This is a genomic window from Arthrobacter globiformis (assembly GCF_046536215.2).
In the GTDB taxonomy this organism is placed as follows: Bacteria; Actinomycetota; Actinomycetes; order Actinomycetales; family Micrococcaceae; genus Arthrobacter; species Arthrobacter globiformis_E.
The window spans coordinates 228,042-285,712 of the sequence record NZ_CM143421.1 but is presented as its reverse complement, the minus strand read 5'-3'; the positions used below and the strand labels follow the sequence as shown (position 1 = coordinate 285,712).

The window sequence follows — 57,671 nt, the reverse complement described above, 5'->3', positions numbered from 1 at the left end:
TCCATCGCCAGGTACAGGTTGGCCAGCGTCTGGGCCTCGATGCCCTGCGCGGCGTCGACCAGGAGCACTGCGCCTTCGCAGGCGGCGAGCGAGCGGGACACCTCGTAGGTGAAGTCCACGTGGCCCGGGGTGTCGATCATGTTCAGGGCGTAGCTCGTGCCGTCGAGTTCCCAAGGCATGCGGACTGCCTGGGACTTGATGGTGATACCGCGCTCCCGCTCGATATCCATGCGGTCCAGATACTGCGCCTTCATGTCGCGCTGCTGCACGACGCCGGTGAACTGCAGCATCCGGTCGGCCAGGGTGGACTTACCGTGGTCAATGTGCGCGATGATGCAGAAATTCCGAATAATGGCCGGATCTGTCGCGGCGGGCACCGGGGCGGTGCGGGCCATGGGAGACACGCAGGGTCCTTACTGTTGGCATTTCAGCGGCGTTGTTCAGGCTGAACTCTGGCCATCCTGCTGCCTGCCGCAATATCTGAACCTCTAGTCTCCCACGTCCCGGGCGCTGGCAGTACATTTTGCGGCGCCCGCACACCCGGATGTCCGGCAGCTCCGGAGCCCGCGCCGGTATGGTGGCCCGCATGGCTTTGAACTTCCCCTCCATCACCGGCGCCGTCCGCGCCTCGCTCCGGTTCCTCGGCGTACTGAAGCAGCCGGCGGTCCGCGCTCCGGCGCGCACGCGTACTTCGACCTCGCGCACTCCTTCGCCAGCCCGGGGCAGGGCCGGAAACGCAGGCCGGCTCCCGGCCGGCGTCACAGGTACTTACCCGGGCGACTTCACCGGCACCGCAACACTGCGCTACTCCCCCTCTCCCGACGGGCGCCCGGACCCCGGCGAGATCGTATGGACCTGGGTTCCCTACGAAGAGGACTATTCGCGCGGCAAGGACAGGCCGGTCCTCCTGGTCGCCAGCCACGGGCGGTATCTGCTGGGCCTGATGCTGACCAGCAAGGACCATGAGGGCCACCCGCGTGCCAGCCTCGATTACGTGGACATCGGCACCGGGCCGTGGGACAGGCAAGGCCGCCCCAGCGAGGCCAAACTGGACCGCGTCCTGCAGATCCACCCGGCCGATATCCGGCGCGAGGGGTCGGTGCTGGACCGGAAGAAGTTTAGGCTGGTGGCGGACGAGTTGCGCCGGCTGCACGGCTGGCAATAGCAGCGGCGCGCCGTCCCCGCCCTGAATGGCCACACATGGCTCCGACCTGCTAAGATTCATAGCTGTGTGTCCGTGCAGGTCGACGGTCACTGATGGCTGGCCGCCATAGGTATCCCCACGCCGCTCAGTCAAGGCCAGCTTGAAAGCCCTCTAGACCATTTCCGCATTACAAAGAGAGTTCACACGTGGCAAATATCAAGTCCCAGAAGAAGCGCATCCTGACCAACGAGAAGGCTCGCCTGCGCAACAACGCAGTCAAGTCCGAGCTGAAGACGGCCATCCGCGCCGTCAACACCGCCGTTGAGTCCTCCGACAAGGACGCTGCTACTACTGCGCTCGTTTCTGCCAGCCGTAAGCTGGACAAGGCTGTCAGCAAGGGTGTTCTGCACAAGAACAACGCTGCAAACCGCAAGTCGGCGATCTCCAAGAAGGTCAACGCACTCTAAGGTTTTCCAGTTCATCTGAACTGATGCTTGTGGCCGGCACCATTGGTGCCGGCCACTTCTCTTTTAACTTGCGACGGCGGGACTGCCGGCGGCGGCCGCGGCCCCTACTGAGTCCCGCGACTGCCGAACCGTCCCGCGTCCGGTGCCGGACGCCGTTCCCGACGCCGGGCTACCGCCCGCGGGCAGCGGCCGCGATCACCGTCACAGCGTGTTCCACCGCGTAGACCGGATCACGCGATAGGCCTTTGACCTGGGCGTCGGCTTCGGCCGTGACCTGGATGGACCGTGCCAACCCCTCCGGTGTCCACCTCCGGACGTCCCGCTGTGCCTGCTCCACCAGCCACGGCTGCATTCCCAACTGCTTGGCGATCTGCGCTGCCGAGCCCTTGGCACCGGCGACCTTGGCGACTGTCCGCAGCTTCGCCGCCAGTGCCGCCACCAGCGGCACCGGGTCGGCGCCGGTGGCCAGCGCATGCCGAAGGGTGGACAGAGCCACAGGCCCGTTGCCTGCCATCGCGGCGTCGGCCACCTTGAAGGCCGTCGCCTCGACCCTGCCGCCGTAGTAGCGGTCGACCATGTCAGCATCAACGGCGGTGGAGGCGTCGGCTATGAGCTGGCTGCACGCCGCCGCCAGTTCGGACAGGTTGGCGCCAACCGCGTTGACCAGGGACTGGACTGCCTCCGGCGTGATCCGCCTGGCGGCCGCCTTGAACTCCGCCGTGACGAAGGCGGTCTTTTCCGCGTCCTTCTTCAGCGGCTGGCAGTCGACAGTCGGCCATCCCCCGGCCTTTACGGCGTCGAGGAGCTTCTTGCCGCGGGTTCCGCCGCCGTGCCGGAGCACCAGGACAGCGTCCTGCTCCACGTGCTTGAGATAGGTCAGTGCGTCGGACAGGAAGGCATCATTCATCGCTTCGAGGCCGTCCACCTCGATCAGCTTGCTCTCACCGAACAGCGACGGGCTGACATTCATGGCCAGTGCCCCGGCCTCGTACGAGCCGGCAGTGAGCCTGGTGATTTCGACGTCTGGCGCGGCCGCGCGCACCTGGCTCCGGACACGGTCCATCGCGCGGATGCCAAGGTACTCCTCGGGACCCGTAATCAGGACGACCGCCGCAGGGGCCACGTCCCGCCACGATGCCGCATTGGCTGCGGCCGTCTTCGGTCGTTGCTGGGCAGCGGCCACTGGTGATTCCTCCCGGAGTTCAGATTGCAGACTCTAAGTCTCCCATGATCGGTGGGGCCGGCGCGGCGGAGCGTGATCTCCGGCAGCCGGTCAAGGACACGGACAATGCCAGCGTGCGCGGCGAGAACCAGTTTGATGGTTCTCGTGGGATGGGCGGCCATCCACATGGCCAGCAATGTCACAACGGAGAACAGCAGCATGGTCAGCAATCCGAATACGCCTTCCGGCCAGGGCGGCGCGGCACCAGGAAGACCGGCGGTGAACCGGGCGATGGCTGCCACACCGCCGGCAAAGAAGCCCGCCACGCCGATCGGAACCGCCGACAGCCATGGCGCGAGGGGCAGGAGGGCCACGGCAGCCGTGCCCAGGATGGTGACGGGTGCTACGAGCGGGGCAACAAGCACATTTGCCAGCAGCGAGTATGTCGAAAACTGGGGCTGCAGCATCACAATGACGGGTCCGCACAGCACCTGGGCCGACAGGGGCACGGCTACAGCTGCGGCTGCCCAACGAGGCACGCTTGATGGAAACCAGCCCATGACGCAGCGGCCCAGCACAATGATCCCCAGGGTGGCGAGGACGGAGAGCAGGAACCCGAAGCTGACGCCCAGTTCCGGCTCCACGAGCAGCAGGGCAATCACGGCCAGGCAAAGGAAACTGAGTCCCCGGCCGGCCCGGCCGCCTGCCAGGGATGCCACCGCAATCGCACCCATCAGCGATGCCCTGAGCACGCTCGCATCGGGACCCACCATGAGGACGAACAGACCGAGGCCAGTGAGGGCGACGGCTGCGGCCGGAATCCTGGCTAGGCGGAGTGAACGTGCCGCCAACAGCAGAGCGCCAAGTATCAGGCTGCAGTTGGCGCCGGACACCGCCGTCAGGTGCGTGAGGCCCACGGTTTTCATGGCTGTCTCGAGCCCTTCGTCGAGGCCGCCGGTATCGCCTGTGACCATGCCCGGGAGCAGGCCCTTCGGGTCGGGGGCCAGCCATGCCGAGGCCGAGGCGAACCTCTTGCCCAGCGCGGCCGGCGCCTGCTGCCAGTCCTGCGCTGCTGCGAGCCGGGCGGGCGGTGATGACGCAGTCAACATCGCTGCCTCCACGCGGCCCGGGTCCGGAGGCCGGAGTTTTCCGGTGACCCGGAGCAACTGGCCGGTGCCGGCATGCTGCCATTCCTGCCCGCCAATGATGACCACCGGCAGTTGGGCGCGCGTCACCTGACCGCCAGAGGTCAATGATCGGGCCACCGCCCCCACTGCCCAGCGTTCGGCACGGCCGGAGGGGCCGGGCGTCTTGAGTGCTCGCGGAGACCCGGTGATCTCGGCTTCGGCCACAACTGACGCCCGCCCGGCGATCAGTCCTGCCACCTGCTCGTCGTGGCGCTGGGCCGACGGCACTGCAGAATGGGCAGTCGACGCCGCTGCAAGCATGAGAGCCGCCGTGAGGGTGGTCAGGAAACTACGCCGCCAGTGTCTTCCGGCCTTCTTCCTCCGCAGAAGCATTGCAAGCAACACTCCGGCACACGCGCCGAGACTGCCCCACATAAGCAGAAGGCCGCCTGGTGTCAGCCAAGGCCCGGCGACAGTGGCGGCCCACACGAGCAGTGCGGCCGGTGCAAGGCGAAGATCGGTTCGGCGCCGGTTAGGTTCGGATCCAGCCGCGTCCTGCTCGTCCGGCAGCAGACGACGCCGGACGTCCGCGCGGATTTTCTCCCCGAGAGCGCTCACGGGACCAGCCCGGGACGGAGACCGAGACGGCAGTGATTCCGTCGGGGCAGAATCACCGGAGCCGGACTCACCCGGCGTGGAGTCGGCCCTAGGGAACTCCACTGCCGCCTGGACATACCGGTGCCATCGGCTGGGCGCGCGTCCGGTCCTGCCCTCCATGTCAGACGGTCACCAGCGGTAGCAAGGCTTCCAGCATTTTGGGCCCGACTCCGTCCACCGCATCCAGTTCCTCGGGCGACTTGAAGGGTCCCTGCTGAGTGCGCCAGTCGACGATGCGCTGTGCCAGCACCGGGCCAACCCTCGGAAGCTCGCCGAGTTCCTCCACGGTAGCGGTGTTGAGGTTGATCTTGCCGCTGGCACCATTTCCTGCAGGCCCGCCGGTTCCATTGGCCGGGGTGCCGCCCGCTCCCGAAGCGCCGGCCGCGCCAGTTTTGTCCGGTGGCGCGGCACCGGTCGTGTCGGCCGGTTCCGGCGCGCCGCGGCGCGGTACGTAGATTTTCTGGCCGTCTTCCAGCGGGGTAGCGAGGTTAAGGCGGTCGAGGTCGGCCTCCGGGCGGGCGCCCCCGGCGGCGGCGATGGCCTCATGTACCCGGCTTCCGCGCGGGAGCCGGACCACTCCCGTTTTCTTCACCGCCCCGGCGACGTGCACCACGACGTTCCCGGCCGCCCCGTCACTCTTCGTCCCGTCAGAGCCATCACCGTCACCGTCTTGCCCGTCAGTGTCTTTGCCCTCAGTGCCTTTCCCGACTCCACCTGGCTCGCTGCTTTCCGTGCCGCTGCCGTCAGATGTGCTGGTGGCCGGTTTCCCCGCCGCATCGTGGGTCACTGAGCTGAGCGGAAGGACTTCAGGTCCGTTGGCGGCCACCTGCCACCAGAGCAGGGCCCCGGCAATCAGAGACAGAACGCCCACCAATGCCGCGGCACGAATGCCCAGGCGCCAGCGGAACCGCGGTTCAGCCACTTCCCCGGACACCGCGGACTCGGCGGAACCGGCCTGGCGGCTATAGGTAAAGCCGCCTCCAGTTCCCGCCTCCAGCAGCCCGGTGGCACCGCCGCCGGGCTGCTGGTTGGGCTCTTCATCACAGGTAGGACCGGTATTGCCCGTAAGACCCGGGGTGGTGGGAGGTCCGAGTGAGGCGGCCAGTCGTCTGGCTGTCCGCCCATCTGTTGTCCTGCCCTGCATGTGCCGACGTCCACCACCGGAGTGCCCCGGGCCTGGACGCCCTTCGCCAGCGCGCGGCTGAGCGCTGGCTGAGTCTCCAGCGGTCCGGCGTGACATATCCACCACGCTAGGAAACGGTCTGCCTTCCCGACAGTCCCCTCATGCCCTATGTGGATTGCGACATGTGGACAGCGCCGCTAGCGCTGATAGGTGATGTACGCCTCGTACTGCACTCGCCATTTCTCCGGCTCTTTGGGATCCGGGATGGTGGTGGTCAGGAACTGGACGCTGGTGACCTGGCCCTTCAGGTATTTCAGCCATTTTGTGACTTCGTCGGCCACATCCCGGTCCAGCTGGGCGACGTGGTGGACTTGCATGGACATGAGAGCCTCCTTGCTCGGTGGGGAGACTGTACTACCGGCTGTCGGGCACTGCTAGGGCACGAGAAGTGGGCGGCGGTTGGGGCGGCCCAGCAAGGGCAGGCCCTGCGGGGACACGGCAAGTGGCAGGGGGTTGCGGCGGCGCGATAGGGGCAGGCGTTTTCCTAGGCCGCTGTGGATGACCAGTAGGGCCATGGATCGACCGGCAGCGGTGGTTCAGGGACGCCGAAAGCCATCGGGCTCCCGACCCCGTCAAGGTCCTCGGGGGCTTCCAAGGACGCGTGGCCCGGATCCCAGGCGAGTCCGAACTGGCCATCGAGCTCGTCGAAGCCATCGGAACCGTCTGGCCACTCCGGAGGGTCGGGCCAACCGCGCGGCTCCGGATGGTCCTGGATTGGTGGCGGTTCCTGCCATCCAGGCGGAAGTCCCCAATCTTGGACTAGCGGTAGTTCTGGCAAGGTGGGTGGTTCCCAGTCCTGATGCTCGGCCGGATAGGACCGGCCCATGGGTGAGATCCAGCCCGGCGGGGCGTGGCGGGTGGCGCCGACCGGCTGCCACGCCGTGGAGTGTTTGAGTCTGTGGTGTTTGGGGCAGGGTTGGCCGAGGTTGGCGACGCCGGTGCCGCCGCCGTCGGCCCAGGCGAGGATGTGGTCGGCGTCGTTGTCGAGGGAGTGGTTGTTGCAGTTGGGGAATGTGCATTTGGCGTCGCGGAGCCGCAGCCATTGGCGCAGTGGTTTGGTCAGCCGGTAGCTGGTGCGTCCGATCTCCAGCGGCGCCCCGTCGCGCGGGTCGGTGAGGACCCGGAGGAATGAGGTTGCGCCGTCGGCGACGAGCCGGCGGGCCATGGACGGCGGGATCGGCCCGTAACCATCCAGCGTGGCCGGTTCTTCGGACAGGCCGAGCAGCGAGAACACCGGCACCGTGACCAGGACCTGCGCCTTCGGGGACGGAACATCAACCCCGCCATCGACCCTCTGGGCCGGTTCAAGCGACCAGCTGGCGAACGCGTCGGCCCGGAGCTGGGTCAAAGTTCGGCTTTCGGTCGGGCCCTGCGCGGCCCGGGCTGCGGCCGTGGTGCGGTTCCAGATCCCGGCCGCCTGGTCCGCGGGCAGATAGGCCGACAGCCGGGCCATGCCGTCCCGGTCCGGGGCATACTCCAGCCGCCGGTCCTCCACGCTCTTGTGGTGGCGTTTTTCAATGCTGACCGGATGATGCCGTTCCCGCCAATACCGTGCCTTCGCCCGGAACCTCGCCGGCGTCAGTTCCCCGGCCGGGCAACCCCCCGCGTACCCGGGTTTGTCCGGGTCCAGGAAATGCGCCTCAAACACCGCCGCGGCTTCCGGCGCCAGCCCGTCCGTTTCGTCGCACATGATCCGCCCGTGCTGCCACAAGATAGCTCCTGACCCGAGCGCGCCCAGCGCCAACGGCAGATCCTTGGTAAGTTTTGGCGGATTCGACCAGCAACCGCTCCGCCGCCCCTTCACTGACGGTCAGGACGCCAGCCACCTCAGCGGTCACCGACATCCGCCGCACAGTGCGGTCCTGCGCGGACGCCCCCGGCGGAATCATGGCCTCCTCCTCCGCCACGAAACCGGCAGCGAGCTGAACCTTCACCGCGGCCAGCCGCGCCTCCATCACAGCCACACCGGCCAGACCCCTCCAGGCACGCATCCGCCTGATCCCCCAACGGATCCGCCTCATCTGGATCCGTCTCATCGGACAGCGGGGCCGGACCCGGAACAACCGCCCGACGCAGCTCAACAGCCAGCGAAAGAGCAGAGGCACCGATGGCCTCCAACGTCTCCGCAACCACTGCGTTATCCATACCCACACCATGACAGGGGCCACTGACAATTTGAGGGTGGAAAGCGCACCACAGACGGGCAGGATCGAAAAGTTTTTTTGATCCGCTCCAGAACGAGAACCAGGTAGCAGCACAGGGCGTTCCCAGCGCTGAGAACGCCCTCAGCTGCTACCTAGTTGCAGAACCTTCAGGCCCACCGGCCTTGGAGGGGGCCGCGAGGCAACCCGCCACGGACGAGCTGCTCTCCCCCACGATCACCGCGAGGACGCCAAGTCCGGCGTGGGCGGCCAAGACGGCAGGCAGCGAGCTGATCTGTGCAGGCGGAAGGGCCGGGAGCTTCGCCGCCAGCCGGGCCGCGAGCATCTCGGCCTCGGGCCGGTTGCCGAAATGGTGGATGGCCAACCGGGCCTCCCCCAGCGGCCGGCCCGCGGCCTCCGCCACCACGATCTCCTCAAGCCGGGCAATGGCCTTCGCCGCAGAGCGGACCTTTTCCAGCGGTACGATCTTGCCGCCGTCGACCGCCAGAATCGGCTTGATGGCCAGCATGGCCCCGACGAGCGAAGCCGCAGCCCCGATGCGCCCGCCGCGCCGCAACTGTTCCAGGCTGGGCACATAAAAAAACACCTTGGACCGTGCCGCGCGCTCCTCTGCGAGCCGGCGCACCTCACTGGCATCGCGGCCGTCCGCCGCTGCCACCACGGCGCTCTGGACGGCGAGTCCCTGCGCCATGCCCACGGTGCGGGTGTCGAGCACCTCCACGGGGATCTTTACCCGGCCGGCGGCGAGGCGGGCGGCGTCTGCGGTGCCGGACAGTCCACCGGAAATATGGATGGACACGACGGATTCAAAGCCCTGCCGTTCGGCGGCCAGGTACGCCTGCTCAAACTGGCCAGGTGACGGCCGGGATGTCTTGACGGGCGTTGCGGCGGCCAGCGCCACCGCGATGGTCCCGGCGATGTCGTCCTCGCCCTCGCCATAGATCTCCTCCCCCACCATGACGGGCATGGGGATGACTGCCAGGCGGCCGTTGATGGAGAAGGCCCGTACCCAGTCGGCGGGCAGGGCCGCGGCCGAGTCCGTGACCACGGCGGTACGGACGACGACGGCGGGCTCGCCCGTGGGCGGGACCTGGCCAGGCCTGGTGGCCTGGCGGAGGCGGACCAGGTGCTCCTTCAACCACAGCCAGGCTGCCGGCTCTCGGTCAATCACGGCGCAACCCCCTGCAGTTATTTCTGACCGCCGGCGGTGCCGGCGGCCAGAACCCGGCCACTCAGTCGTCCATTAACCCTGCTAGGCCGGGACGATGTTCACCAGTTTAGGTGCCCGCACAATGACCGTCCGGATGCCGCGGCCGTCGAGGGCGCGCTGGACATTCTCGGAGGCCAGCGCCAGTTCACGCAGCTCGTCCTCAGAGATGGACGGTGAGACCTCGAGCCGGTCCCTGACCTTGCCCTGGACCTGGACCACCGCGGTGATGGTCTCCTGCACCAGAAGGGCATTGTCGTGGGACGGCCAGCCGGCGTTGGCGACGGATGCCGGGTGTCCCAGGACGTTCCACAGGTCTTCCGCCGTGTAGGGCGCGAAGAGGCTCAGGATGACGGCCACGGCCTCGGCCGCTTCACGCACGGCCGGATCGGCGCCGCCGGCACCGGAGTCGATGGTCTTCCGCGTGGCGTTGACCAGCTCCATCAGCTTGGCCACCACGACGTTGAACTTGTTGTTGTCCAGAAGTTCCGCGGCGTCCGCGATGGTCCGGTGCGTGACCGAGCGCAGCGCGCGGTCGCCGGTGCTGAAGTCAACGCCCGGGGCGCTGGACACGTCCTGGCCGAGGCGCCAGGCGCGGGCCAGGAACTTCGCAGAGCCCGACGGCGAAACGTCCGCCCAGTCGACGTCGTCCTCCGGCGGGGAGGCGAAGATCATGGTGAGACGGACGGCGTCCACGCCGAACTTGTCCAGCTGCTCGCCCAGGTCAACACCGTTGCCCAGCGACTTGCTCATGGCCTTGCCGCCGTTGAGCACCTGGCCCTGGTTGAGCAGGGCGCTGAAGGGCTCGTCCGCCGCCAGCAGGCCCATGTCATGAATGACCTTGGTGAAGAAGCGGGCGTAGAGCAGGTGCAGGATGGCGTGCTCGACGCCGCCAACATACTGCCCGACCGGCATCCAGTCGTTGATCTTCTCGGGATCAAAGGGACCGTCGGTGTAGTGGGGGGAGACGAAGCGCAGGAAGTACCAGGATGAGTCCACAAACGTGTCCATGGTGTCCGTGTCCCGCTGGGCTGCGCGTCCGCAGTTCGGGCACTCGACGTTGACCCATTCTGCTGCCGCGGCCAGAGGCGACGTGCCCCTTGGTGACAGCGCCTCGCCGCGCAGGTCCTCGGGGAGGGTAACCGGCAGTTGCTCGTCAGGCACGGGCACTTCCCCGCACTCGGCGCAGTGGATGATGGGGATCGGGGTACCCCAGAAGCGCTGGCGGCTCAGCAGCCAGTCACGCAGCCGGAAGTTGACGAACTTCTCGCCGGTGCCCTGCTCTTCGAGAATCCTGATGGCCTCCGGGATGGCGTCCCCCTTGGGCAGACCGTCCAGGGCGCCGGAGTTGATGAGCCTGCCCTCACCCGCGGTTGCCTTGCCCGAAACTGCAGGGTCCTCCTCGCCAGTGTCCAGCACCGCGCGCACAGGCAGGCCGAACTCCTTGGCGAAGTCGAGGTCGCGCTGGTCGTGGGCGGGGACGGCCATGATGGCGCCCGTGCCGTAGTCGGCCAGGACGTAGTCAGCCGCCCAGACAGGCAGCCTTTCACCGTTCAGCGGGTTGATGGCGTAGCGGCCGGTGAACACGCCGGTCTTTTCGCGTTCCGTGGACTGGCGCTCAATGTCCGAAAGGGCCTTCACCTTTTCCCGGTAGGCCATCAGCGCGTCGTGGTGTTCCGGGGTGACCAGGTCCAGGGCCAGGTGCGCATCCGCGGCGACGACGAAGAACGTGGCGCCGTACAGGGTGTCCGGACGGGTGGTGAAGACAGTGACTTCACGCTCGGCGCGTCCGTCAGACGCCTCGATCACGAACCGGACGTGGGCGCCTTCCGAGCGGCCGATCCAGTTTCGCTGCATCGCCAGAACCCGCTCGGGCCAGTGCCCCTGCAGCTCGGACATGTCGTCCAGCAGCCGGTCCGCATAGTCGGTGATCTTGAAATACCACTGGTTCAGCGACTTCTTGGTCACTGCCGTGCCGCAGCGCTCACAGGCACCGTTGACAACCTGCTCGTTGGCCAGCACGGTGAGGTCCTTGGGGCACCAGTTGACAGGTGAGTCCTTGCGGTACGCGAGCCCGCGCTCATAGAAGCGCTTGAACAGCCACTGCGTCCAGCGGTAGTACTCCGGGTCGGAGGTGTGCAGCCGGCGGGACCAGTCAGCGGAGATGGCGTAGCGCTTGAAGGAAGCAGCCTGGGTGTCGATGTTGGCGTACGTCCACTCGCTCGGGTGGGCGTTGCGCTTGATGGCCGCGTTTTCCGCGGGGAGTCCGAACGAGTCCCAGCCGATCGGGTGCAGCACGTCGTAGCCCTGCTGGCGCAGGTAGCGGGCCACCACGTCGCCCATGGCGAACGCCTCGGCGTGGCCCATGTGCAGGTCGCCGGACGGGTACGGGAACATGTCCAGGACGTAGCGGCGCTCCCGGGATCCGTCGTCGGCGGGGGTGAAGACCTTCAGGTCTTCCCACACCTGCGGCCACCGGGCCTCCATCGCCGCGAAGCTGTACGCACCCTCTTCGGGCGTCTCCGCTCCACCTGCTGCTGTTCCGGTTTCGGTCTCCGGCTGAACGCTCACTGCTGCCCTCTTCTGTTCTGTCATGACCTCTGTCCTGTCATAACGGTCTGATCCCCGCCGCCTGCCGGGAAGGTCTCCCCTGACACACAAAAGCCCCTCGACATGGAGGGGCGGCCGCTCGATAATCCGTATTTGTTCGGGATACCAAGCGGCTAGCTAAGCAGAAGGATCGCACGCATACCCCTACTTTAGCGCACCCCCATCCCCCTCCCGGCACCCGAAGCCCAGTCGCCACGAGCGGCAGAGTTCCCCGCAGGCATACGCAGCGGAAGAGAGGAGGCCGCACCCCGCCATGGTGTGGTGGGCCGCGCGGGGGCCCCCGGCTGCGAGGGCCCCGACACGAGCTTGCGAGTGTCAGGGAGCAGCCGGGGACGGGCGGGCGGGTGCGGCCTCCTCTCTGAAGCGGCACGCGTAGGCAGCTAGCGGATGGCTACCGAACGTCCTCGTCGACCCAGTCCATGGACTTGGTGACGGCCTTCTTCCAGAGGCGCAGCTGCCGTTCCCGCTCCTCCGTGTCCAGGTTCGGCTCCCAGCGCTTGTCCTCGGACCAGTTGGCGGACAGCTCGCCGAGGTCCTTCCAGAAGCCGACGGCGAGGCCCGCCGCATATGCGGCGCCCAGCGCCGTGGTTTCCACCACCTTCGGGCGGATGACCGGCACGCCGAGGATGTCCGCCTGGAACTGCATGAGGGCATCGTTGGCGACCATGCCGCCGTCGACCTTCAGTTCCGAGAGCGGAACGCCCGAGTCAGCGTTGACCGCATCCAGCACCTCGCGGGTCTGGAAGGCCGTGGCCTCGAGTGCGGCCCGGGCGATGTGGCTCTTGTTTACGAACCTGGTCAGGCCCACGATGGCGCCGCGGGCATCCGAGCGCCAGTACGGCGCGAAGAGCCCGGAGAACGCGGGCACGATGTACACGCCGCCGTTGTCCTTGACCGAAGCGGCGAGGGATTCCACCTCGGGGGCGCTGCTGATCATGTTGAGGTTGTCCCGCAGCCACTGGATGAGCGAACCGGTGACGGCGATCGACCCTTCCAGCGCGTAGTGCGGTGCCGCGTCGCCGAGCTTGTAGCCGACGGTGGTCAGCAGCCCGTTCTTGGAGTGGACGATCTCCTCGCCGGTGTTGAAGATCAGGAAGCAGCCGGTGCCGTAGGTGTTCTTGGCTTCGCCGGTCTCGAACGCGGCCTGGCCGAAGGTGGCCGCCTGCTGGTCGCCGAGGATGCCGGCCACCGGGACCTCCCGCAGCAGCTGCGAGGTGTGGACCGTGCCGTAGACCTCGGAGGAGGACTTGATCGCTGGCATCATGGACGCCGGAACACCGAAGACACCCAGGATCTCCTCGTCCCACTGCAGCGTGTCGAGGTCCATGAACATGGTCCTTGAGGCGTTGGTGACGTCCGTGACGTGCACGCCCCCGTCCACCCCGCCGGTAAGGTTCCACAGCACCCAGCAGTCGGTGTTGCCGAAGACCAGATCCCCGGCCTCCGCCTTCTCCCGCGCGCCGTCGACATTGTCCAGGATCCACTTGATCTTGGTTCCGGAGAAGTAAGTGGCCAGCGGCAGCCCCACCTTCTGCTTGAACCGCTCGGCTCCCCCGTCCCTCGCCAGCTCGTCGACGATCGGCTGGGTCCGGGTGTCCTGCCACACGATCGCGTTGTAGATCGGTTTGCCGGTGGTCTTGTCCCAGACCACCGCCGTCTCGCGCTGGTTGGTGATGCCGACGGCGGCAATATCGTGCCGGGTCAGGTTCGCCTTGGACAGGGCGGAGCCGATCACCTCGCGGGTGTTGTCCCAGATTTCCGTTGGATCGTGCTCCACCCAGCCGGCCTGCGGGAAGATCTGCTCGTGTTCCATCTGGCCCGAGGAAACGATGTTGCCGCTCTGGTCGAAGACGATGGCGCGGGTGCTGGTGGTGCCCTGGTCGACGGCGATTACGTATTGGCTCATGATGACGTCCTTGTCGTTGTGCTTGCGTTTGAACAGATGTGGCTATGGATATGGTTTTCGGAGCTGGGCGCCGCCTAAAAGGGCGCCGTTCGGATCAGGCGCCCTTCGGATCAGGCGCAGAGGCTCAGGTGGCTGCTTTGAACACGATCGGCAGCAGCCCCACAAGGCCGGCGAGGATGCCGCCAATGAGCGGGCCAACCACCGGAATCCAGGAGTAGCTCCAGTCGCTGGACCCCTTGCCCTTGATGGGAAGCACGGCGTGCGCGATGCGGGGACCGAGGTCACGGGCGGGGTTGATGGCGTAGCCGGTTGGTCCGCCCAGGGACACACCGATGCCGACGACGAGCAGGGCCACAGCCAGCGGGCCAAGACCTGACGGCGTTCCGCCGAAGGTGAGGATTACGAAGACCAGCACAAAGGTGCCGATGATTTCCGTGATCAGGTTCCACGGGGTGGAGCGGATGGCCGGGCCGGTGGAGAAAACGCCGAGTTTGTTGGCGGGCTCCGGTTCGGCGTCGAAGTGCTGCTTGTGTGCCAGCCAGGTGACCACGGCGCCCAGGAATGCGCCGAAGAGCTCGCCGCCGTAGTAGGTCAGTGTGGACGCGAAGTCGACCGGAACGCCGGGGGCATATTCGGCCTTGCCGTTGACCAGCAGGCCTGTAGTGACGGCCGGGTTGAGGTGGGCGCCGGAGCGGGCGGCGACGTACACGCCGGCGAAGACGGCGATGCCCCACCCCCACGTGACCATCAGGAATCCTCCGTTGTTGCCCTTCGTGCCTTTGAGCGCCACGTTGGCCACCACGCCACAACCCAGCAGGGTCAGCATGGCGGTTCCGAAGACTTCGGAAAGAAAAACCAATCCAAGAGACATCTTTGACTCCTCTATTTTCTGTTGTCAGTCCTTCGCGTGTTTGAAGGACGGTTTCCCGCTAAGCGACGAGGCTGTGGACCTCGACGCCGTGGTATCGCTTCAGCACCTCCTGGGCGTGGTTGATTTCGGCGGCAACCCCTGCCGCGTCCCAGCCGAGCGGCTCGGCCAAGGCCTCGGCGACTTCGTTCAGCAGTTCCCCGGTGACAAGGCCGCGGAAGGCGAGCGAAGTGCGGCGGATCAGCACGTCCACCAGGTGCCCGACCTGTTCGTGGGCCGCCATGAACTGCAGTTCCCTGACGCTGAGCTCCCGGGTGGAGCGGAGCAGCCGGTCGGGACCGGCATCGAGATAACTGATCACTTCCTCAGCGCGCGTGCCGTACCTGGTGAGCAGGCCGGCTGTCCGGTCCGCGTCGCGGGTGGCGGTCATGTGCGCCTTGATCCACCTCTGGATTCCGGCTTCGCTGTCCGGGAATCCGGCGCCGCCGCCGATGGCGAGCTTCGCCGTCGAAGTTTTCCGTTCCAGTCCCAGTTCGGCGAGGACGTCGCCGGCCAGGTGTTCGGCCAGGGCGCGGAAGGTGGTCCACTTGCCGCCCACGAGGCTGAGCACGACGGCGCCGCCCTCCCGGGCGTTTGATTCGTGTGTGCCTGTTTCCGGGGCGGTTGCTTCCGGGGCACGCCGTTCGATGCGGTAGTCCCGCGACACGAACCCCGGCTGGGTGGCGTCGTGCCGCGGCAGCGGACGCACGCCCGAGAACGTGTAGACGATCTGTCCGCGGTTGACGGCGATGTCCGGGAAGACGTGGCCGATGAGGTCGAAGAAGTAGTCGATCTCCTCTTCGGTGCAGACGGCGTCCTGGGACATGTCGGCGTCGACGTCGGTGGTTCCCACCAGCACGCGGTCACCCATCGGGTAGATCAGCACGATCCGGCCGTCGGTGTGTTCGAAGAAGATCTCGCGCCCCCTGCAGGCAGCCAGCAGGCCGGGGTGGTCCAGCACGATGTGCGAGCCCTTGGTCCCGCCCATGAAGGTGGTGGGTGCACCCATGGCCTGGTTGGTGAGGTCGACCCATGCGCCGGTGGTGTTCACGATGACGTCCGCGGTGAAGTCGAACTCCTCGCCGGTCAGCTGATCGCGGAGAACCGCGGTGCTGGAACCGTCTCCGTTGGACCTGACAGACGCCAGCGCGAGGTAGTTGCTGGCTCTGGCTGTATTGTGTGCGGCGCCCGCCTTCTCGCCGTCCTGCAGGACATCCAGGGTGAGCCGCTCCGGGTTGTGCACGGACGCATCGAAGTAGGTCGCGGTGTATTTGACGCCGGGATGCAGCATCGGAAGTTCGGCCAGCGCCTTGCGCCGGGTGCGGAACTGGTGGCGCGGGACGCTGCCGCCGTCGCGGGAGAAGGAGTCATACAGGCTCAGGCCCAGCTTGATCAGGAACGCCCCGCGCTCCTTCGGCGTGCCCTGCTGCTTGTGCGTCAGGAACCGCAGGGGCGCGGCCAGGACACCGGAGAAGGTGCTGAAGATCGGAATGGTGGTCTGCAGCGGTTTCACGTAATGGGGCGCGATCCGCAGGAGCCGGTTGCGCTCAACCACGGATTCCCGGACCAGCCGGAATTCGCCGTTTTCCAGGTAGCGGATGCCGCCGTGGATCATATGCGACGAGGCGCCGCTGGCTCCCTGGCAGTAGTCGCCGCGTTCCACCAGCGCCACATCAACGCCCTGGAGCGCGAGATCGCGGAATGTTCCGACGCCGTTGATGCCGCCGCCGATGACCAGGACCCGGGCGTTGGGCCGCTGGCGCAGCCGCGAGACGGAGTGGCGCTCCGCACCGGGGGCGGCTGCACTGTTGGTATGGCCGAATGAATCCTTGAGTCCCAAATCTGCTCCTTTGGGTTTGGTTCGAAAGGCTTGTTGCAGGCCGCGCACCGGATGGTGCGGGGCCGTTCACCACTATTGTTTGAATTATTGGAAAATAACGTCAAGCACTATGCACAAACGTGCAGAACGGACCATGCATGCCCCGTCCCCGACATTCCGACGCGCTGCGCGCCGCACAGCTGTACTACATGCAGGACCTGACCATGGACGCCATCGCCCGGGAATTGCGGACCTCCCGTTCGACGGTTTCCCGGCTGCTTTCAACGGCCCGGGAGACCGGCCTGGTGCAGATCCAGATCCGCAGCCCGCTGGACACCGGACCTGAACTGGAGCGGCTGATCCGGGCGCAGTACAAGGTGGATGTGCACGTGGTGCCCGTCCTGGACACCCTGAATGAGGCGGAAACGCTGGACCGCGTGGCCATGCAGGCTGCAAGGACCATCGGCCCGCTCGTCGACTCCAACGCCATCATCGGCGTGGCCTGGGGTGCCACCCTCAGCGCGGTGAGCCGGCACCTGACGCGCAAGATCACCCACGACAGCGTTGTGGTGCAGCTGAACGGCGCGGGCAACATGCAGACCACCGGCATCACCTACGCCAGCGACATCATGCGGCGCTTCGGCAGCGCCTACGGGGCCCGGGTTGAACAGTTTCCCGTGCCGGCCTTCTTCGACCACGCGGCGACGAAGACCGCGATGTGGAATGAGCGGAGCGTGCAGCGCATCCTGGACCTGCAGTCCCGCATGAGCATCGCGATCTTCGGCGTGGGCTCGGTGGACGCCGACTACCCCAGCCATGTCTACGCCGGCGGCTACCTCGACGAGGATGACCTGGTCAGGCTGGCGGAGTCCGACGTCGTGGGGGACGTGGCCACGGTTTTCTTCCGCCGCGACGGCTCGTCCGACGGGATCACGCTGAACGAACGCTCCACCGGGCCGTCGCTCGACCAGCTCCGCCAGGTGCGCCGGCGGATCTGCGTGGTGTCGGGGGCGTCCAAGATCAACGGGCTCCGCGGGGCGCTGGTGGCCGGGCTGGCGACCGACCTGATCCTCGATGAGGCCTCGGCCCGGCGGCTGGTCAGCTTCGAGGGCGGGGGCTGAACGGCCGGGAACGGTAGTGCTCGGCCAGCCTCGCCAGTCCGTCATCCAGGGACACAGCGGGAGTCCAGTCGAGGAGTTCGCGGGTCCCGCGTTGATCGAACCAGTGGGCGGTGGAGAGCTGCTCGGCAAGGAACCGGGTCATCGGCGGCTCCTCTGTGCGCCCTGCCCAGGTCCAGAACTTCTCCACCACAGCTCCAGCCGCCCGTGCCACCCCGCCCGGCACGGTCCACGACGGCGCGGCGACGCCCCCCGCAGCGCAAATGCCCGCCAGCAGCTCGCCCACCGGCCGCGGCTCGCCGTTGGTGACGACGAGCGCCCGGCCGTGGATGTACTCCATCCGGTGCAGCGCGGCAACGATCGCCGAGGCGGCGTTGTCCACGTAGGTTGTGTCGATCAGTGCCGCACCGGCGTCGAGCAGCGGCAGGCGGCCATGGCCGGCGCGTGCGAGGACCCGTTCCACCAGCTGGGTATCGCCGGGGCCCCAGACGACGTGCGGGCGCACCGCTGCGACCCGGAACCCCGGAGCGTCCGCCGCCAGTGCCAGCAATTCGGCCTTGGCCTTGGTGCGGGAGTAGTCGCCGTGCGCACGCTCGGGGTCGGCCGGTTCCGCGCCGAGCCCGGCGATGGCGGCGCCGGAGTTGGCCACGGACGGGGACGAGACATACACCACGTCCCGCACCCCGGCCGCCCGGGCGGCATTCAGCAGGCGGCGGGTCCCTTCGACATTGACCTCGTCGAACTCCGCTGCCGGGCCGGTGAAGGAGACCTTTGCGGCCAGGTGGATGACACCTTCTGCGCCGCCCACCGCCCTGCGGAGCGCTGCACCGTCCGTGACGGAGCCGCAGAAATCCTCAGCGCCGTCGACTCCTGACGGCCGGCGCTGGTACGTGGCCACGGCATGGCCCTGGCGGACCAGCAGCCGGGCCACTTCCCGGCCGAGCAGCCCGCTTGCGCCGGTGACCAGGACCCTCATGGCTTTCCCGGCCGGCCGCCGGCCAGCACCCGGGACGCCCAGCGGGACAGACGGGTCCTGTCGATCTTGGCGTTGTGCCTGATGTCGGTGGGCTGTGCCGGGACTTCGAGTACGGCGGAGACATTGATGCCCGCCTCAAGGGCCGCCCCGCGGACACGCCCGGCAAGGTGCGGCGCAGCCGGGCCGGCTTTGCGGGCGGAGGGTACGGTTTCGACGACGGCGACGACGGCTTGCGTTCCCGACGGTCCGACCCCGACGACGGCGGCCAGTCCGACATCGTCCAGGCGTTCGATCGCCTGCTCGGCGCCCACCGGCGTCACCACCGCGCCGGGCGCCGTCACGATGTGGGCGAGGCGTCCCTCCACCCAGAGCCGGCCGGCGGCGTCGAGGTGCCCGACGTCGCCGGTGCGGTGCCAGCCGGGAGTGCGGACGCTCTCGCGCTGGGTGAGCCAGAGCCGGTCGTAGGCTTCTTTGACGTGCGGGGCGCTGACGAGGATCTCGCCGGTCACCCCCGTCTCCGTGACCGGTTCGTTCCCGGGTGCGCTGCCGTCCTCGGCAAGCGGGATGACAGCCGCGCGGGCACCGTGCACCGGCCAGCCGACGCACACGCCGTTGCCGGCCCCCGGCACTGTGCCGGCGGCGGCGTCGGCCTCGGCGGCGCGGATCTGTTCCAGGCTGATGTCGGTCACGGGCAGGGCCTCGGTCATCCCGTAGGGCGTGTGCAGCGAAGCCTTCGGCAGCAGCCGCTGCACCTGGGCGAGGAGGGCTTCGGCGACGGGCGCCCCGGCGGAGAGCAGCACCTCCACGCGTCCCAAGGCCTGCTGACCGGCCTGGCCCAGTCCGCTTTGGGTCGCGACGACGTTGCGCAGGGCCGCGGGTGCGGCGAAAACAGCCGTTGCGTCGATGGCCGCCGTGGCGTCCGCCAGCGCCCGGGCCGTCAGGGTTCGTGGCGCGGTGACATCCATGGCCGGCGTCACCGAGACCGCTCCGAGCGCAGGCCCCAGCAGGGCGAACGGCGCGAAGGCCGCCACAAGGCGGGCACCGGCACGGATCCCGAAAGTCTCCGCCACCGTGTCCCGCATAGCGCCCAGCTGCCGGTGCGTATAAAGCACGCCCTTGGCGGGACCGGTGGAGCCGGAGGTGAACAGCACGGCGGCGTCGGCGTCCGGATCAGGCGCAGGCCACGGCGCCTCCGGGCTCAGGCCGGAACCGCGCCGGGCGAGGGCCGCGAGGGAGGTCTCGACGCCGAGGAAGCGGCGGCGGGCTGCCGGGAGATCCCGCACGCTGATCCGCCGGCCCGGCCAGCCGAGCACCGCGGCAGCAGCCAGCGCCTTGTCGATGCCGATGAGGAAATCGGGAGTGGCTCCCTTGACCGCGCGGCTCAGGCCCCGGGTTCCCAGGCCGGCGTCGGCCACGACCACCACCGCACCCAGCCGCAGGCAGGCGTAGAGGGCCACGGTCAGGTCCGCTCCGGGAGGAACCATCAGGCTCACCCGGCTGCCGCTCCCCACTCCGGCTTCGCGCAGCCCCGCCGCAAGGGCCTCGATGCTCCGTTCCAGCTCCCGCCAGCTGAGCCGGCGGGCGGCATTGCCGTCCGCGTCCATTTCGGCGACGGCGGTGTCCCCGCCGGCGGCTCCTGCCGCCAGTTCGGTGATTGGCCCCCAAAGGGGCGGGACGCCGTCGGCCCCGGCCTTTGTGTCCTCCTGCCGGCAAGGTCCGCTGTCCCCGCCGAGCCCGGCGAGCCACTCGAAGACGGGGGTGGCGATGTCCCGGTCCTCCGCCACGAGGTGGCCGGCCCCCTCGAAGCGGTGCACTTTCGCGTGCGGCAGCCGGGTGATGAGGTCCTTCAGGTACCGGTCGGAAAAAATCGGGTCCCGTGGGCCCCAGAGCATCAGGGCCGGAACCTTCAGCCCGTGCAGCCCGTCAGCGACGCCGTTGAGCGCCGGGAAGCTGGGATGCGACGCATCCGCCGGGATGTCCGCAACGAAGTTCCCCACGCCGGTGCGGCGCCTGGCGCCCCGGTAGGGCGCCATGTAGGCCTTCCGGATGTCGGCGGGCAGCGGCGGGTTCGCCAGCGAGTGGGTCACGCGAAGAAAGGCGTCCGACGTCGTGGTTCCCCACCCGTGCACGGCGGGGTGCAGGGCAAGCCGCAGTGCCGGCGGGATCCCCGAACCGGAGGGCTGGTGGACGGCGGTGTTGGTCAGCACCACCCCGGCGAGCTGCTGCGGATGGGCCGCGGCCCAGCCCAGGCTGATCACGCCGCCCCAGTCGTGGCCGACGGTGACGACCGGCCCGTCCAGGGCCAGCGCGTCCGTAAGGTCACCCAGGTCGTTGATCCGGTCCGCCAGGCGCCGGAAGGTGCCGGTGCGTTCGGAAAACCCCATGTCCAGCTGGTCCACCGCCACCACGCGCCAAGGATGCGCGGGGTCCGATCCGGCGGCCAGCAGGCTCCGCCACAGGTAGGACCAGGTCGGGTTCCCGTGGACGCACAGCAGGGTGCCGGCGGGAGTCAGTCCACGGCGGGCGAGCTGGGCAGCGTTGTCGAGCAGGTGCCAGCGGCGAACGGTTCCGGGCTCATCGGCGGCCGAAGTGGAGGGAACAGCGATTTCGCGCGACCATTCGGGGTCGACGCCTGGCCAGCCGGCGGCTACCAAACGATTTCCATCATGGCGGTGTTCAGGCCTGAACCCACGCCCATGCACAGCACCCGGTTGCCGGTTTCGAGGGTCTGAGCCTCCGCGGCGAGGGTCATCGGGAGGGAGGCCGGGCCCACATTGCCCCAGTGCGGGAATGTGATGGGAACCTTGTCCGGGTCCAGGTCGATCGCGTCAATGATGGCCTTGGTGTAGGCATTGCTCACCTGGTGCGTGACGTACCGGTCCATCGAGCCCCAGTCCCATTCCCGCTGGGCCTCGTGCCAGGCGTCGACCACGAGCTGCAGGCCGCCGTCGAGAAGGCCCTTCGTGTCCGTTGCCATGCCGTCGATGCCGCCCACGCACAACTCATGGTGCTCGGTGCCGGCCCGCATCACGCCGCCCACGATCCGGTGCGCGCCGGGGTTCTGATCCGCCGGGCCCAGGACGGCTGCGGCAGCCCCGGATCCAAGCGTGAGCGTGGCGAACTCCCGGTTGAAGTCTTCGCGCGTCGTCTCGGGCCGCTGCAGCCTGGCCAGGGTGGCCTCCTGTGTTGCCTCGGCGTCCTCACCGTTGACGATCATCGCGTACCTGATCTGGCCGGAGTCGATCATGCTCGCCGCCAGGGTCAGGCCGTTGACGAACCCAAGGCAGGCGTTGGCCAGATCAAAGTTCATGGCCGACGACGGCAGGCCGAGTCCGTGGTGAATCTTCACCGCGACGGACGGTTCCAGGTTGCGCCGCGTGACCGACGTGTTGATCAGCAGGCCGATGTCGGACGCTTCGACTCCGGCCTCGGCCAGGGCCTTCGCGCCGGCCTCAACCGCGGCATCATCGAACGATGTCCCGGCGGCCCACCAGCGACGGTGCGTAATGCCGGCAACGCGCTCGAGCAGCCGCGGCGGAAACTTCAGCCGCTGCAGGGTCGAAGCCAACCTGCGATCGAAATCCGTGGAACTCACGATCCGCGGAGCCTCGACGCTGCTCACCGACAGCAGCGCGGTGTTGCTGTGCCGGAAGGTTGCATTTCCTGCCAAGTCAAGCCCCTGTTCGTTTCCGTCTTGCATTCATGCGGTGACTGTACCCATAAACCCATAAGCGCAAGCCCAAGGGCTTAACTATGCCGGTGCTTGCCCGGATCATCCTATTTTGTGCCCGCGGCGCCCTGGGCACTTGTTCGCAATCACCCCGGCCGCCCGGACGTCTTTGCCCGCGCCGCCCCGCGAAAACCGGTGGGAAACTCTCGGAAAACCATCGCGGCCGTGCAAGGATGACCGCATGAAAATCACCAGACAGATCGTTGTGTTCGACGCGGCCGACCTTCCTGCCGAGAGCGCCTTCTGGGCCGGCCTGCTGGGCGGCTCCGTGGATGCCGAGGATGACTGGCACACCGTCAGCGTCGATGGGGACCCGCGCCTGGGCTTTCAGCTCGCGCCGAACCACGTGCCGCCGGAATGGCCCGACGGGAACCCGCAGCAGATCCACCTCGACCTCTATGTCGAGGACGTCGCTTCCGCCCACCGCGAGGCCATCTCCCTCGGTGCCCGCCTGCTGAAGCCCGCGGAGGACATCACCTCCGCCGAGGGATTCCAGGTCTACGCAGATCCCGCCGGCCACCCCTTCTGCCTCTGCTGGGGCTGAACCGCCTCCCGGGCCTCGCCGAGCGGCCGGGGCTGAAACTCAACCTGCCGGTCACACGCGCCGCGGCGCGGTATCGGTAGAGTCGTATCCATGACTACCTCACCCCGGCTCAGCCTGAACAACGGCGTGCTGATCGACCAGTTGGGTTTCGGGCTTTACAAGGTTCCCCCGAAAGACACCGCCAACCTGGTGGCGACCGCCCTGGAAGCCGGGTACCGCCATTTCGACACGGCCGCCATGTACGGGAACGAATCCGGAGTGGCACGCGGACTGGTGGAGGTATTCGCCACCGAAGCCAGCGCCGGCGGTTCGGGCGAGGCCGCGCCGGGCACCTCGCGCGAGGACCTCTTCATCACCACCAAAGTGTGGAACGACGATCACGGCTACGACGCGACGCTGCGGGCTTTCGATACGTCCATGATCAACCTCGGCCTGGAATACGTGGACATGTACCTGATCCACTGGCCGTGCGCGAAGCGCGGGCTGTTCCAGGAGACTTACCGCGCCCTGGAGACGCTGTACCGGGAGGGCAAGGTGCGGGCCATCGGCGTGTCCAACTTCCAGCCCCAGCATCTGGACCAGCTGCTGGAAACAGCCGAGGTGGTCCCGGCCGTCAACCAGATCGAACTGCATCCGTGGCTGCAGCAGGCCGAGCTCCGGGAGAAGCACCGCGGACTGGGAATCCTCACCGAGGCGTGGAGCCCCCTGGGCCGCGGCCAGGTGCTGGAGGATCCCGTCATCGGCGCGCTGGCGGCAGAGCACAAGGTAAGCCCCGCGCAGGTGGTCCTGCGCTGGCAGATCCAGCTGGGCAACATCACCATCCCCAAAGCGAGCTCTGCGGCCCGGATGCGGGAGAACCTCGACGTCTTCGGTTTCGAGCTCTCAGCCCTGGACATGGCGGACCTCGAAGCCCTGGAGCGCGGACACCGCACCGGCTCCCACCCCGACAACGTCAACTAGGACTCCCCCAGCAGATGAGAACAGCCGACTCCGAGCCCGCCACCGCACCAGCCTTCGTCAGCAGCGGACTCGCCGCCCGCACCCGTGCATCCACCGTGCAACTGGCGGGCAGCAACGTTGCCTACTGGGTGTACGAACCGGAAAAGACCACCCCTGACACGCGGACCGTCCTGGTCATCCACGGTTTCCGCGGCGACCACCACGGCCTGCTCCGGGTGGCAGACCAGCTGCCGGAGATGCGGCTGATCATGCCGGACCTTCCCGGGTTTGGCAGCTCCGGGGCCTTTACCGACGGCGCCCACAGTGTGGAACGCTACGGCCGGTTCATCAGCGACTTCATGGCAGCCCTCGAACTGGGCCCGGACACGGTGCTGCTGGGCCACTCGTTCGGCTCCATCGTGGCCGCCCACTTCGTCGCGTCCCACCCGTCCGCGGTGCGGCCGCTGATCCTCGTCAACCCCATCGCGGCGCCGGCGCTGGAAGGCCCCAAGGGCCTCATGACCCGGCTGGCCGTGCTGTACTACCGCCTTTCGGCGCGGCTCCCCCGCGCCCTGGGCCTGGCCCTGCTCCGCAGCCCGCTCATCGTGCGCGTCATGAGCATGGCCATGGCGAAAACGAAGGACAAGGACCTGCTCCGGTTCATCCACGGGCAGCACCACGCGTACTTCAGCGCGTTCGCCAACCGGGACAGCCTGCTGGAGTCCTTCACCGCGTCCGTCAGCAGCAATGTGGCCGAGGTTGCGCCGCAGCTCGCCCTGCCCGTGCTACTCATCGCCGGCGAAAAGGACGAAATCGCCCTGCTGCGCGACCAGCACCGGCTTGCCGCGCTGCTCCCCGACGCAAGGCTCGATGTCATTCCGGGCGTCGGCCACCTGATCCACTACGAAACGCCCGGGCCTGCCGCAGGATTCATCCGCCGCTTCCTTAAGGACCACCCCGCGTGAAGATAGTCATCGATGCCCGTTTCACCCGGACGGACCACCACGACGGCATCAGCCGGTACGGCTCCAGCCTCATCGCCGCCGTCTCCAAGGTCGCCGATGTGTCCATGCTCATCAGCGACCTCCGGCAACTGGCTCTGCTTCCCGACGTTCCCTATACACTCATCAGCAGCCCGCTGTCCCCCGCTGAGCTCTTCGTGGCACGGAAAGTCAACCAGCTCGGGGCGGACGTGGTGGTGTGTCCCATGCAGACGATGGGCACATGGGGACGCAGGTACGGCCTGGTCCTCACCCTGCATGACCTCATCTACTATGAGCACCCGGCGCCCCCGGGCTTCCTGCCTGCCCCGGTCCGGATCCTGTGGCGCCTCTACCACAAGGCGTTCTGGCCCCAGCGGGTGCTGCTGAACCGTGCCGACGTCGTCGCCACCATCAGCAGGACCACCGAGGCCCTGATGGCAAAGTACCGCCTGACCAGCCGCCCGGTGCGCATCGTCAGCAACGCCCCGCAGCCGGCCCAAGCGCCCCGCGATCCTGCAGCGGCCCCGGAGAAGACGCTGCTCTACATGGGTTCGTTCATGCCCTACAAGAACGTTGAAACCATGCTGGCCGGGATGGCCGATCTGCCTGACTACACGCTCCACCTGCTCAGCCGCATCACCCCGCACCGCCGCGCCGAGCTTGAGGCGCAGATCCCGTCCGGGGCGAACGTCGTATTCCACAACGGCGTGACCGACGACGAATACACGGCGCTGCTGAACCGCACCACCGCACTGGTCACGCTGTCCAAGGCCGAGGGCTACGGCCTGCCCCTGGTGGAGGCCATGGCACTGGGCACCCCGGTGATCGCCAGCGACATCCCGATCTTCCGCGAGGTGGGAGCGGAGGCCGCCACCTACGTTGCCACCGAGTCGGCGCCGGAGTTCAGCGCCGCAGTCCGGAGCCTCGGTGACGGGCAGCACTGGCAGGAGGTCTCCCGGCGCTCCGTGGCGCGGGCCGAGCAGTTCAGCTGGGACGAATCCGCCCGCCAGCTGGTGGACGTTGCTGCAGAAGTCATGGCAATCCGCCGCAAGTAGCGTCGCCGGTTTCGAAGGATCAGAGCACGCCAGCACCCTATAGCACGTCGACGCCGTCCAGCCGTAGCTGGACCGGGTCCTCGGTGCGTTTGGCCGCGGCTGCCGCCTTCGCCGCCCGGAGAACCCTGGTCACGGTGGCGGCCTGCGCGTACGGGATGAACAGCAGCGTGCGCACGTCCACGCTTTCCGTGCCCGCCGCCTGAACACCCGCGGCCTGGATGCCTGCGGTCTGCAGCAGCGGCGCCGGTCCCGCGACGCGCAGCTCCACGCCCTCGGCGGCAAGGAGCTTCGTGGCTGAGGCGGTGAAATGGCCGACGGCGGTGCTGCCGCCGGTAACGGCGGCCACCCTCACCGCCGGCGGCAGCTGCAGCTCGGCGCGCAGCCCCAGTTCCCGCTGGGCATAGCCCGCAGGGTCCCAGCGCAGCAGCGCGCCGACGGCTGCGGTATCGTCCGCGGTGATGACGACGATCCCGCCTTCGGTGGCAGGCCTGACCAGCGAGGCGGCGTTGAACCAGCGGCGCACGGCGTCCTCGCCCGCGCGCAGGTTCTCGCGGCGCAGCAGGGAATCGCCGTCGAGCAGCAGCGCCGCGGCGTACCCGCCCGGAGCCACCGGTTCGGCGCCCACCGTGGCCACCACCAGCGCGCAGGCATCCGGAACCGTGGCCTTGACGTTCTGGCCGGAGGAGGTGACCACGGCTTTGCCCGGAAATGCCCGCCCCAGTTCCTCGGCTGTGCGGAGAACGCCGGCTGCACCGCGGCGGAGGCGGGTGCCGCGGCAGTGCACGCAGCGCCAGGCCGGTGCCGGCGTCGAGCACCAGCGGCACTGCGGAACGGCGGCGCTGCCGGCAATGGCGAGCGGCCCCTGGCAGGACGGGCAGCGCGCGGGTTCCCGGCACGTTTCGCACGCCAGCGACGGCGCGTACCCGGCACGGGCAACCTGCACCAGGACCGGACCGCGTTCCAGCCCCTCCTTGGCCGTGCGCCATGCTGCGCCAGGCAACCTTGCCAGCCGGGCCAGCGGGTCGCGTTCCTGCTCAAAGCTGTCCGCGGTGTTGATGACCCGGGGAACCGTGCGCCGGAGCACCGTTCGGTCGGCGTCCACGGGCATTGCCCAGCCGGCATCCACCAGCCGCTGCACCTCGGTGCTGCGCGCGTGCCCTGCCAGCAGGCATGCCGCCCCCTCCTGCTCGGCACGCAGCAGGAGCACCTCGCGGGTGTGGGCGTACGGGGAACGCTGTTCGACGTGGAGGTCGTCGCCGTCGTCCCAGCACACCACGAGTCCCAGGTTCCGTACCGGCGCGTAGGCTGCCGAACGGGTGCCCACGGCCACGCCCGCGGAGCCGTTGAGGACCCGGAGGTAGCTGCGGTACCGGGGTGTCTGGCCGTCGTCGGCCGTCAGCCTCGCCACGTCGTCGGCGGGCAGGATGTCCTCGAGGGCGGCCTGGACCCGGTCCAGGTCGCGGTAGTCGGGAACGACGACGACGGCGCCGCGTCCGGACTGCCTGACCGCTCCCACCGCCTCCGCAACAAGCCGCGGCCAGCCGGCCGGTCCGAACCCCTGCAGGGCGCTGAGGGCCGCCCTGGGTGAGCCTCCGGACGTGAGATGGCGGAGGTACGCGGCACCGTTCCGGTACCGGGTCCAGTCGGAGCCGGACAGGTCATGGGGCGCAGCGGGAGGCGTGGCCGGCTCCGCGTCGGCGAGCTCCTTCTCCACCTTGACCACCCGCGGCGGGATGGCCACCCGGAGCACGTCGCTGACGGTGCCCGCATAGCGTGCGGCCACGCGCCCGGCGAGCTCCTGCAGCGCAGGAGTCAGCACAGCAACGGGCGAGACGACCTTGTGCAGCGGGACGAGGGGCTGGCCGGCGTCGGACTCCGCCACCCGTTCCAGGAGGTAGCCGCCGAGTTCCTGGCCGCTGAACTTTACCCGGACACGCACCCCCGGCTGGGCGTCGTCATCCAGTTCGGCGGGCACGCTGTAGTCGAACGGCCTGTCCAGGTGCGGCAGCGGGGACTCGATGAGGACGCGCGCCACCGGAAGGACGGCAGCCAGGGCGGGACCGCCCGGGGGCCTGGCCGTGGCAGGGAACCCCTGCAGCAGTGACAGCTGCAGGGGCTCTGGTGCTGGATGCGAAGACATGCCGTTTGAAGACATGCGCCTTACCTCCGTCCTGGGTTGTCCATCAGCCAATCACACGGGTCTGACATTCCCGACGCTGACGGACGCGGACGGGACGGCTCAGGCGTTGAAGTACGCCTTCAGGTCGTCCACGCGGTCCAGGCGCTCCCAGGTGAAGTCCGGATCGTCGCGGCCGAAGTGGCCGTGGGCGGCCGTCTTGGCGTAGATGGGGCGCTTGAGGTCCAGGGCGTCGATGATGGCGCGGGGGCGCAGGTCGAAGATCTCCGCAATCGCTGCGCTGATCTTTGCCGGGTCCACGGTCTCGGTCCCGAACGTCTCCACGTAAGTTCCCACGGGGCGGGCCTGGCCGATGGCGTAGGCGATCTGGATCTCGGCGCGCTTGGCAAGACCTGCGGCCACCACGTTCTTGGCAACCCAGCGCATGGCGTATGCCGCGGAGCGGTCCACCTTGGACGGGTCCTTGCCGGAGAAGGCGCCGCCGCCGTGTCGGGCCATGCCGCCGTAAGTGTCCACGATGATCTTGCGGCCGGTGAGTCCGGCGTCGCCCACCGGGCCGCCGATCACGAACGCGCCGGCCGGGTTCAGGATATTGGTGGTGCGCGAAATGTCCAGGTCCGCGAGGGCGAGGACGGGGTCGATGACATGCGTCGCGAGGTCGGCGCGCAGCTGGTCGAGGCTGAAGCCGTCGGCGTGCTGGCTGGAGATCACGATGGTTTCCACAGAAACCGGCCGGTCGCCGTCGTACCCAATGGTGGCCTGGGTCTTGCCGTCCGGGCGGAGGTAGGCGAGTTCGCCGTTCTTGCGGACTTCGGTGAGCCGCTCCGACAGCCGGTGCGCAATCCAGATCGGCGTGGGCATGTAGGAGGGGGTCTCGTCGCTGGCGTAGCCGAACATGAGGCCCTGGTCGCCGGCGCCCTGGAGGTCGTAGTCGTCCTCCTGGCGGCCTTCGCGGGCTTCGAGGGAGTTGAAGACGCCGCCGGCGATGTCGTTGGACTGCTGGCCGATGGAAACGGAAACGCCGCAGCGCGCGCCGTCGAAGCCGTTGGCGGAGGAGTCGTAGCCGATGCCGAGGATGGTCTCGCGGACGATCTGCGGGATTTCGACGTACGCGTCCGTGGTGACTTCGCCGGCCACGTGGACCAGGCCGGTGGTGGCCATGGTCTCCACGGCGACGCGGGACTCGGGGTCCTTGTCCAGCAGGGCGTCCAGGATCGCATCACTGATCTGGTCACAGATCTTGTCGGGGTGCCCTTCAGTCACCGACTCCGAGGTGAAGAGCCGAAGCGCGGCGGGTGCGGACCCGTGGGATTCTGGAATGTGCAGCGGTAAAGTCACTCAACTACCTTACTGGTTGGCAAACGGCGGGACGGCAGCGTGTGTCCCCATGCTAAGGAGACGTTGCTTACGCCCGTCAGGTTCGCGGAAACACCCGGCTCAGTTCGGAACCGATCCGGTCAATGACAATGGCGGCGACGTCCTGCTTCGAGCCTGAGGCTGACTGGGGCTCGGAGCCTGCCCGCGAGAGGATGACCACGGAGTTGTGGTCCTGGCCGAAGACCTTGTCCGCGCCCACGTGGTTCACCACCAGCAGGTCACAGCCCTTGCGCTTGAGCTTTGCCTCGGCATAGGAGAGCACATCGCCCTGCTCATCGCCCGTCTCGGCGGCAAACCCCACCACGATCTGGCTGCTGCCGGCGGCGTCGCGCACCGCGACAAGCTCCTGCAGGATGTCCGGGTTGCGGACCAGCGTGATCACGGGGTCGGCGGCGTCGTCCCGCTTCTTGATCTTGCTCCCGGACACTTCCGCCGGGCGGAAATCGGCCACTGCCGCCGCCATAATCACGACGTCGGACCCGGCTGCCGCTGCCAGCATGACTTCGCGGAGCTGCAGGGCCGTTTCGACGGCGATGAGCTCGACGCCCGCCGGGGCGGGCACTTCCATGTGGGCGGCCACGAGCCGGACGGTGGCTCCGGCGTCCCGGGCGGCGGCGGCCAGCGCCACGCCCTGCTTGCCGGAGGAGCGGTTGCCCAGGAACCGTACGGGATCCAGGGGCTCGCGGGTGCCGCCGGCGCTGATGGTCACCGTGCGGCCGGCCAGCGGCAACCCGCCGCCGGACCGGGGAGCAGCGTCCGACCGGGGAGCAGCGCCCGGCAGGAGGGCGGCGTCCGACTGGAGTCCGTGGGCCAGTGCGAGGGCGGCGTCGAAGATGGCCTCGGGCTCGGGCAGCCGGCCAGGGCCGGAATCGCTGCCGGTCAGCCGCCCGCTGGCGGGTTCCAGAACGGTCACGCCGCGGCTGCGCAGGGTTTCCACGTTGGCCTGGGTGGCCGCGTGCTGCCACATCTCGGTGTGCATGGCCGGGGCGAACAGCACGGGGCCGCTCGCCATCAGAAGCGTGTTGGTGAGCAGGTCGTTGGCCTGGCCGGTGGCCGCACGGGCCAGGAGGTCGGCCGTGGCGGGCGCCACCACGATCAGGTCTGCCTCGTGGCCCAGCCGGACGTGCTTCACCTGGTCGACGTCGTCGAAGACGCTGTTGGTCACCGGGTTTCCGGACAGGGCCTCCCAGGTGGCCACGCCGACAAAGCGGGTGGCGGCTTCCGTGGGGATGACGGTGACGTCATGGCCGGCTTCAGTAAAAAGCCGGAGGAGCGATGCCACCTTGTAGGCGGCGATCCCTCCCCCGACTCCGAGGACTATGCGCACGTGAACTCCGTCAGCAGGCAGTCTGTTTACTCTGCGGAGGTTACTCTGCAGCTTCGATCGGCGTGGAAACCAGCTTGCCCTCGTTGATCTCGCGCAAGGCGATGGACAGCGACTTCTCGTTCAGCTTGGTGTCAACCAGCGGGCCGACGTACTCGAACAGGCCCTCGTGGAGCTGTGCGTAGTAGGCGTTGATCTGGCGTGCACGCTTGGCACCGAAGATCACCAGGCCGTACTTGGAATCGGCCGCCTCGAGCAGCGAATCGATCGGCGGGTTGATGATGCCTTCAAGGTTCGTGGACACGAATTCTCCAAATTTCTAGCGGGCCGACGGCGTCTGCGACTGGCGCGGATGCGGCGTGAGCCCCATGAGTGAAACAAGCTCGTCCGCTGCCCGGCGGACGTCGTCATTGATGACGGTGTGGTCGAACTCCGGTTCAGCAGCAAGTTCTACTTTACCGGTTTCCAGCCGGCGCTGCTGTTCCTCGGCTGATTCCGTGCCCCGGCCCACCAGCCGGCGGACCAGTTCTTCCCAGCTGGGCGGTGCCAGGAAGACGAACTGGGCATCCGGAACGGCCTTCTTTACCTGCCGGGCCCCCTGCAGGTCGATCTCCAGCAGCACGGAGCGGCCTTCGGCGATGGCCTGGTTGACGGTGCTCTTCAGGGTCCCGTAGGTGTTCTGCCCGTGCACGACAGCCCACTCGAGGAATTCGCCGGCCTCCACCAGGGACTCGAACTCTTCCTTGGACTTGAAGTAGTAGTGCACGCCGTCGATCTCGCCCGGCCGCGGGGCCCGCGTGGTGGCCGAAACGGACAGCCAGACCTCGGGGTAGGTGTCGCGGATATAGGTGGACACGGTGCCTTTGCCAACAGCCGTAGGACCAGCGAGGACTGTCAGTCCGGGTTTGTTGCTCACGTATTCCTTTGGACGGTCTACAGATGACTCTGTTCGGATGAAGCTATTTCTCGTTCATAAAATCTACCAGCGCCCGGCGCTGGTGGATGCCCAGCCCCCGGACCCTGCGGGACGCGGCGATGCCGAGGCTGTCCATGATGGCCGCGGCCCGTACCTTCCCGATCCCCGGCAGGGCCTCGAGGAGTTCCGAAACGCGCATGCGCGCTATGGCCTCCTCGGTGCCGCCGGAGTCCAGGATCTGGGCCACCGTCAGTTCTCCGGATTTGAGCCGTTCCTTGGCCGAGGCCCTGGCAGCCCTTGCCGCCGCGGCCTTCCTGAGTGCGTCGGAACGTTCCTGCGGTGACAAGGGTCGCAAGCTCACGGTCATATCCCCTGGGGTCAGCCAACGGATCCGCGGCCGGCGGCGTTGGAGCAGCCGCGGATTTGTCCTGAACCTACTCCCTGCCGGCCGGAGAAATCAATGGACTATTCGGACCGGAGCCCCGCGAGGGTGCGTTCGGCCGCCTCGGTCAGCTCCCGGATGCCGGGGCCGGCCTTGAGGATGTCGCGGCTGGACGTTCCCAGGACCTGGGGGTACGCCGCGCCGAAGGTCCTCCGCAGGTCTGCCGGAGTTGCCCCCTGCGCTCCCAGGCCAGGGGCGAGGATCGGCCCGCGGACGGCCCCGAGGTCAAGCTGCAGGTCCGCCAGCGCGGTGCCCACGGTGGCTCCCACCACGAGGCCCACCGAGCCGAGGGCCCCGGCGTAGCGTTCGTTCTCCCCCGCGGCGGCCTGGACAATCCGGCGTGCCACGGAGTCGCTGCCGCCAACGTGCTGCACCGAGGCGCCCTCCGGGTTGGAGGTCAGCGCCAGGACGAACACACCCCGGCCGTTCTGGGCCGCGAGGTCCAGGGCCGGCCGGAGCGACTCGAAACCCAGGTACGGGCTGAGCGTCACCGAGTCAGCGGCCAGTGGAGAGCCGTCACTGAGCCAGGCGTCGGCGTAGGCGGACATGGTGGACCCGATGTCGCCGCGCTTGGCGTCCGCGATGGTCAGCACGCGTTCGTCCCGGGCAGTAGCGAGAACCTCTTCGAGGACCGCCAGGCCGGCAGACCCGTGCCGTTCGTACAGCGCCACCTGCGGCTTGACCGCGGCAGCGAGCGAAGACACGGCCTCCAGGGCGGTGAGCGAAAAGCGCCTCAGGCCGGCGGCGTCGTCGTTCAGGCCCCAACTGGCCAGCAGTGCAGGGTGGGGGTCAATCCCGACGCAAAGCGGACCACGGTCAGTCATGGCCCGGCCCAGCCGGAAGCCGAACGACTCCCGGCCGGTGCCTGCGGCAGCGTTCCCTGCCTCAGGCATTCTGCTCTGCCGGGCTCTGGGCGGCTGCCTTCTGCAGGGCGGCCTCCTGCGACGCAAGGAGCGCTGCTGCGTGCTCCTGCAGGCTGGTCACGGACCAGGCGTAGGTGCGCAGGGCCTCGATGGCCTGGACCGCAGCGTTGAACTCGGCCACGGTGGTGATGCAGGGGATGCCGATGGACGTGGCGGCTGCACGGAGTTCGTAGCCGTCGCTGCGGGCCTCGCCGCCGGACGGGGTGTTGAACACCATGTCGATCTCGCCCGCGACCACGAGGTCGGCGATGGTGCCTTCCCCTTCGGCACTGCTGCCCTCGGCCACCTTGCGCACCGGGGTGGCCTGGATGCCGTTGCGGCGCAGGACGTCGGCCGTGCCCCCGGTGGAGACGATCTCGAAGCCGAGGTCGGAGAGGCGCTTGACGCCCATGATCACCGAACGCTTGTCGCGGTTGGCGACGGACACGAAGACCTTGCCTTCGGTGGGGAGGGCGTTGTTGGCGCCGGACTGGCTCTTGGCGAAGGCGGTATCGAAGTGCTTGTCGATGCCCATGACCTCGCCGGTGGAGCGCATTTCCGGGCCGAGCAGCGAGTCCACGACCTTGCCCTCCGGGGTGCGGAACCGGCTGAACGGCAGGACCGCTTCCTTGACGGAGACCGGGGCGTCCAGCGGCAGCGTGGAGCCGTCTCCGGTTTCCGGCAGCATCTTGTAGGCGCTGCGGAGCTGGCCGATGGTCACTCCGGTGCCGATCAGGGCAGCGGCCTTGGCCATCTGCACGCCGGTGGCCTTGGACACGAAAGGCACGGTCCGGGAGGCGCGGGGGTTGGCTTCCAGAACGTACAGGACGTCTGAGGCCAGCGCGAACTGGATGTTGATGAGGCCGCGGACGCCCACGCCCTCGGCGATGGCGCGGGTGGCGGTGCGGACGCGCTCCAGCACGTTGTTGCCCAGGGTGATCGGCGGCAGGACGCACGCGGAGTCGCCGGAGTGGACGCCGGCTTCCTCGATATGCTCCATGATGCCGCCAAGGTACATGTCCGTGCCGTCGAAGAGGGCGTCGACGTCGATCTCGACGGCGTCCTCGAGGAACCGGTCGATCAGCACCGGGTGCTCGGCGGTGATCTCGGTGGCGTTGGCGATATAGCGGGACAGGTTCGGCTCGTCGTAGACGATCTCCATGCCGCGGCCGCCCAGGACGTAGGACGGGCGGACCAGGACCGGGTAGCCGATCTCGTCCGCGATCTTCTTGGCGTCCTCGAAGGAGACGGCGGTGCCGTTCTTCGGGGACACCAGGCCGGCTTCGTCCAGCACGCGGGCGAAGGCGCCGCGGTGCTCGGCGAGGTCGATCGCCTCGGGCGACGTGCCCAGGATCGGCACCCCGGCGTCGGCCAGCTGCTGGGCCAGCTTCAGCGGGGTCTGGCCGCCGAGCTGGACGAAGACGCCCATCACGCCGCCGGTGCGTTCCTCGGCCGCGATGACCTCCAGGACGTCCTCGAGGGTCAGCGGCTCGAAGTACAACCGGGTGGAGATGTCGTAGTCGGTGGAGACGGTTTCCGGGTTGCAGTTGACCATGACGGTCTCGTAGCCGGCCTTGCGCAGCGCCATGGAGGCGTGGACGCAGGAGTAGTCGAACTCGATGCCCTGGCCGATGCGGTTGGGCCCGGAGCCGAGGATGAGGATGGACGGCTTCGAGTGCAGCGCAACCTCGTCCTCCTCGTCATAGGCCGAGTAGTGGTACGGCGTGTAGGCGGCGAACTCGGCGGCGCAGGTGTCCACTGTCTTGTAGACCGGGCGGATGCCCAGTGCCTGGCGGACGCCGCGGACGACGGCCTCGGAGTTGTGGGTCAGCGAGCCGATCTGTTCGTCGGAGAAGCCGTGGCGCTTGGCGTTGCGGAGCACATCCTCGGTGAGGGCGCCGGAGCGGCGGATCTCCTGGGAGATCTCGTTGAGCAGCTGGAGCTGGTCCAGGAACCAGGGGTCGATCTTGGTGGCCTCGTGGAGTTCCTCCACGCTCGCGCCGCCGAGCAGGGCGCGCTGCACCTGGTGCAGGCGGTCCGTCGTCGGGCGCTTGGCCTGTTCGATGAGCTCCGGAACTTCCCATTCGGGGACGGAGCTGAAGTCAAGCTGCGAGCCCTTCTGCTCGAGGGAGCGCAGCGCCTTCTGCAGGGCTTCGGTGAAGTTGCGGCCCATGGCCATGGCCTCGCCCACCGACTTCATGGTGGTGGTGAGGGTGTTGTCCGCGGCCGGGAACTTCTCGAACGCGAACCGCGGAACCTTGACCACCACGTAGTCGAGCGTGGGCTCGAAGGAGGCGGGCGTCTTCTGCGTGATGTCGTTCGGGATCTCGTCCAGGGTGTAGCCCAGGGAGAGCTTGGTGGCGATCTTGGCGATGGCGAAGCCGGTGGCCTTCGACGCCAGGGCCGACGAGCGGGACACGCGCGGGTTCATCTCGATGACCACCACGCGGCCCGTTGCCGGGTCGATGGCGAACTGGATGTTGCAGCCGCCGGTGTCCACGCCGACCTCACGGATGACCGCGATGGAGATATCGCGGAGTCGCTGGTATTCGCGGTCGGTGAGGGTCAGTGCCGGGGCAACGGTGATGGAGTCGCCGGTGTGCACGCCCACGGGATCGAAGTTCTCGATGGAGCAGACGACAACCACGTTGTCGTTCTTGTCCCGCATCATCTCGAGCTCGTATTCCTTCCAGCCGAGGATGCTCTCTTCGAGCAGCACCTCGCTGGTGGGGCTGTACTGCAGGCCCTGGCCGACGATGCGGCGCAGGTCCTCTTCGTTGTACGCCAGGCCCGAGCCGAGGCCGCCCATGGTGAAGGACGGGCGGACCACCATCGGGTAGCCGAGGTCCTCGGCAGCCTTCAGGGCCTCGTCCATGGTGTGGATGATGTGGCTGCGGGCGGATTCGGCGCCGCAGCGCTCCACGACGCCCTTGAACTTCTCGCGGTCCTCGCCGAGCTCGATCGCGGCGATGTTCGCGCCGATCAGTTCCACGTTGTACTTCTCGAGCACGCCGTTCTTGTCGAGCGCGATGGCGGTGTTCAGCGCCGTCTGGCCGCCCAGGGTGGGCAGCACGGCGTCCGGGCGCTCCTTGGCGATGATCTTCTCCACCACCTCGGGGGTGATGGGCTCGATGTAGGTGGCGTCGGCGAACTCCGGGTCGGTCATGATGGTGGCCGGGTTGGAGTTGACGAGGATGACGCGAAGGCCTTCCTCCTTGAGGACGCGAAGGGCCTGCGTGCCGGAGTAGTCGAATTCAGCGGCCTGGCCGATGACGATCGGGCCGGAACCGATGACCAGGACGCTCTTAAGGTCAGTTCTCTTGGGCATTACTTCTTGTCCTCAGTCTTGTTGTCAGTCGTGTTCGGCTCGGCCTGGTTTTGCTGGGCGCCGTTTTGCTGGGCCTGATTGGCCGGGGCATCGGCGGGGTGCTGGGCGTCCACGGGTTCCTTGGACAGGTTGGCCGTCCGGCCGTCGCGGGTGCCTTCCATCAGCTCGATGAACCGGTCGAAGAGGTAGGCGGCGTCGTGCGGGCCGGCCGCGGCTTCGGGGTGGTACTGGACGGAGAAGGCCGGGATGTCCAGGCAAGCCAGGCCTTCCACGACCTCATCGTTCAGGCTGACGTGGCTGACCTCGACCCGGCCGTAGCGCTCTTCCGGCGCGTTGGTGGGGCCGTCCAGCGGGGCGTCGACGGCGAAGCCGTGGTTCTGCGAGGTGATCTCCACCTTGCCCGTGCGGCGGTCCATGACGGGCTGGTTGATGCCGCGGTGGCCGTAGCGCAGCTTGTAGGTGCCGAAGCCGAGGGCGCGGCCCAGGATCTGGTTGCCGAAGCAGATGCCGAAGTAGGGCAGCTTCTCGTCCAGGACGGTGCGGAGCAGCTTGACCTGGTTGTCGGCGGTGGCGGGGTCGCCGGGGCCGTTGGACATGAAGAATCCGTCGGGGCTGACGGCCTTGACGTCGTCGATGGTGGCGGTGGCGGGCAGCACGTGCACGCGGACGCCGCGCTCGGCGAAGCGGACCGGCGTCATGGCCTTGATGCCGAGATCGATGGCCGCGATGCTGAAGCGCGCGTCGCCGTCCCAGCCGTGGTCCTTGGGCTCCACGACGTAGGCTTCGTCGATGCTGACTTCCTCGGCAAGCCGGGCGCCTTCCATCGGCTCGCTGGCGAGCACGGCGTCGAGAAGTTCCTTGTCCGTGGCCTGGGCTGCTTCGCCGGAGAAGATGCCGGCGCGCATGGTCTTGTGCTCGCGCAGGTGGCGGGTGATGGCGCGGGTGTCCACGCCCTGGATGCCGACGATGCCCTGCTCGACGAGCTCGGAGTCAAGAGATCGCTCAGCCCGCCAGTTGGACGGGCGGCGGGCGGCGTCACGGACGATGTAGCCGGCTACCCAGATGCGGCGGGATTCGGCGTCCTCGCTGTTCACACCGGTGTTGCCGATGTGCGGGGCCGTCTGCACCACGAGCTGGCGTGCGTAGGACGGGTCGGTAATGGTCTCCTGGTAGCCGGTCATGCCGGTGGCGAAGACCGCTTCCCCCAGGGCGGTGCCCTGTGCGCCGTAACTGCGGCCGCGGAAGATGCGGCCGTCTTCGAGCACCAGGACGGCGGGGGCGGATGCTGCGGCCTGCGGCGCAGTTCCTGCGTTTACTGTCACTTCGGTTTCCGTCACTTTATTACTTTCCACTATGGGCACCTGCCTGGGGGCCTGGGGAGATCATTTCCTGAAGTTGTTGGAGGACTGCCGGCTTGTCCGCGGCGCGGCGGGTGCGGAAGCCGGTGTCCAGGGCGTGGGTTCCGAGCGTCCAGCTGAGGATCAGCAGCCCGTCCTTTTCCACGAATTTACCGGCCATGCCGCTGTCCTGCCGGACGCCGGCCAGCGAGGCCGCCGGGATGAACAGCGGCCGCGCGCCGGAGCGGTCCAGGAGCACGCCTTCCGGATGGATGGAGAGCTCCGCGTTGGTGCGGATGCCGAGGCCGTGCACGGCGATCCGGTCCAGCCAGTCGCCAGCGGTGGTGGAGGCCACGTACTGACCGTCCGCCGAAATCAGCGGCTCGCCCAGCACCTCCGGAACCGCCGGCAGCTGCTCGATGCCGGACTGCCGCCGCAGCCGGCCGCGCCAGCCGATCCAGATCAGGACAAAAACGACGGCGACGACCGCCAGCATCGCAAGTCCGGGGAGGACTTTTTCCATCAGTTGGCACCTGCTGTGCCGGCAACCGGCGCTTCCGACGGGTAGCGGTAGGGCGTGTTGAGCTTGCCGTCCAGGACCGTCGGGTGGCCTTTGAAGAAGGTCGCCACCACCTTGCCCGGGAGCTCCATGCCCTTGAACGGCGAGTTGCGTCCCATCGTCGCCATGGCGGAAGGATCCACGGTCCAGCGCGCGGCCGGATCCACCAGGACGATGTTGGCGGGTTCGCCCTTTTCCAGCGGCCGGCCCTGGTCCGTGAGCCGCCCGATGCCGGCCGGCGCGGTGGAGGTGACCCGGGCGAAGTCGGCCCAGGTCATGAGGCCGGTCTCGATCATGGAGTGCTGGACCACGGACAGGGCGGTTTCCAGGCCGGTCATGCCCATGGCCGCCTGCGCCCACTCGCACTCCTTGTGCTCGCTCGGGTGCGGGGCGTGGTCGGTGCCCACGACGTCGATGGTGCCGTCGGCGAGGGCGGCGCGCAGGGCCTGGACGTCGTCGTTGGTGCGCAGCGGCGGGTTGACCTTGTAGACGGGGTCGTAGCTGCGGACCAGGTCATCGGTGAGGAGCAGGTGGTGCGGGGTCACCTCGGCGGTGACGTTGATGCCGCGGCTCTTGGCCCAGCGGATGATCTCGACCGAGCCTGCGGTGGACACGTGGCACACGTGCAGCCGGGAGCCCACGTGCTGGGCGAGCAGGACGTCGCGGGCGATGATGCTTTCCTCGGCCACTGCCGGCCAGCCGGTCAGGCCGAGGACGGCGGAGACTTCGCCTTCGTTCATCTGGGCGCCGGCGGTGAGGCGCGGTTCCTGCGCGTGCTGGGCCACCACGCCGTCGAACGCCTTGACGTACTCAAGGGCTCGGCGCATCAGGACGGGATCGTGCACGCAGATGCCGTCGTCGGAGAACATGCGGACCTGGGCGCGGGAGTCTGCCATGGCGCCGAGCTCGGCGAGCTGCTCGCCGGCGAGGCCCACGGTGACGGCGCCCACCGGGCGGACGTCCACCCAGCCGGCCGCTTTGCCCAGGCTGTAGACCTGCTCGACGACGCCGGCGGTGTCCGCCACCGGGGTGCTGTTGGCCATGGCGTGCACGGCGGTGAAACCGCCCAGGGCCGCGGCGCGGGTGCCGGTTTCCACCGTTTCGGCGTCTTCCCGGCCGGGTTCGCGGAGGTGCGTGTGGACGTCCACCATGCCCGGCAGGGCGACGAGGCCGGATGCGTCGATGACCGTGGCGCCGTCCGGGGCAAGGCCTTCTCCGCGGGCGATGATCACGCCGTCGCGGATGAGCAGGTCCTCGGCGCCGCCGCCCAGGATCGAGGCGCCCTGGATCAGGTACGTGGTTTCTTCAGCCATCAGTTGCTCTCCTTCAGGGTGGCGGCTGGTTCACGGGTGTCCCCCGAGAGCAGCAGGTACAGGGCGGCCATGCGGATCGAGACACCGTTCTTCACCTGTGCGAGCACGGTGGAGCGGGGCGAATCGGCGGCGGCCGCGGAAATTTCCAGGCCCCGGTTCATGGGGCCGGGGTGCATGATGATGGTGTCCTTCAGGCCCAGCCTGTCCAGCGCGCGGAGCCTGTTGTCGTCGAAGCCCCAGCGGCGGGAGTACTCCCGGGTGGACGGGAAGAACGACGCGTTCATCCGCTCGCCCTGGACGCGGAGCATCATCACCGCGTCCACGCCCTTTTCCAGGGTCTCGTCCATGTCGTAGCTGATGCTGCAGGGCCAGTGTTCGACGCCGATGGGCAGCAGCGTGGGCGGCGCCACCAGGGTGACGTCGGCACCGAGCGTGCGCAGCAGCCAGACGTTGGACCGCGCCACACGGGAGTGCAGGACGTCGCCGGCGATGGCGACGCGCATGCCGCGCAGGTCCGCCCCCGTGGAGGGCAGTCCGGAGAGCTTCGTCCAGTGCCGGCGCATCGTGAACGCGTCCAGCAGTGCCTGGGTGGGGTGCTCGTGGGTGCCGTCACCGGCATTGATGACGGCGGCGTCGATCCAGTCGGTGGCTGCCAGCCGGTGCGGTGCACCGGAGGCCCAGTGGCGGATCACGACGGCGTCTGCCCCCATGGCGGACAGGGTCTGGGCGGTGTCCTTGAGTGATTCGCCCTTGGAGACCGAGGATCCCTTGGCGGCGAAGTTGATGACGTCCGCTGAGAGCCGCTTGGCTGCCGCTTCGAAGGAAATGCGGGTCCGGGTGGAATCCTCGAAGAAGAGGTTCACCACGGTCCGTCCGCGCAGGGCGGGAAGCTTCTTGACCTCGCGCTCCCCCACGGTCGACATCTCTTCGGCGGTGTCGAGGATGCGGACGGCGTTGGCCAGGCTGAGGTCTTCGGTGGAGAGCAGGTGTTTCATGCGCCGCCCTCGATGACCACTTCGTTGACCGCCTGTCCGTCGACGGCGTCGGTCTCCTCGAGCCGGACGCGGACCTTTTCGGCGGAGGACGTGGGCAGGTTCTTGCCCACATGGTCGGCGCGGATGGGCAGTTCGCGGTGGCCCCGGTCAATCAGGACAGCCAGGCGCACGATGCGCGGGCGGCCGAGGTCCACCAGGGCGTCCAGGGCGGCCCGGATGGTCCGGCCGGAGTACAGCACGTCGTCGATCAGCACGACCACTTTGTTGTCGATGCCCGTCAGCGGCAGCTGGGTGCGGTGCGGGGGCCTCGTGGGCTGGTGGGAAAGATCGTCCCGGAACATGGTGACGTCCAGCTGGCCGACGATCGCGGCGGAGTCCACGGCGGGATCGGCGGCGGCGATTTTCTGGGCGAGCCGGACTGCGAGAGGGTAGCCGCGGCGCGGAATGCCGAGCAGCACCAGATCCTGGGAGCCCTTGTTGGCCTCGAGGATTTCATGGGCGATCCGAGTGAGGGCACGGTCAATGTCCGCCTGGTTGAGCACAACCCTGGCCGGAACCGGTGCCTGCGTGACATGAGTCATCGCTCGTCTCCCCTTTCCCCGCCTCACGGGACGGAATTAAAAAAGGAACATTTGCCTTCCAAAATTACCACACGGGCGTCCGCCTCCGGCCCCGGCAGAGGGCGTCGTCCGTCACACCGCACTAGGCTCGTGTCTATGTCGATGAACCCGCAGCAGAGGCAGTTCCCCGGACCTGACTTCCCCGGACAGCCCGCGAATCCCAGCTGGATGGGCCACGTCCAGCCGCAGAACTACCGGCCGGCGCCCGGGCACAGCGGCGGCGCCGTGGACCAAGTCATCCCGGAGGCCGCGTCCACTGTGGCCGCCCGCCCCGGGGCGGGGACGCTGGGGCTCGTGGTGGGCGGCTGGATACTGGCTTTCGTGAGCCTGTTCCTGGTGGTGCCGTTCCTCCTGGCCAGCACCGGCGTCACGGGCTTCGTCATCGGCTTTGTTGCCTCCCTGATCCCGCTGGCGGCGGTGCTGTTCGCCGTGGCCGTCATTGACAGGTGGGAACCGGAGCCGAAGCGCCTGCTGATTTTCGCCTTCACCTGGGGCGCGGCCGTCTCCATCGCCGTGACGCTGCTCATCCAGCCGGTCTTCGCCCTGGCGGCCCCGGCCACCGATGAGGCGTCCTTCCGCGATTTCATGACCACGGTCCAGGCACCGGTGGTGGAGGAGTTCGCGAAGTCCTTGGGCCTGCTGCTGCTCGTGTTGTTCGCCCGCCGCAACTTTGACGGGCCCGTCGACGGCGTGGTGTTTGCCTTCACCATCGCCGGCGGCTTCGCGTTCACCGAGAACATCCTCTATTTCGGCCGGGCGATCGCCGAGTCCGGCACACCCGGCAGCGACCTTGTCCAGATATTCTTCCTGCGCGGCGTGATGTCGCCGTTCGCGCATGCCATCTTCACCGGGACCACCGGCCTGATCATGGGCCTGGCAGCGCGGCGCTGGCACTCGGGCGTCTCGGTCCTCGCCTTCTTCGTGGGACTGGTTCCCGCCATGATCCTGCACAACAGGTGGAACAGCATGGGCCAGGACTTCCTGGCCCAGTACGTCCTCGTGCAGATCCCGATCTTCCTGCTCGCCGTGGCCTGCATCGTGGTGCTGCGGGTGGCGGAAACGCGGCTTACCCGGCAACGGCTCCAGGAGTACGCTGCAGCCGGCTGGTTCGCTCCGGCCGAGGTGGAGCTGCTGTCCACACCGGGCGGCCGTCGGCAGGCCGTCCGCTGGGCAGGGTCCTACAACCGGGACGGGGAGATGAAGGAATTCGTCAAGGCGGCAACGCGGCTGGCTTTTACCCGGCAGCGGATCCTCAGCGGCAGGGATGTGCCGCTTCACCAGCAGGACGAGGCCCAGCAGCTGCGCCACCTGACCGCGCTCCGGGCAGCTGTCCAGCAGTAGAGGCAGCCGTCCGGCAGTAAAACGCAGAAAGCCCCTGCCGGCAGACCGGCAGGGGCTTCCTGCGTAAAACTCAGCTCAGGCGAGCAGGGACGGCTTCAGCTGCTGAAGGCGCCCCAGGAGGCCGTTGATGAACGACGGCGACTCGTCGGTGGAGAGCGTCTTGGCCAGAGCGACGGCTTCGCTGACGGCAACACCGTCCGGAACGTCGTCGTTGTACAGCAGTTCCCACGTGCCGATCCGCAGGATGATGCGGTCCACGGACGGCATGCGCTCAAGGGTCCAGCCCTGTGAGTAGGTCTCCAGGAACTCGTCGATGGTGGCCTGCATCGACACGACGCCTTCGACGATCTCGAGGGTGTACGGATTGACGATCTGGTCGGTCCTCTCGCGGCGCGCACGCAGCACGTCGAAGGCCGAGACAGAGCGCTGCTCGGCTTCGAAGAGGACCTCGAGAGCCCTGTTGCGGGCTTTACCGCGGGCGCTCACTAGTCGTTGACCCGGCCCAGGTAGCTGCCGTCGCGGGTGTCGACCTTGACCTTGGTGTTGTTCTCAACGAACAGGGGCACCTGGATCTCGTAGCCCGTTTCCAGGGTGGCGGGCTTGGTGCCGGCGGAGGAGCGGTCGCCCTGCAGGCCCGGCTCGGTGTAGGTGATCTCGAGGACAACGCTCGGCGGCAACTCGATGTACAGCGGGGTGCCTTCGTGGATGGCGATGTTGACCATCTGGTTTTCGAGCATGAAGTTGGTGGCATCGCCCACGGTGGCGCCGGACACGGTGATCTGGTCGTAGTCCGAGGTGTCCATGAAGACGAAGTCGGCGCCGTCCTGGTACAGGTACTGGTAGTCACGGCGGTCCACGGTGGCGGTCTCGATCTTGAGGCCGGCGTTGAAGGTCTTGTCGACGACCTTGCCGGACATGACGTTGCGCATCTTGGTGCGCACGAAAGCGCCGCCCTTGCCCGGCTTGACGTGCTGGAACTCGATAACGTTCCAGAGCTGGCCCTCGAGCTTCAGGACGGTCCCGTTCTTGATGTCGTTTGTGGTTGCCACTGGTTTCCTCTGGTTGTGTCTGACTGGTTCTGGCTGCCAGCTGTTATGCCAAGCGGGCATGCCGAACGGCGCGCCAGCGTGTGTTTATCAAAAATCCAGAAACTATTCTAGCGGAAAAGCCGGGCCCACTTTTTCGGCCCCTCCTGCGGGGCGCCCGGAAGACCGGTCAGGAGGCCAGTTCGAAGACGTCCCGCGCCCGCTGCAGCGCCACCGTCGAGGAGTAGATCAGCGCAGCGTCGGCGGACTGCGCCACCCGGAGGTCCAGCGCCCGGGCGAAGGATTCCACTGCGGCGCCAATGTTTCCGGCCGAGAAGTACGCCCGGCCCAGGTACTGGTTGGCGAGGGCCTCGTTGGCCGTGCCGTGTGCCTCGGTGAGAAGCTGCCGGAAGAGTTCAATGGCACGGTCATAACGGTGCGAGACGCGCAGCACGTCCGCTTCATAGGCCCGCAGCGTGAACGACTCGGGATCCTTGTAACGGGCTTCAGCCAACAGTTCGGCAGCGTCAGAGCCGCGTCCCTCCACCAGCAGCACCAGGACCCGGTCTGCAGGGTCGGTGGACGCCTCCAGTGCAGCAGCACAGATCTCTTCGTTGACAATCTCGGACAGCAGGGTCACCGGATTGATCCGGATCCCTGGGAATCCGCCGTCAGGCCATTCGATGGTTCCGCTCTGGTCCTCGCGCATCAGGAGGCAATCTCCTGGTAGGCGGCGAAGAGCAGGGACGTATCCGGCACATCCAGGATTCCCGGCTTGGCGATCCCGTCGAGGACCACGAAGCGCAGGAGGTCGCCGCGGGACTTCTTGTCGCGGCGCATGCCGTCCAGGAGCCCCTGCCAGCGGTCACGGCGGTAGGTGACGGGCAGCCCGAGCGATTCGAGGATAGTGCGGTGCCGGTCGGCGTCGGCGTCGCTGAGCCGGCCCACGCTGCGGGACAGCTCGGCCGCGAACATCATGCCCACCGAGACGGCAGCGCCGTGCCGCCAGGAGTAGCGCTCCACGAGTTCGATGGCGTGGCCCAGGGTGTGGCCGTAGTTCAGGATTTCCCGGAGTCCGGATTCCTTGAGGTCCTCCGAGACCACGCGGGCCTTAACGGCGATGGCGCGTTCGATGAGTTCGCGCAGCACGTCGGAGCCCGGATCCGTCACGGCATCGGGATCCTTCTCCACGAGGTCCAGGATGGCGGGATCGGCGATGAAGCCGCACTTGATGACCTCGGCCATGCCCGAGATGATCTCGTTCCGCGGCAGGGTCTTCAGCGTGTCCAGGTCGGTGAGGACCGCTGCGGGCGGGTGGAAGGAACCCACCAGGTTCTTGCCTTCGGCCGTGTTGATCCCGGTCTTGCCGCCGACGGCGGCATCCACCATGCCGAGGAGGCTGGTGGGCATGTGGATGACCTTGACGCCGCGCAGCCAGGTGGCGGCCACGAAGCCGGCCAGGTCGGTGACGGCGCCGCCGCCGACGGAAACCACGGCATCGGAGCGGGTGAAATCGTTCTGGCCCAGCACCTGCCAGCAGAACGCGGCAACCTGGATGTGCTTGCCCTCCTCGGCGTCGGGGATTTCGGCGGTGACGGCGGTGAAGCCGGCAGCGGCCAGTTCATCCCGGACGGTGTCGCCGGTGAGCCGGAGGGCCCGCGGGTGGATGACGAGGACGCGGCGGACGCGCTCCCCCAGCAGTCCCGGCAGCGTGCCGAGGAGGCCGCGGCCAACTACGACGTCGTAGTTGTCCCCGGCCTGCTGGCCGGTGACCTTGATGACGGTTGATTCGCTCACTTTTCAACTTCCTGTTTCGCGGCAGCACTTCCGTTGGCTGCCGTCGTCGCGGTTTTGTTGATCTCGCGGTTGGTGGTTTCGTGCGGCTTGCCGGCGGCGAACTCGCACAGTGCAGCTTCCAGCTTCAGGCCCAGTTGCGGCACAGTTCCCTGCCGGACATCCAGCACGATGTCCGCGAGGCGTTCGTAGACCGGCTTCCGGGTGGCAAACAGCGCCTTCCAGCGCCGGATGCCGTCACCGGCCAGCAGCGGCCGGCCGGAATTCTTGGCGATCCGGGCGGCGACGGTGTCGGCGTCGCATTCCAGGTAGACCACCGTGCACCGCTCCAGCAGCTGCTGGGTGCCGGAGTCCAGGACCGAGCCGCCGCCCAGCGAAACCACGGTGGCGGTGCCGGCAGCGGCCTCGATGATGTGCGCCACCGTCCGGGCTTCGATCTCCCGGAAGGCCCGCTCGCCGCGGCTGGCGAAGATGTCCGCGATGGATCCGTGGCCCTCCACGATGACCGCGTCGGTGTCCACGAACGGGGCGTCCAGCTGTTGCGCAAGCTGCTGCCCGATCGCGGATTTGCCGACCGCCATGGGCCCAATGAGCACAATGGGCCGGTCCCCTGCGGCGCAGGGTGTATTGCTCCGGGGCACTAGAGTCCGATCGTATCCAGCGACGCCGGAATGCTCTCGAGGTAGCCCTTGATGTTGCGGGCGGTCTCGGCCACGGAGTCGCCGCCGAACTTTTCGGTCACGGCTTCGGCCAGGACCAGCGCAACCATGGCCTCGGCCACCACGCCGGCAGCCGGAACGGCACAGACGTCCGAGCGCTGGTGGTGGGCCTTGGCCGCCTCGCCGGTGCTGATGTCGATGGTCTTCAGGGCGCGCGGCACGGTGGCGATCGGCTTCATGGCGGCACGGACGCGCAGGACGTCGCCGATGCTCATGCCGCCTTCGATGCCGCCGGCGCGGTTGGACGTGCGGATGATCCTGCCGTCGGAGTCCTTGACGATTTCGTCGTGGGCGGCGGACCCGCGGCGTGCGGCGGTGAGGAAGCCGTCCCCCACCTCGACGCCCTTGATGGCCTGGATGCCCATCAGGGCGGCGGCCAGGCGCGAGTCCAGCCGGCGGTCCCAGTGGACGTAGCTGCCGAGTCCCGGCGGCAGGCCGTAGGCGAGCACCTCCACCACGCCGCCGAGGGTTTCGCCTTCCTTGTGGGCGGCGTCCACCTCCGCAACCATGGCGTCGGATGTTTCGCGGTCGAAGCAGCGCAGCGGATCGGCGTCGAGCGCGATCACATTGTCAGGCAACGGCAGCGGCCGGCCTTCGGGGACGGTGACGCTGGCGATGGAGACGGTGTGGCTGACCAGCTCGATACCGAGGTGCTTCAGGAACTGGGCGGCGACGGTGCCCATGGCAACACGGGTGGCGGTTTCGCGGGCGCTGGCGCGTTCCAGCACGGGACGGGCCTCGTCGAAGCCGTACTTCTGCATGCCGGTGAAGTCGGCGTGTCCGGGGCGCGGCCGCGTCAGCGGGGCGTTGCGCGCCTGGCCTTCGAGTTCCTCGGGGTCCACCGGATCGGCGGACATGATCTGTTCCCACTTGGGCCATTCGGTGTTGCCCACCTGGATGGCGACGGGGCCGCCCTGGGTGATGCCGTGGCGGACACCGCCGAGGATCGTTACGACGTCCTGCTCAAACTTCATCCGTGCCCCGCGGCCGTAGCCAAGCCGCCGGCGGGCAAGGGCATCGGCGATCTGCCCGCTGGTGAGTTCAACACCTGCGGGGACGCCTTCAATAATTCCGACCAGTGCCGGGCCATGGGATTCACCGGCGGTCAACCAACGCAACATAAAAACCATCCTGCCATGTCTGGCGGTCAGGACACCCGCCGGGGTGCCCCGACTGCGTCGCACATCACATCTATGACTTCGGCACTTGCGGCCTCGGCCAGGCCGGTGAAATGGCGGACCTGCTCCACCGCCTGGTAGAGCAGCATCTCCAGGCCGGGGACCACTGTTCCGCCGCCGGCGTGCCATGCGGCGGCGATTTTGCTGGGCCAGGGGTCGTAGGCAACGTCCAGCAGGACGCCGTCGGTGGGCCGTCCCAGCGCCTCCAGCTCCGCCGCCATTCCGTCGGCCGCGCGCGGCGGCAGCGTGGAGATTACGACGCCGGCGCCGGCCATCGCTTCGACCGCACCGTCGAGGGAATGGACGGTGATGTCCATGCCGAGCCCGCCGGCGGCGGCCCTGGCCTCTTCCGCCCGGGCAGTGTTACGGACGTACAGGTCCACGGACACGGCGCCAAGCTCCTGCAGGGCTGCCACTGCCGCGGCCGCCGTTCCGCCGCCGCCAAGTATGACGGCGGCGGGACCATCGGCCGCGCCGGCGTTGCGCAGGGCGTTAACGATCCCCGCTACGTCGGTGTTGTAGCCGACGCGCCGCACGGACTCGCCAGCACCCTCGAACACCACGGTGTTGATGACGCCCAGGACCCTGGCCACGCCGCGGACCTCGTCCACCTCGCTGACCATTGCCTTCTTCAGCGGCATGGTGACGGACAGCCCCCGCCAGCCGGGCTCGGCACGGAGGGAGTCCATGAACGCCGGAAGCGACTCCTCGGTCACATCGATGGCGCTGTAGCCGATCTCCGCACCGAGCCGCGCGTAGGCGGCGAGGTGGAGGGCCGGAGACTTCGAATGGCCGATGGGGTGCCCCAGGACGGCTGCCCGCAGGCTCATACGCAACGGCCCGGGTTGGCCTCACACCAGGCGTTGTACTGCTCGACGTAGCCGTTGTGCTCGGCCAGCGTCTTGGAGAACTTCGTTTCCTTGGTGTCGAGGTTGATGGTCACCCAGTACAGGTAATCGTTGTTGTTCGGCTTGGCCGCCGCGTCGATGGCCGTCTTGCCCGGCGATCCGATGGGCCCGGCGGGCAGGCCCTTGATGGCGTAGGTGTTGTACGGGTTGGACTTGTCAGCCTTTTCGGCCTCGTCGATGTGGAAGGTCTTCTTGCCCAGGCCGTAGGTGACGGTGGCGTCGGACTGGATCAGCCCGTTTGTCTCCGTGTTGGTGGGCTTGAGGCGGTTGTAGATGGCGCCCGCGACGTCCTTGTACTCGGCCTGGCCGCCTTCCGCCTGCACGATGCTGGCGACGGTGACGACGTCGTACTGCTTGTTGGCGTCCGTGACGCCCTGCGCCTTCAGTTCGTCCTGGGTGGACTTCACCAGCTTGGTGAGGATGTCCTTGGCGGTGGATCCCAGCGGGAAGCGGTACTCCCCCGGGGCCAGGAAGCCTTCCAGGTTCTTCGCCTTGGAGCTCAGCCCGAACTGCTTCGGCGAGTCGCTGAGCGACTTCAGCTGGGCCAGGGAAAGCCCGGAGCCCTCGGAGATCGCCTGCAATGATTCGTCGATGCGCAGACCGGCGTTAAGGGCGAAGTACATGACCTTCGCCTGCCCCTCGTTGAGAAGTACAGAGACGGCGTCGGAGTTCTTCATTTCCTGCTTGAACTCGTACTCCCCCGGATTCAGCGTGCCGCCGGATGCGGACAGGGCCGCCATGAAGGTGTCCGCGTTGGCCACCACCTTGGCGTCCTCGAGCTTGGCTGCGACGGACACCGGGCCTTCGCCCGGAACCACCGAGACCTTGACCTGGCCGGAGCCGGGGCCGGGGTAGTCGGCGGGCTTGTCGTTCCCCAGCAGCGGTTTCAGGAACTGGGCGCCGACGACGGTGGCGGTGACGAAGAGCGCGAGGGTCAGCAGGAGCGCCACGAGCCGGCGCCGCCGGCGGACTTTCTTGGAGGGCCGTGTCACGGTGGCTGCGGTTTCGGCGCCGGCCAGGAGCTGGTGCCCCACGGCCTGCTGCTCGTAGTGCCCGTGGTCCTCGTAGGTCTCGTGGGCCACGGCGTCGTGGTGGACGTCGTAATGGTGTCCGTCCTCAGCGTGGACGTCGTCGTGGTGGGCGTCCTCGTGCTGGCCGTCCGCGAACTCGGCAAAATGCGGCGCGTCCTCAGACTGGACGCCGTGGACCTCGGTTGCAGCATCCGCGTGTGCAGCGTCTTCATGAACTGCGCCGTCATGAACAGCGTCTTCATGGCCGGCGCCGTCATGCGCGGCGTGGCCGTGCACTGCAGCGTCTGCGTGGTCAGCGGGGTCGTGGATGGTTGGCGGAACCGGCGGAGCGTCAGGAACCTCGGCGGCCGGAATCGGCTGGGCAGCGGGAACCTCCGCGGCCGGAACAGGCCGGGCTTCCGGAACCAGCGCGGCGGGCACGGCGGCGGGAGTCGTGGCTATTGGCGCTGTCCGGGGGTTCGCCGGACCGGATGCCGCGGCCGATGATCCGTGCCGCTGCGCGGCGCCGACACCGGCGTGCACCTCTTCACCGGACTCGTAGGCCTGCTCGGGCACGGCATCGCCGGACTCGGCGGTGATGGCCTTCTCGCGGGCGCGGATCTCCTTGCGTGTCAGGGGCCGTCCGGCGTCCACGAAGGGGTCGCCGGAGGAGTCGTCGCTATTGACCGGGCTCACTGTAGCTGTCCATCCTCTGAAGATCGTGTTTCCTTTTCCGGGTCAGGCCGTTCAGCAGTATCTGCGGCGGCGTGTCCGGGCAGCCCCGTACGGGGAAGCGCGCGCACACGGCTCCCCACATCCGTTCCCCTGGCTTTTTGCATATCGATGGCGTGCTGCAATATTCCTGCAGCCGCAACCTGATCCACCACTTTACGGTGATTTTTGCTGCTCATGCCAGCTTCGTGAAGGTTGCGGTGGGCCGTGACGGTGCTGAGCCGTTCGTCAACCAGGTGCACCGGGACGTCCAAACCTGTGCGGTCCAGTTCGTCAGCCAGCAGCTGGGCGTACTCCGTGGCCATGCGGGCTGAGGCGTGTTCCTCGCCCTTCATGGTCCGTGGCAGGCCCACGAAGATCTGCACGGCTCCCCGGTCTGCCGCCAGGGCGGCAATGACGCGGACGTCCGAATTCTTCTTGGCATTGCGGTCCAGCGTCTTCAGCGGTGTGGCGAGGATCTCGTCCCGGTCACAAATCGCGACGCCGACGCGGACGGTCCCCACGTCCACCCCCAGTTTGATGCCCCGGGGGTGGACGTGCGGCTCAGCGGAGGGAGTCACGGTTGGCTAGCGCCTGGTGACAGCATCGACGACGGCGGTCAGTGCGGCGCCGACCTTGGAGGCGTCGGTGCCGCCGCCCTGGGCCACGTCGTCCTTTCCGCCACCGCCGCCGCCGAGGATTCCGGCGGCGAGCCGTACCAGGGCGCCGGCCTTTACTCCGGCTGCACGGGCGGCTTCGTTGGTGGCCACCAGGATGACCGGGCGGTCGTTGCTGACGCCGGCCACGGCAACGGTCGAGGCTTCGGAGCCCAGCCGGTTGCGCAGGTCCAGTGCGAGGCCGCGGATGTCGTCGGCGCCGCTGACCTGGCCGGCGTCGTGCGCGATGACCCGGACGCCGGCGGCGTCCACGGCGGTTCCGGCGAGCTGGGCGGCAGCGGCCGCGAGTTGTTCCTTCCGGAGCCGCTCGAGTTCCTTTTCGGTGGCCTTCAGCTTGGTCAGGGTCGCGGAGATCCGGTCAGCCAGCTGGCCGGAAGGCACCTTGAGCATTTCGGTGAGTTCGGTCACCAAGGCGCGTTCGGCGGCCAGGTGCCGGAAGGCGTCCATGCCGACGAAGGCCTCGACGCGGCGGTTTCCCGACCCCACGGACTGCTCGCCGAGCAGGGACAGGCTGCCGATGAGGGAGGTGTTGGACACGTGGGTGCCGCCGCACAGCTCGCGGGACCACGCGCCGTCGATCTCCACAACCCGGACTTCGCTGCCGTAGTTCTCGCCGAACAGCGCCATGGCGCCGAGGGCCTTGGCCTCCGCCAGGCCCATGACCTTGGTTTCCACGTGGAAGTTGTTCCGGATGGCAAGGTTGGAGACTTCCTCGATCTCGGACCTGGTGGCGGCGCTCAGCCCTTCACCCCAGGCGAAGTCGAAGCGCAGGTAGCCGGCCTTGTTGAACGAACCACGCTGGGTGGCCTGCGGGCCCAGGATCTGGTGCAGCGCCGCGTGGACGATGTGCGTTCCGGTGTGCGCCTGCTCGGCAGCGTGGCGCCGTTCGCGGTCCACCGCGGCGCGGACCAGCGCGTCGGAGGCGATCTCGCCCTCGCGGACGATGGCCTTGTGGACGCTCAGGCCCTTGACCGGACGCTGGACGTCCAGGACCTCGACGACGAAGCCGTCACCGGTGATCAGGCCGGTGTCGGCTGCCTGGCCGCCGGCCTCGGCGTAGAAGGGGGTCTCGGCGAGCACCAGTTCGATCTCGTCGCCGGTGGCGGCCTGGGCCACCTTGCTGCCGCCGCTGAGGATGCCGCGGACCCGGGATTCGCCCTCGAGGTCGGTGTAGCCGGTGAAGACGGTTTCGCCCTCTGCCAGCAGCTCCTGGAAGGCGGAGAGGTCGGCGTGGCCGCCCTTCTTGCCCTTGGCATCGGCCTGGGCGCGCTGGCGCTGTTCGAGCATGAGCTTGCGGAACTCGGGCTCGTCCACCTTCAGCCCGGCTTCCTCGGCCATTTCGAGCGTCAGGTCGATCGGGAAGCCGTAGGTGTCGTGCAGGGTGAACGCGTCGGCGCCGGAGAGCGGGCGGCCGGCGGCCTTGGATTCGTTGACGGCGTCCTCGAGGCGGGCCGTGCCGGACGCGATGGTGCGCAGGAACGCCTTTTCTTCGGCGTAGGCGATCCGGCTGATCCGGTCGAAGTCGGTGTCCACGATGGGGTACACGCCCTTCATGGCGTCGCGTGAGGCGGGCAGCAGGTCCGGCAGGCAGGCCTGTTCCACGCCCAGCAGGCGCATGGAGCGGACAGCGCGGCGGATGAGGCGGCGCAGCACGTAGCCGCGGCCTTCGTTGGAGGGGGTGACGCCGTCGGCGATGAGCATCAGGGCCGAGCGGATGTGGTCGGCGACGACGCGCATGCGGACGTCATCGGTGTGGTGCGGATCGTCCTCGGTCTCGGCGGAGGTGTATTCCTTGCCCGAGAGCTTGGATGCCATGTCGATGACCGGGCGGACCTGGTCGGTCTCGTACATGTTCTCGACGCCCTGCAGGATCATGGCAAGACGTTCCATGCCCAGGCCGGTGTCGATGTTCTTCTTGGGCAGTTCGCCCATGATGTCGAACTCGACCTTCGAGCGGACGTTGTCGATCTGGTACTGCATGAACACGAGGTTCCAGATCTCCACGTAACGGTTCTCGTCGGCGATGGGGCCGCCCTCGGCGCCGTAGGCAGGGCCGCGGTCGTAGTAGATCTCCGAGCAGGGGCCGGCCGGGCCGGGCTGGCCGGTGGACCAGTAGTTGTCCGACTTGCCCATGCGCTGGATGCGCTCGGCGGGCACTCCGGTGTTCTTGAGCCAAAGTTCCTCGGCTTCATCGTCCTCTTCGTAGACGGTCACCCAGAGCAGTTCAGGCGGAAGGCCGTAGCCGCCGTCGGCAACGCCCGTGGTGAGCAGCTCCCAGGCGAACTTGATGGCGTCTTCCTTGAAGTAGTCCCCGAAGGAGAAGTTGCCGCACATCTGGAAGAAGGTGCCGTGGCGGGCGGTCTTGCCCACTTCCTCAATGTCACCGGTGCGGATGCACTTCTGGACGCTGGTGGCGCGGGTGTAGGGCGGTTCCTCGCGTGCGGTCAGGTACGGGATGAACGGCACCATGCCGGCAACCGTGAACAGCAGGGAGGGGTCGCTGGAGACCAGCGATGCGGAGGGAACCGCGGTGTGGCCTTTGCTGACGAAAAAATCCACCCAGCGCTTTGTGATCTCCTGCGACTTCATGAGCTGATTACTTACCCTTCTTGGTTCACGCATGCTGGCGCGTGACAGTTTGATTCAGAGGCAGTCCCGGTGTTGGAGGGCACTGCAGGTTTTAATTCTCGCGCGTTTTAGCGGCGGACGACGTCCTGGGATTCGACACCCAGCGCGGCGCGCAGGTCCGTTTCCCGTTCGCGCATGCCGGCGCGGACGGCGTCGGCGAAGTCGTAGACGCCGTCGGCGAGGCGCCCTACGGCCCGGTTCAGGCCTTCCGGGCCTAGCGCTGACTGCGCCTCGGTGACCTTGCGGAACGCGATGACCCCAATGGCCACGCCGATTCCCATCCAGACAAGTCGTTTCATTTCAGTTCTCCGGTGGGCTTAGCGGCTGCGGCGGCCGGTGGCGGGCTTCTTGCGGGTGGCGAACGCCGAACGGACGCCGTAGCTGAACGCGGCCACCTTAATCAGCGGCGACCCGACGGTCGCGGCCACCAGCGAGGACAGCGCGGAGATGTTGGCCGAGGCATCCGAAACGTTGGAGGCGATGCCGTCCACTTTCTTCAGCTGCTGGTTGGTGGTGGAGACGGTAGCGGTGACTTCGTCCATGAGCGGGGTGGCGCCGTCGCTGATGGAGCGGATGGAGGTCCGAACCTCGTCAAACACCCGCCCCAGCTTGAGGATGGGCACAGCCAGCAACAGGACCAGGAGCGCAAATACCCCGGCCGCGATCAGGCCGGCAATATCGCCACCAGACATAGACGTTCATCTCCTTGAATCTCCGTGGAACTGTACCGGGCATGCGGCAGGCAACGTGCTGCAGCCGCAAATGTCCCCCCAGTACCTTACATACAAAGCCCGGTACCTTACATACAAAGAAGCCCGCGGCGCTTGCCACGGGCTTCTTTGTATACGCTGCCGGAATTTAGCGTGCGTAGAATTCGACGACGAGCTGCTCTTCGCAGGTCACGGGGACCTCGGCGCGCTTCGGGCGGCGAACCAGGCGGGCCTGGAGGGCGTCCAGCTTGACGTCCAGGTAGGCCGGAACGGCGGGCAGGACGTCGCGGTGGGCGCCGGCTGCTGCAACCTGGAACGGCGGCCTGGATTCGCTGCGGCTGTGAACGTGGACCAGCTGGCCCTCGCCGACGCGGAAGGACGGGCGGTCAACGCGGATGCCGTCAACCAGGATGTGGCGGTGCACAACCAGCTGGCGGGCCTGTGCGATGGTGCGGGCGAAGCCGGCACGCAGCACGAGGGCGTCGAGGCGCATTTCGAGCAGTTCGATGAGGTTTTCACCGGTCAGGCCCTTGGTGCGGCGTGCTTCTTCGAAGGCACGGGTCATCTGGGCTTCGCGGATACCGTACTGGGCGCGCAGACGCTGCTTTTCGCGCAGACGTACGGCGTAGTCGGAGTCCTGCTTCTTGCGGGCACGGCCATGCTCACCGGGGCCGTACGGGCGGCGCTCCATGTACTTGGCGGCCTTGGGGGTCAGAGCGATGCCGAGGGACCGCGAGAGGCGGGCCTGACGGCGAGCACGAGTGTTGTTAGCCACTTGTGTCCTTCCAATATCTGCGGTGTGTCAGTGTTACTGGCCTCCATCATGGAGAGCATCGGCCAACCGCTGCCTTTTGCTACTGGGCGCAGGGCACAGCTCCGTCGAAGTGGAATTCGGTGGATTGTGCGTCCGTGCCTTGCCAGACAAACATCCATCCTACCACGGCGGTCACTTGCCCCGGACGATCTTCCGCAGCCGTTCGAGCCGGACGGCGATGTCCCGCTCCGCGCCGTTGGCGGTGGGCTCGTAGTAGTCGCGGCCCACCAGGTCGTCCGGCGGGTACTGCTGGGCGGCCACCGAGTGCGGGGCGTCGTGGGCGTACTTGTAGCCCACGCCGTGGCCCAGCTGCTTGGACCCGGGGTAGTGCGAATCGCGCAGGTGCGCGGGGATCCCGTTGCCCAGCCCGGCCCGCACGTCCGCGATGGCCCTGTTGATGCCCATGTACGCCGCGTTGGACTTCGGCGCTGTGGCCAGGTGGACCACCGCTTCGGCCAGGATGATGCGTCCCTCGGGCATGCCGATGAGCTGCACGGCCTGGGCCGCGGCGACGGCCGTCTGCAGTGCCGTCGGGTCGGCCATGCCCACGTCCTCCGCCGCCGAGATCACAATGCGCCGGGCCACGAAGCGCGGGTCCTCCCCCGCCTCCAGCATCCGCGCGAGGTAGTGCAGTGCCGCGTCCACGTCGGAGCCGCGGATGGACTTGATGAACGCGCTGGCAACGTCGTAGTGCTGGTCGCCGGCGCGGTCGTAGCGGACGGCGGCGGCGTCCACGGCACGCTCGGTGTGCCGCAGGTCCACGGTGACCGGCTGATCTGCCATGCCCTCATCAGTGTCACCGTCCCCCGCAACAGCACTTTCGACGTCGTCCGCGTCACCGAATGCAACGCCGGCGGCGGCTTCCAGCGCGGTCAGCGCCCGGCGGGCGTCGCCGCCGGACAGCCGGACGAGGTGTTCCAGGGCCTCGTCGGTGAGCCGGACGTTGCCGTTCAGCCCGCGGGGGTCCTCGACCGCCCGCACCAGCAGGCCCTCGATGTCCGCGTCGGTGAGCGGCTTGAGCGTCAGGAGCAGGGAGCGGGACAGCAACGGTGAGACAACGGAGAACGACGGATTCTCCGTGGTCGCCGCCACCAGGACGACCCAGCCCTTTTCGACGCCGGGCAGCAGCGCGTCCTGCTGTGCCTTGTTGAAGCGGTGGATCTCGTCGAGGAACAGGACGGTGGTGGTCTTGTACAGGTCGCGGGCGGTCAGGGCGTCGTCCATGACGCGTCGGACATCCTTGACCCCGGAGGTGATGGCGGACAGCTCCACGAACTTGCGCCCGGGACCGCGGGCGATTACATGGGCCAGCGTGGTTTTGCCGGTGCCCGGCGGACCCCAGAGGATGAGCGAGCTGGGGCCGGCCGGACCCGCGGCGTCGGCACCCGCCGCCAGCTGCCGCAGCGGGGACCCCTGGCCCAGCAGGTGCTGCTGCCCCACCACCTCGTCCAGGGTGCGCGGCCGCATCCGGACCGCCAGCGGGCTGCGCGGCGGGGTGGAACGCGACTGTGCTGAACGGGACTGTGTTGAACGAAACTGGCCGGAATCAGCGGCGTCGTCGTTGTCGCCGTCGTTCCCGTCGTCGCTGTCGTGTGCCGCCGAACCAAAGAGATCATCCACATAGATAGGCTACTTCTAGATTCAACAGGAAAGATTCGGCCACGAAAGCGGGGAAACCGGCAATGCAAGGCAGCGGTCCGGAACAGGGACATGCAGCGCAGGGACGTGCGGCGTCCACCAGGACAGCGTTCGTCCCCGGCGCACGGTTGGCCGGCTGGGTGGAACGGTTCGCCGCCAGCCACGGCGCCCTGGACTGTGCGGACCACGACGACGGCGTGCGGCTGGCCGCCGCGGACGGCGCCACCGCCCTGCTGGTGGCGCCGTGGCCCGACGACGGACGCCCGGGGCGCGGGTCCGGCCTCGTGGAGCGGCTGGCGTCGCTGGCGTCCCAGCCCCGCACGGTGGGCCTGCTCCTGGTCCGCCGCGGCGGATACGGCGTGGCCGTGGCCAGCGAGGGTATCATCCTCGCCGCCAAGACCGGTTCCAAATATGTACAGTCCCGCACCGCGGCCGGCGGGCAGTCGCAGCAGCGGTTCGCCCGCCGCCGCGCCAACCAGGCCGACGCGATGGCGGAGGCGGTGGCGGAGCAGGCGCGGCTGGTCTTTGCCGGCCAGTCCTTCGAGTACATCCTCCCGGGCGGCGACCGCGCCCTGGCCGGCGACGTCCTGGCGCTCCCTGCCCTCAAGCCCTGGGCAGGGCTGCCGCGCCTGGCCTACCTCGACGTTCCCGATCCCCGCGCCGCCGTCCTGAAGAAAGCCGCGGCGGACGCCTGCGCGGTGCGGGTGACGGTGACGGACCCGCCCGGGAGGTAGCTGGGAGCCTACTCCTCGGGCGCCAGCGTCACGGTAACCCCGTTGAGGTCGCGGTTGAAGCCCACCTGGCAGGAGAGCCGCGAGCCGCATTCCCGGTAGCCCTCGGCCTCCACGAGCAGCTCGAGCTCATCCTCGCTGCGGTCCTCCAGGGTGTCGAAGACGTCCTGCTCCAGGAACACGTGGCACGTGGCGCAGGAGGCGGTGCCGCCGCACGATGCCAGCACGGGCAGGTCGTTGTCCCGGAGGGCCTCCATCATGCTCTGGTCCGGCTCCCATTCAAGGTCATGGGTGGCGCCTTCGCGGTCGATGACGGTCAGTTTGTTGTTGCTCATGTCTGTTTCCTCAAGCTCGGGCTGCCGCAAGGTCAGCGGCTGCATGGTCGTGGCTGGGTGTGCCGGAGATGGCTTCGGCGAGGGGGATACCGGGGTCCGCGGCCAGGACCGGGTCGATCCGGACTCCCTGGGCGATCAGCCGCTTGGCCGTGCGGAACTCGGCCAGGTTGGCGATGGTGTCGACGGCGGCGAGGCGGCCGTCGCGCAGGTAGACCACCGAGAACCTGCCGCCGGCGGGTTCGCCCCGGACGATCACCTCGTCATCGGGATGGCGGACGCCGGCGGTCTGCAGCCGGACTCCGTGCTGGACGGTCCAGAACCACGGGATTTCCGGTTCAGCTGCCGCCTGGCCGGTGATGTGGGCGGCCACCCGGTCTGCCTGCGCCAGCGCGTTCTGGATGCACTCGAGCCGCTGGCTGGTGCCGTCGAAGGGACTGGTGAACCGCGTGACGTCCCCGCTGGCGTAGATGGCCGGATCGGAAGTCCGGCCGTCGCCGTCCACCAGG

Annotated in this window: 51 protein-coding genes and 1 pseudogene (2 of these 52 cut by a window edge); 9 read left to right on the top strand and 43 right to left on the bottom strand. The window is 68.0% G+C overall.

All coding sequences use genetic code 11. The features are described from left to right. A protein-coding gene (lepA, locus tag R5O87_RS01375; protein WP_410556075.1) for a translation elongation factor 4 crosses the window boundary here: on the bottom strand, positions 1–404 show its 5' end (the start). The gene continues 1,450 nt to the left of window position 1, outside the view; only the first 404 of its 1,854 coding nucleotides appear in the window; the start codon lies at positions 402–404; its stop codon lies off the left edge, out of view. 182 nt (positions 405–586) lie between these two features. Between lepA and R5O87_RS01370 the strand changes: the two genes are divergently transcribed. Further along, a complete protein-coding gene (locus R5O87_RS01370; protein WP_410556074.1) occupies positions 587–1,165 on the top strand; it encodes a type II toxin-antitoxin system PemK/MazF family toxin in 579 nt (192 codons plus the stop codon). Positions 1,166–1,350: 185 nt separating this feature from the next. Next, a complete protein-coding gene (gene rpsT / locus R5O87_RS01365) occupies positions 1,351–1,611 on the top strand; it encodes a 30S ribosomal protein S20 (protein ID WP_111903413.1) in 261 nt (86 codons plus the stop codon). A 169-nt stretch (positions 1,612–1,780) separates the two neighbouring features. Here the strand turns inward: rpsT and holA are convergent, their stop codons facing one another. The 10 genes and pseudogenes from holA to R5O87_RS01315 form a co-directional block, all read right to left on the bottom strand. Continuing rightward, positions 1,781–2,794, bottom strand: coding sequence for a DNA polymerase III subunit delta (holA, locus tag R5O87_RS01360; protein ID WP_410556073.1), 1,014 nt, complete (start codon positions 2,792–2,794; stop codon positions 1,781–1,783). Then, positions 2,710–4,221 carry a ComEC/Rec2 family competence protein gene (locus R5O87_RS01355; RefSeq protein WP_410556072.1) on the bottom strand — a complete coding sequence of 504 codons (1,512 nt, stop codon included), beginning with the start codon at positions 4,219–4,221 and terminating at the stop codon, positions 2,710–2,712. The genes holA and R5O87_RS01355 overlap by 85 nt, the downstream gene beginning before the upstream one ends. Positions 4,222–4,678: 457 nt before the next feature. Further along, positions 4,679–5,701, bottom strand: a complete 1,023-nt coding sequence (locus R5O87_RS01350; protein WP_410556071.1) for a helix-hairpin-helix domain-containing protein — start codon at positions 5,699–5,701, stop codon at positions 4,679–4,681. A 176-nt stretch (positions 5,702–5,877) separates the two neighbouring features. Next, entirely contained in the window at positions 5,878–6,063 is a 186-nt protein-coding gene (locus R5O87_RS01345) for a hypothetical protein (protein WP_307103089.1), read from the bottom strand. Between the two features lie 161 nt (positions 6,064–6,224). Further along, positions 6,225–7,885 (bottom strand): annotated as a pseudogene (locus R5O87_RS01340) (HNH endonuclease signature motif containing protein). A gap of 147 nt (positions 7,886–8,032) precedes the next feature. Further along, positions 8,033–9,073 carry a DegV family protein gene (locus R5O87_RS01335; protein WP_410556070.1) on the bottom strand — a complete coding sequence of 347 codons (1,041 nt, stop codon included), beginning with the start codon at positions 9,071–9,073 and terminating at the stop codon, positions 8,033–8,035. An 81-nt stretch (positions 9,074–9,154) separates the two neighbouring features. Continuing rightward, the gene (leuS, locus tag R5O87_RS01330) at positions 9,155–11,680 is read right to left on the bottom strand and encodes a leucine--tRNA ligase (protein WP_410556186.1); all 2,526 of its coding nucleotides are present in this window, start codon (positions 11,678–11,680) and stop codon (positions 9,155–9,157) included. 430 nt (positions 11,681–12,110) lie between these two features. Continuing rightward, on the bottom strand, positions 12,111–13,625 hold the full coding sequence (gene glpK / locus R5O87_RS01325) for a glycerol kinase GlpK (RefSeq protein WP_410557007.1): 1,515 nt from the start codon (positions 13,623–13,625) through the stop codon (positions 12,111–12,113). A 124-nt stretch (positions 13,626–13,749) separates the two neighbouring features. Further along, on the bottom strand, positions 13,750–14,496 hold the full coding sequence (locus R5O87_RS01320) for an MIP/aquaporin family protein (RefSeq protein ID WP_410557008.1): 747 nt from the start codon (positions 14,494–14,496) through the stop codon (positions 13,750–13,752). A gap of 58 nt (positions 14,497–14,554) precedes the next feature. After that, the gene (locus R5O87_RS01315) at positions 14,555–16,372 is read right to left on the bottom strand and encodes a glycerol-3-phosphate dehydrogenase/oxidase (RefSeq protein WP_410557010.1); all 1,818 of its coding nucleotides are present in this window, start codon (positions 16,370–16,372) and stop codon (positions 14,555–14,557) included. A 137-nt stretch (positions 16,373–16,509) separates the two neighbouring features. Here R5O87_RS01315 and R5O87_RS01310 point away from each other — a divergent pair, with 137 nt between their 5' ends. Continuing rightward, positions 16,510–17,472, top strand: a complete 963-nt coding sequence (locus tag R5O87_RS01310; RefSeq protein WP_410557011.1) for a sugar-binding transcriptional regulator — start codon at positions 16,510–16,512, stop codon at positions 17,470–17,472. On the opposite strand, the gene R5O87_RS01305 is transcribed toward R5O87_RS01310, so the two are convergent. The 3 genes from R5O87_RS01305 to R5O87_RS01295 are packed head-to-tail and all read right to left on the bottom strand — an operon-like array spanning position 17,450 to position 22,115. Then, positions 17,450–18,445, bottom strand: a complete 996-nt coding sequence (locus tag R5O87_RS01305; RefSeq protein ID WP_410557012.1) for an NAD-dependent epimerase/dehydratase family protein — start codon at positions 18,443–18,445, stop codon at positions 17,450–17,452. The two genes, R5O87_RS01310 and R5O87_RS01305, sit on opposite strands and share 23 nt — an antisense overlap. Continuing rightward, positions 18,442–21,099, bottom strand: a complete 2,658-nt coding sequence (locus R5O87_RS01300; RefSeq protein ID WP_410557013.1) for an alpha/beta fold hydrolase — start codon at positions 21,097–21,099, stop codon at positions 18,442–18,444. The genes R5O87_RS01305 and R5O87_RS01300 overlap by 4 nt, the downstream gene beginning before the upstream one ends. Then, on the bottom strand, positions 21,093–22,115 hold the full coding sequence (locus R5O87_RS01295) for a 3-oxoacyl-ACP synthase III (protein ID WP_410557014.1): 1,023 nt from the start codon (positions 22,113–22,115) through the stop codon (positions 21,093–21,095). The genes R5O87_RS01300 and R5O87_RS01295 overlap by 7 nt, the downstream gene beginning before the upstream one ends. A gap of 241 nt (positions 22,116–22,356) precedes the next feature. On the opposite strand from R5O87_RS01295, the gene R5O87_RS01290 reads away from it, so the two are divergent. The 4 genes from R5O87_RS01290 (at position 22,357) to R5O87_RS01275 (ending at position 25,696) form a co-directional block, all read left to right on the top strand. Further along, complete coding sequence (locus tag R5O87_RS01290; protein ID WP_410557015.1) at positions 22,357–22,719, top strand: VOC family protein; 363 nt, start codon at positions 22,357–22,359, stop codon at positions 22,717–22,719. A gap of 90 nt (positions 22,720–22,809) precedes the next feature. Beyond that, positions 22,810–23,679, top strand: a complete 870-nt coding sequence (locus tag R5O87_RS01285) for an aldo/keto reductase (protein WP_410557016.1) — start codon at positions 22,810–22,812, stop codon at positions 23,677–23,679. Positions 23,680–23,693: 14 nt separating this feature from the next. After that, complete coding sequence (locus tag R5O87_RS01280; protein ID WP_410557017.1) at positions 23,694–24,623, top strand: alpha/beta fold hydrolase; 930 nt, start codon at positions 23,694–23,696, stop codon at positions 24,621–24,623. After that, on the top strand, positions 24,620–25,696 hold the full coding sequence (locus tag R5O87_RS01275; protein WP_410557019.1) for a glycosyltransferase family 4 protein: 1,077 nt from the start codon (positions 24,620–24,622) through the stop codon (positions 25,694–25,696). The genes R5O87_RS01280 and R5O87_RS01275 overlap by 4 nt, the downstream gene beginning before the upstream one ends. A gap of 37 nt (positions 25,697–25,733) precedes the next feature. Here R5O87_RS01275 and R5O87_RS01270 read toward each other — a convergent pair whose 3' ends face one another. From R5O87_RS01270 to pyrR, 13 genes are all read right to left on the bottom strand, one after another. Then, a complete protein-coding gene (locus tag R5O87_RS01270) occupies positions 25,734–27,836 on the bottom strand; it encodes a primosomal protein N' (RefSeq protein ID WP_410557099.1) in 2,103 nt (700 codons plus the stop codon). A gap of 99 nt (positions 27,837–27,935) precedes the next feature. After that, positions 27,936–29,171 carry a methionine adenosyltransferase gene (gene metK / locus R5O87_RS01265; RefSeq protein ID WP_410557021.1) on the bottom strand — a complete coding sequence of 412 codons (1,236 nt, stop codon included), beginning with the start codon at positions 29,169–29,171 and terminating at the stop codon, positions 27,936–27,938. Between the two features lie 76 nt (positions 29,172–29,247). Continuing rightward, positions 29,248–30,537: a bifunctional phosphopantothenoylcysteine decarboxylase/phosphopantothenate synthase gene (locus tag R5O87_RS01260; protein ID WP_410557022.1), complete on the bottom strand. Its 1,290-nt coding sequence runs from the start codon at positions 30,535–30,537 to the stop codon at positions 29,248–29,250. A 40-nt stretch (positions 30,538–30,577) separates the two neighbouring features. Further along, on the bottom strand, positions 30,578–30,838 hold the full coding sequence (gene rpoZ, locus R5O87_RS01255) for a DNA-directed RNA polymerase subunit omega (protein ID WP_003800778.1): 261 nt from the start codon (positions 30,836–30,838) through the stop codon (positions 30,578–30,580). 15 nt (positions 30,839–30,853) lie between these two features. Then, positions 30,854–31,450 (bottom strand): guanylate kinase, encoded by a 597-nt coding sequence (gmk, locus tag R5O87_RS01250; protein ID WP_387101128.1) that lies wholly within the window; start codon positions 31,448–31,450, stop codon positions 30,854–30,856. A 43-nt stretch (positions 31,451–31,493) separates the two neighbouring features. After that, positions 31,494–31,817 (bottom strand): integration host factor, actinobacterial type, encoded by a 324-nt coding sequence (gene mihF, locus R5O87_RS01245; protein ID WP_043418338.1) that lies wholly within the window; start codon positions 31,815–31,817, stop codon positions 31,494–31,496. A gap of 98 nt (positions 31,818–31,915) precedes the next feature. Next, positions 31,916–32,785: an orotidine-5'-phosphate decarboxylase gene (gene pyrF / locus R5O87_RS01240; RefSeq protein ID WP_410557023.1), complete on the bottom strand. Its 870-nt coding sequence runs from the start codon at positions 32,783–32,785 to the stop codon at positions 31,916–31,918. Then, positions 32,778–36,122: a carbamoyl-phosphate synthase large subunit gene (gene carB / locus R5O87_RS01235; RefSeq protein ID WP_410557025.1), complete on the bottom strand. Its 3,345-nt coding sequence runs from the start codon at positions 36,120–36,122 to the stop codon at positions 32,778–32,780. Before carB ends, pyrF begins: the two co-directional genes overlap by 8 nt. Further along, positions 36,122–37,444: a glutamine-hydrolyzing carbamoyl-phosphate synthase small subunit gene (gene carA / locus R5O87_RS01230; protein ID WP_410557026.1), complete on the bottom strand. Its 1,323-nt coding sequence runs from the start codon at positions 37,442–37,444 to the stop codon at positions 36,122–36,124. Before carA ends, carB begins: the two co-directional genes overlap by 1 nt. A gap of 19 nt (positions 37,445–37,463) precedes the next feature. After that, entirely contained in the window at positions 37,464–37,982 is a 519-nt protein-coding gene (locus R5O87_RS01225) for a PH-like domain-containing protein (RefSeq protein WP_410557027.1), read from the bottom strand. Continuing rightward, positions 37,982–39,331: a dihydroorotase gene (locus R5O87_RS01220; protein WP_410557028.1), complete on the bottom strand. Its 1,350-nt coding sequence runs from the start codon at positions 39,329–39,331 to the stop codon at positions 37,982–37,984. Before R5O87_RS01220 ends, R5O87_RS01225 begins: the two co-directional genes overlap by 1 nt. Beyond that, positions 39,331–40,326: an aspartate carbamoyltransferase catalytic subunit gene (locus R5O87_RS01215; RefSeq protein WP_410557029.1), complete on the bottom strand. Its 996-nt coding sequence runs from the start codon at positions 40,324–40,326 to the stop codon at positions 39,331–39,333. Before R5O87_RS01215 ends, R5O87_RS01220 begins: the two co-directional genes overlap by 1 nt. Next, entirely contained in the window at positions 40,323–40,907 is a 585-nt protein-coding gene (gene pyrR, locus R5O87_RS01210; protein ID WP_410557030.1) for a bifunctional pyr operon transcriptional regulator/uracil phosphoribosyltransferase PyrR, read from the bottom strand. Before pyrR ends, R5O87_RS01215 begins: the two co-directional genes overlap by 4 nt. A gap of 135 nt (positions 40,908–41,042) precedes the next feature. Here pyrR and R5O87_RS01205 point away from each other — a divergent pair, with 135 nt between their 5' ends. Continuing rightward, a complete protein-coding gene (locus R5O87_RS01205; RefSeq protein ID WP_410557031.1) occupies positions 41,043–42,287 on the top strand; it encodes a PrsW family intramembrane metalloprotease in 1,245 nt (414 codons plus the stop codon). 75 nt (positions 42,288–42,362) lie between these two features. On the opposite strand, the gene nusB is transcribed toward R5O87_RS01205, so the two are convergent. The 14 genes from nusB to R5O87_RS01135 form a co-directional block, all read right to left on the bottom strand. Beyond that, on the bottom strand, positions 42,363–42,773 hold the full coding sequence (nusB, locus tag R5O87_RS01200; protein ID WP_003800750.1) for a transcription antitermination factor NusB: 411 nt from the start codon (positions 42,771–42,773) through the stop codon (positions 42,363–42,365). Beyond that, complete coding sequence (gene efp, locus R5O87_RS01195; protein WP_003800749.1) at positions 42,773–43,336, bottom strand: elongation factor P; 564 nt, start codon at positions 43,334–43,336, stop codon at positions 42,773–42,775. The genes nusB and efp overlap by 1 nt, the downstream gene beginning before the upstream one ends. 166 nt (positions 43,337–43,502) lie before the next feature. Then, the gene (locus R5O87_RS01190) at positions 43,503–44,021 is read right to left on the bottom strand and encodes a tetratricopeptide repeat protein (protein WP_410557032.1); all 519 of its coding nucleotides are present in this window, start codon (positions 44,019–44,021) and stop codon (positions 43,503–43,505) included. After that, entirely contained in the window at positions 44,021–45,109 is a 1,089-nt protein-coding gene (aroB, locus tag R5O87_RS01185; protein ID WP_410557033.1) for a 3-dehydroquinate synthase, read from the bottom strand. Before aroB ends, R5O87_RS01190 begins: the two co-directional genes overlap by 1 nt. Then, positions 45,106–45,747 carry a shikimate kinase gene (locus R5O87_RS01180; protein ID WP_410557034.1) on the bottom strand — a complete coding sequence of 214 codons (642 nt, stop codon included), beginning with the start codon at positions 45,745–45,747 and terminating at the stop codon, positions 45,106–45,108. Before R5O87_RS01180 ends, aroB begins: the two co-directional genes overlap by 4 nt. Next, entirely contained in the window at positions 45,747–46,946 is a 1,200-nt protein-coding gene (gene aroC / locus R5O87_RS01175) for a chorismate synthase (protein WP_377952098.1), read from the bottom strand. Before aroC ends, R5O87_RS01180 begins: the two co-directional genes overlap by 1 nt. Before the next feature lie 26 nt (positions 46,947–46,972). Then, the gene (locus R5O87_RS01170; protein ID WP_410557035.1) at positions 46,973–47,833 is read right to left on the bottom strand and encodes a shikimate dehydrogenase; all 861 of its coding nucleotides are present in this window, start codon (positions 47,831–47,833) and stop codon (positions 46,973–46,975) included. Further along, the gene (gene mltG, locus R5O87_RS01165; RefSeq protein WP_410557036.1) at positions 47,830–49,617 is read right to left on the bottom strand and encodes an endolytic transglycosylase MltG; all 1,788 of its coding nucleotides are present in this window, start codon (positions 49,615–49,617) and stop codon (positions 47,830–47,832) included. Before mltG ends, R5O87_RS01170 begins: the two co-directional genes overlap by 4 nt. Continuing rightward, positions 49,614–50,213 (bottom strand): Holliday junction resolvase RuvX, encoded by a 600-nt coding sequence (gene ruvX, locus R5O87_RS01160; protein ID WP_410557037.1) that lies wholly within the window; start codon positions 50,211–50,213, stop codon positions 49,614–49,616. Before ruvX ends, mltG begins: the two co-directional genes overlap by 4 nt. 6 nt (positions 50,214–50,219) lie before the next feature. Then, positions 50,220–52,898 carry an alanine--tRNA ligase gene (gene alaS / locus R5O87_RS01155; protein ID WP_410557038.1) on the bottom strand — a complete coding sequence of 893 codons (2,679 nt, stop codon included), beginning with the start codon at positions 52,896–52,898 and terminating at the stop codon, positions 50,220–50,222. Between the two features lie 107 nt (positions 52,899–53,005). After that, a complete protein-coding gene (locus tag R5O87_RS01150) occupies positions 53,006–53,236 on the bottom strand; it encodes a DUF6167 family protein (protein ID WP_387101157.1) in 231 nt (76 codons plus the stop codon). 18 nt (positions 53,237–53,254) lie between these two features. Continuing rightward, a complete protein-coding gene (locus R5O87_RS01145) occupies positions 53,255–53,629 on the bottom strand; it encodes a DUF948 domain-containing protein (protein ID WP_003800727.1) in 375 nt (124 codons plus the stop codon). Between the two features lie 166 nt (positions 53,630–53,795). Continuing rightward, positions 53,796–54,422, bottom strand: a complete 627-nt coding sequence (gene rpsD / locus R5O87_RS01140) for a 30S ribosomal protein S4 (protein ID WP_410557039.1) — start codon at positions 54,420–54,422, stop codon at positions 53,796–53,798. Positions 54,423–54,593: 171 nt separating this feature from the next. Beyond that, entirely contained in the window at positions 54,594–56,081 is a 1,488-nt protein-coding gene (locus tag R5O87_RS01135; protein ID WP_410557040.1) for a replication-associated recombination protein A, read from the bottom strand. Between the two features lie 62 nt (positions 56,082–56,143). On the opposite strand from R5O87_RS01135, the gene R5O87_RS01130 reads away from it, so the two are divergent. Beyond that, positions 56,144–56,833, top strand: coding sequence for an acVLRF1 family peptidyl-tRNA hydrolase (locus R5O87_RS01130; RefSeq protein WP_410557042.1), 690 nt, complete (start codon positions 56,144–56,146; stop codon positions 56,831–56,833). 8 nt (positions 56,834–56,841) lie between these two features. On the opposite strand, the gene R5O87_RS01125 is transcribed toward R5O87_RS01130, so the two are convergent. Together R5O87_RS01125 and R5O87_RS01120 are read right to left on the bottom strand one after the other, a co-directional pair. Then, a complete protein-coding gene (locus R5O87_RS01125; RefSeq protein ID WP_410557043.1) occupies positions 56,842–57,165 on the bottom strand; it encodes a 2Fe-2S iron-sulfur cluster-binding protein in 324 nt (107 codons plus the stop codon). 10 nt (positions 57,166–57,175) lie between these two features. Then, positions 57,176–57,671: the 3' end of an NAD(P)/FAD-dependent oxidoreductase gene (locus R5O87_RS01120; protein WP_410557045.1), read on the bottom strand. 842 nt of this gene lie beyond the right edge of the window; the window shows 496 of its 1,338 coding nt (coding positions 843–1,338); its start codon lies off the right edge, out of view — the gene reads right to left on this strand; the stop codon is at positions 57,176–57,178.

Excerpts from the sequence above, each read along its gene's own strand:
- R5O87_RS01355 (WP_410556072.1), bottom strand. The coding sequence starts at position 4,221 with ATGCTTGCAGCGGCGTCGACTGCCCATTCTGCAGTGCCGTCGGCCCAG.
- R5O87_RS01220 (WP_410557028.1), bottom strand. The coding sequence starts at position 39,331 with ATGGCTGAAGAAACCACGTACCTGATCCAGGGCGCCTCGATCCTGGGC.
- aroC (WP_377952098.1), bottom strand. The coding sequence starts at position 46,946 with ATGTTGCGTTGGTTGACCGCCGGTGAATCCCATGGCCCGGCACTGGTC.
- R5O87_RS01205 (WP_410557031.1), top strand. The coding sequence starts at position 41,043 with ATGTCGATGAACCCGCAGCAGAGGCAGTTCCCCGGACCTGACTTCCCC.
- R5O87_RS01345 (WP_307103089.1), bottom strand. The coding sequence starts at position 6,063 with ATGTCCATGCAAGTCCACCACGTCGCCCAGCTGGACCGGGATGTGGCC.
- R5O87_RS01280 (WP_410557017.1), top strand. The coding sequence starts at position 23,694 with ATGAGAACAGCCGACTCCGAGCCCGCCACCGCACCAGCCTTCGTCAGC.
- R5O87_RS01225 (WP_410557027.1), bottom strand. The coding sequence starts at position 37,982 with ATGGAAAAAGTCCTCCCCGGACTTGCGATGCTGGCGGTCGTCGCCGTC.
- R5O87_RS01310 (WP_410557011.1), top strand. The coding sequence starts at position 16,510 with ATGCCCCGTCCCCGACATTCCGACGCGCTGCGCGCCGCACAGCTGTAC.
- pyrR (WP_410557030.1), bottom strand. The coding sequence starts at position 40,907 with ATGACTCATGTCACGCAGGCACCGGTTCCGGCCAGGGTTGTGCTCAAC.
- R5O87_RS01130 (WP_410557042.1), top strand. The coding sequence starts at position 56,144 with ATGCAAGGCAGCGGTCCGGAACAGGGACATGCAGCGCAGGGACGTGCG.
- R5O87_RS01190 (WP_410557032.1), bottom strand. The coding sequence starts at position 44,021 with ATGCGCGAGGACCAGAGCGGAACCATCGAATGGCCTGACGGCGGATTC.
- mihF (WP_043418338.1), bottom strand. The coding sequence starts at position 31,817 with ATGACCGTGAGCTTGCGACCCTTGTCACCGCAGGAACGTTCCGACGCA.
- R5O87_RS01125 (WP_410557043.1), bottom strand. The coding sequence starts at position 57,165 with ATGAGCAACAACAAACTGACCGTCATCGACCGCGAAGGCGCCACCCAT.
- R5O87_RS01305 (WP_410557012.1), bottom strand. The coding sequence starts at position 18,445 with ATGAGGGTCCTGGTCACCGGCGCAAGCGGGCTGCTCGGCCGGGAAGTG.
- R5O87_RS01170 (WP_410557035.1), bottom strand. The coding sequence starts at position 47,833 with ATGAGCCTGCGGGCAGCCGTCCTGGGGCACCCCATCGGCCATTCGAAG.
- R5O87_RS01215 (WP_410557029.1), bottom strand. The coding sequence starts at position 40,326 with ATGAAACACCTGCTCTCCACCGAAGACCTCAGCCTGGCCAACGCCGTC.
- R5O87_RS01320 (WP_410557008.1), bottom strand. The coding sequence starts at position 14,496 with ATGTCTCTTGGATTGGTTTTTCTTTCCGAAGTCTTCGGAACCGCCATG.
- alaS (WP_410557038.1), bottom strand. The coding sequence starts at position 52,898 with ATGAAGTCGCAGGAGATCACAAAGCGCTGGGTGGATTTTTTCGTCAGC.
- R5O87_RS01145 (WP_003800727.1), bottom strand. The coding sequence starts at position 53,629 with ATGTCTGGTGGCGATATTGCCGGCCTGATCGCGGCCGGGGTATTTGCG.
- pyrF (WP_410557023.1), bottom strand. The coding sequence starts at position 32,785 with ATGCCTGAGGCAGGGAACGCTGCCGCAGGCACCGGCCGGGAGTCGTTC.
- carB (WP_410557025.1), bottom strand. The coding sequence starts at position 36,122 with ATGCCCAAGAGAACTGACCTTAAGAGCGTCCTGGTCATCGGTTCCGGC.
- R5O87_RS01150 (WP_387101157.1), bottom strand. The coding sequence starts at position 53,236 with ATGAAACGACTTGTCTGGATGGGAATCGGCGTGGCCATTGGGGTCATC.
- R5O87_RS01285 (WP_410557016.1), top strand. The coding sequence starts at position 22,810 with ATGACTACCTCACCCCGGCTCAGCCTGAACAACGGCGTGCTGATCGAC.
- glpK (WP_410557007.1), bottom strand. The coding sequence starts at position 13,625 with ATGAGCCAATACGTAATCGCCGTCGACCAGGGCACCACCAGCACCCGC.
- R5O87_RS01270 (WP_410557099.1), bottom strand. The coding sequence starts at position 27,836 with ATGTCTTCGCATCCAGCACCAGAGCCCCTGCAGCTGTCACTGCTGCAG.
- R5O87_RS01370 (WP_410556074.1), top strand. The coding sequence starts at position 587 with ATGGCTTTGAACTTCCCCTCCATCACCGGCGCCGTCCGCGCCTCGCTC.
- R5O87_RS01290 (WP_410557015.1), top strand. The coding sequence starts at position 22,357 with ATGAAAATCACCAGACAGATCGTTGTGTTCGACGCGGCCGACCTTCCT.
- R5O87_RS01350 (WP_410556071.1), bottom strand. The coding sequence starts at position 5,701 with ATGCAGGGCAGGACAACAGATGGGCGGACAGCCAGACGACTGGCCGCC.